Genomic DNA, 57,671 nt, shown 5'->3' on the forward strand with positions numbered 1-57,671 from the left:
GACGACTAAAGCAGAGGGGAGTCCCCTCTGCTTTAGAGCATTATCTAAAAGTACACACTGTAATATAAATTGAAACGCCGTATACGCGAACCGTACGTACGGTGTTGTGAGAGGGGCGAAAATAATACATTTATTTTCCCTCTACTCGATTAGGCAGTTTCATAACAAAAATAAGAATATATTTTTTGTAATAACATTAAAGTAAGAATTGTATTTCTTCCCAATTCATTCTTTTGGTTATTCGTATACTTTACAGAAAAGAGATAGCGCCACTAATTATAGCTAATACTGTTAAGGTTAACGATGTCAAGATGGCCCATTTGTATGCAAATTTCTGATATTCTCCAAGGTCTTTATCAACCATGCCAACTAATAGAATGGTTGAAGCAACAAGCGGACTCATTAAATGAGCGGGTTGTCCCAATATAGAAGCCCGGGCAATTTCTAACGGACTAATGCCATATGCTGAAGCTGCCTCTGCAAGAATAGGGAGAACTCCAAAATAATAGGCATCATTCGATAAAACGAAAGTGAATGGCATACTTGTAATGCCAACAATGACAGGGAAAAACTGTCCTAATGAAGCTGGTATTATCGCAACCAGTCCATTAGCAATAGCATCAACCATTTTTGTACCGGAAAAAATTCCTGCAAATACTCCAGCTGCAAAAACTAGTAGAACAACAATTAAAGCATTTCCAGAATGTGCTAAGATACGTCTTTTTTGCATTTCCAGATTAGGGTAGTTAATCATTAAAGCAATAGTGAAACCGACCAAAAATAAAATAGGGGAAGGTACCAATCCCATAATAAGAATGACCATAATGCCTACCACAATTAATAAGTTAACCCATAAAAAACGAGGGCGTTTAATGTCAATATGAGGTAATGCATCAGTGGCTTCATTTTCTACAGTAGCAGCTATTTCATTTTTTAACTCTTCTATGTGTATTACACCCAATCGTTTACGTTCCTTTTTCCCTAAAATAAATGCCACGAAAATAACCCAAATAGCACCGCCGATCATGGTAGGAATAAGTGGAACAAAAAATTCGGATGCATCAAGTCCCAATACTGCTATTGCTCGGGTAGCAGGGCCGCCCCAGGGGGTCATACCACTCATAACACTTAAAGCTAGCATGGCTACTGTAGCTAAAACCAATGGATTCATACCGATTCGTTTATAAAGTGGATACATAGCTGAAACAGTAATGATATACGTTGTTGTACCGTCTCCATCTAGGGCCACGAGTAATGCTAGAATGGTGGTACCTATCGAAATTTTGACAGGATCTCCCTTGACAACTTCTAATAACCTTTTGATAAGTGGGTCAAATAAGCCCGTGTCTATCATAATGCCAAAAAACAATATGGCGAATAATAATAGAGCTGCAGAAGGAGCGACTAGCTTAATGCCTTCCATCATCATAGTGCCAATTTTACTTCCAAAACCACCAACTACAGCAAAAACGATTGGAACTAAAGTTAAAGCAACAATGGGTGATAAACGTTTGGACATAATTAAATAGGTAAAGACGGTAACCATGGAGATACCTAAAATTGTAAGAAACATTATTAAATCCCCTCCCATACTTTGAATGCGCTTTCAAATGATCTCTGGGTGACTAAGAAATAATTTTGTGATTTTTCAGAAAAATAAACTGGTAGATTAATAAGTTTTACATTATGCTTATGCGCTTTTCTTTATTAAAGGTAATACAGAGAGAACAATAAGTTAAATACATATTTTTTTTGTATTGGTATCAAAATAATTTATTCTTTAAAAAAGAATGGGGAGGAGAGTAAATAAAGCCATAGGATAAATGATTCAATAACGAAATTTTTTAAAAATTTAATGCTACTTTTAGGATCAATAAAGAAGGTCATCATCTAAATATTTTGCATGATAACCTTCTTTTCTTTATAAATCAGACTTATTTCATTGTCCTTGAGCAATGCTTCCCCCTTTTTTATTTAACATTTAGTTTTACATTACTGTTCTTGTCTTTTTTTCTTAAACTTAATTTTAATACCAATTTTAGTAATGGAGGCACTGCGGCATAAATAAACGCCATCCGAAATAGTTGATAGCTGGTAACAGTAGATACATCAGCATTTACTTCTTGTGCAATGATTCCCATTTGATCCATTCCACCAGGGGCTAAACTTAAAAAACCCGTAATAGGCGATAAATCATAATACTTGGTCAGTAGAAAACTAAAAAACATTGTTGCGCAGATCAAGATTAGTCCGTTCATCAAAGCCAATAATAAGGTTTTTCTTTTGTTATCAAGTTGTTCCGGTTTTAATAGTAAACCGATATAACCGCCAACCATAAATTGAGATATATCAAGAAGTGAAAGAGGAAGTGGTGGTCCCTGCAAACCTAAAAGACCTATTGCAGCAGTAACGATTACTGGTCCTAAAAAGTAAGGAGCTGGTAATTTGAATATTTTACTTACTCTTGCTGCGAGAAAACAAATAAGGGCGAACAGAAAGATAAGAGGAAATAAATCACTCCACTCTGGAATAACGTTATCCATTATTTTAGATGAATCATTGGTACGATTCGCTGCAAACAGGGGACTGATAATTAACAGGGGAACTAAGAAAACCACCATTATCACTCTTGTAACATGGAAAAAGGTTACGGTAGTAATATCAATACCTTTCATTTCTTCTACAAACACAACGATTTGTGACAAACCTCCAGGAATACTACTCGTTAAGGAGGTGGGATAGTCAATGCCGGAATATTTTGACATAACAAAAGCAGAACATGCACATACAAGGACAATTAAGATTGTAAGGATCATCATTGAGGGAAGGTGACTAATCATATCAGACAGTGAGCTCTTGGTAAAGGAGATGCCTATTGAATAACCTACAATAATTAATCCAGTATTTCTCATCGAAACGGGCCAAATCAATTTAACGTTTTTGAAACGTGATGCAATTAATAGGGCTGCCATTGGACCAAGAAGCCAGGGGATTGGAAACCTGAAATGAGAGAAAAAGCCACCTCCAATAAAAGCAGTTAGAAGTGCAGCCGAAAATTGGATTGTCTTGCTTGCATTATTTAAATCCCACTTTTTCATATTAATTCTCTTCCTTTGAATTAGTTTACTTCGTTTCGTCTTGTTTCATTGTTTAGAATCATTAAGAAAATCAATAAATGCTTTCACTTGTGCCAAATCCATAGTCACATCCCGATAAAAAACCCAAGTTTCTCTAAGCAAATAGCTATTATCGCTTAATACAATGGGGAAAGTATACAGCGGTTCATCATCTTTAATACAAATTTCTGGTAAAATGGCATATCCTAAACCATTAAGAACCAGTTCCTTACATGTTTCAATCCGATCTACCTCCATTGAAATCTTAGGTGGTAACGCAAATGTTTCCTGCCACCAGTTTTCAATAGTATTTCTTAACGATTGATCTGTCTGATAATTAACTCTAGGAAGAAAAGGAAGTTCTTTTAATTCAATTTTTTTACTGGAGGCAATACAAATCTTTTCTTCTTGAAATAACACTTTATTTTCCTGCCATTTGTAAGGACCTCTAACAATCCCGAGGTGTGCTTCTTCTTTTTGAAGCATTTGATGAATTTGAGAACTCCATCCAGTTTTCAAACTGATTTCAACCTCTGGATATAGGGTTAGAAATTCTTTTAATAATACTGGTAGTTTATATCGGGCAAACAAGCCAGATACACCCAATCGCAAAGTTCCTTTTACTTTTTTATCCAAATTTGAAATGTGTTCTTTTGCCGCTCCTAATTGCTTACGCATATTTTTCGAATATTGAACGAGGTATTCCCCTTCAACTGTAAACTCGACACCTCTTTTGCCTCTAGAGATCAAATTTGTTTTGAACTCTTTTTCCAGCTGTTTTATACGATAGGATAAAGCTGGCTGAGAAATAAATAGTCGCTGTGCTGCCTTTGTTATATTTCTTTCTTCGTAAAGAGTAATTAATATAAGCCAGTCTTTTTCATCCATAAAATTTTTCTCCTTTAACCATAAAAAATATTTATGGGTAATTATAAATTATGATAATTTATTTAATTTCTAAAAGTATAATACAGCTAATTAAAAAAGAAATCTATCTTTTTATGTAAATCAATAGACTCACTATAGTTTTGCCTTTCCAGCATTCTTTCATAAAATTTTTCTATGGCAATGAATAAAAAAACAATATTATTTTTATTCATTATTTTCACTTATTATTTACATGAAGAGTTATCACTACTTAACAGGAGGGGTAAAAATGTCAAATGCACAATATTATGATGTAGTTGTAGTAGGGGCAGGAAACGCAGCTTTATGTGCCGCAATCTCAGCAAAAGAGGGAGGTGCTAGAGTTCTTGTGTTAGAACGGGGACCAGTGGAAAAGCGTGGAGGGAACTCTTTCTTCACGGATGGAGCCATTCGCGTTGCATACAATAATTTAGACGGAATCAGAAATATAATACCTGAATTAACAGATGAAGAATCCGAGTTAATTGTAATGCCTGAATACACGGAAACCGATTATTACAATGATCTAATGCGAGTAACAGGTGGACAAAGTAATCCTGAGTTAGCAAAGCAGCTGGTTTCTAGATCGTATGAAACAATTGCGTGGATGCGTGATCAGGGAATAAAATTTGAATTGAATTATGAAAATCAATCTTTCGTACAAGCTGGCAAGCGCAATTTCTGGGGAGGACTGCCTATCAAAACGGAGGATAAAGGCGTTGGCTTAATGAGACAGCTCTTTGCGCGGACAGAAGAAATTGGCATCGACGTTTGGTACGATTCACGTGCTGTGGAGCTCGTATCAGAGCATAATACAATAACCGGTGTCGTTGTTGAGAAGGATCATACAATGGTGACAGTTCAGACATCCGGTGTGATTTTGGCTTGTGGCGGCTTTGAAGCCAATAAGAAAATGAGAAGTGAAAATATTGGTGAAGAATGGGAAGCGGCTATTGTTCGTGGAACCGAGTTCAACACAGGAGACGGCATTTCCATGGCTATGGCAGTAGGGGCTCAAAAATTTGGGCAGTGGTCTGGATGTCATTCTATTGGGACAGATTATAATGCGCCAAAAGTAGGGGACTTCACGAAGCCGGGAGATATTTTTAAAAAGCATTCTTATCCGTACAGCGTCATGCTTAATAATGAAGGGAAACGGTTTGTTGATGAAGGAGCAGATTTGCGAAATTACACTTATGCAAAATACGGCCGTGAGGTATTAAAACAGCCTGGACATGTTGCATATCAAATTTATGATGCACAGGTACGCCCGATGCTGCGTAAAGAATATGACCTTGAAGAAGCGACTTTTTATAAAGCAGATACGCTTGGAGAGTTGGCTAGTTTACTGCCGGTCAATCAAACACAATTTCTTAAAACGATCGAAGAGTATAACAGTGCGGTACAAGATGGCGAGTATAGACCCGCAGAGAAAGATGGCAAAGGAACGAAAGGAATTACCCCTCCTAAATCCAACTGGGCACTTCGAATTGAGCAAGGTCCATTCTACGCTTTCCCTGTAACGTGCGGAATTACCTTCTCGTTCGGTGGTTTGCATGTAGATACAGCGGGTCATGTATTAGACAAAGAAGAACAACCGATAAAAGGTCTTTTTGCGGCTGGTGAAATGATTGGGGGGATTTTTTATGAAAACTATCCTGGTGGATCCGGGTTAATGTCTGGAGCAGTCTTTGGAAAATTAGCTGGCTCATCCGCAGCACGCTATACTCAAGAAAAGGTTGAAACGATCAATAATCACTGAGTCTTTTCCTTGAATGGTTTATTAGATAAGAATGTGTCCAAAAAATAATAGAGATACGTGAAGTAGAAGAATGAAAAATAGCCAAGGCTTAAAAAAGTCCTTGGCTGTTTGGTATTTTAACATATTAATAGTCTTTATGCTTTGACTAAAACTCATATCATATAGGAATATAAAAGGTCAAACTTAGTTACAGTTTATCTATTGGATTTTTTTCAGATGAAGTGAATGTATAGCTTTAATCGTCTTGATGGCGAGACATTAAGGTTCTTCATTACTAGCTTTTCGAGTTCAGCAATAGCTTGAATGGATAGATGGGCATCAACGCGTATGAATACAGTCACCGCTCGATTCTAAAATTCAGCATGAAAAAGGGTAGTGATTTTGTGTATTGGAATTTTTCTCTAAACAAGATGATGGATAGTAATTAGCTTTTTTAAAATATTATAGTAACCATAAAAATCTGGCTTCAGTAACTGTACCCTAATTGTATAGGGGGTTTAGCTTATCTGGGGAAATTCACTTATATTCTCAATCCTAGTTTATCATTAAATTTGAAGACATGGTTTAGGTGAAATACATTAGAGTTTCGGCTCTTTTGAAGTCTCACTTATACAAAACAAGGATCATTAAAGTAAACTATTTCGGAAAGAATTTTAGTGCCTTTCATATTTTTGAATATTTCTTTCGCTTCTTTTTCTGTGTCAAATTCAAATATTTTAATATTTTCCTTTAAAAAGATAGTGATGACCCACATTTGACAAGCCTCCAAGTGATAGAAAAATTTTTGCTGTAATTTGCAGATCCATTCCTATCAAGCTAATTGATAGGAATGCTCGTAATTTTTTTTCGTGTACACGTATCCCTCCAAAATGATTCTTGCTGTGCGTACCACTTTAATGGCACGTATGTGTCCTGCCAAGAAATCAACCTTTGTTTCCATTATCCCCGCAGGATGGGCTAATCGGAAAATTTCGTGTTTAATGTTCACCATATCAGATAAAACCGTTTCCTGTAAGTAAGCCCCTGCTGTTGCACAGATGGCTCCTGTAATAGCAAGCGCTTGATGGGGCTTTTGCATCGACATCATTCGGATCATCAAATCCATCTCTGACGCTTTTCTTTCAGATCCGTTTAGATCGACGTAATCCATAGGAGGAGCAATTAGAGTCATTTTAGGTACAGCAGGAGATTTGACAGTAGCTGATTTCTTATCGGAAAATTGACACATTTCAGCTGCAATTGACCGGATTTCTTCCAGTTCAATTAATTTTTCTCGTGAATAATCATTGGGTAATTCGGTTCCGCTTAGACCAATGTCCTGTGCCCTTACAAAAACGAGTGGATTGGCAACATCAATAATTGAAACTTGAATTAGCCGATCCTTGGTTTTAATCATGTCAATCGGATTTCCTGTAGGGAAAAGTTTTCCTGTAACTGCTCCTTCTGCACGAGTAAAAGAAAGATAAATAGGTGATCCTTTACCAGGAACCCCAGGTATTGAGCAGCATCCTTCTGATTTCACATGTCCATTTTCAACCTCTACTTCTGCAATAATCAGTTTTTGTGTATTCACGTTAAAAATTTTCACAGTTGTAACAGGTTCTTGTATAGGGACTAATCCTTGCTCAATTGCGTAAGGTCCCACAGCAGATGAAATATTTCCACAATTTCCTTTAAAATCAACCATTTGATTATCGATGCTGACCTGAGCAAATGTATATTCCACATCGAATTCCGGTGATTCTGATTTTTTGATGATCGCTGCTTTACTTGTCAAAGAATTCGCTCCTCCAAGACCATCGATCTGTCTCCGATCCGGACTGCCCATCACGTCAAGTAAGAAATCCTCCCAGTGTAAGGGATTCGAAGGCATATGTTCAAAATTAAGGAACACACCTTTACTTGTCCCGCCGCGCATTACTACTACAGGTACTTTCATTGTATAACCACCTTTTCTCAAATCAATATTTATAGCACTACCGGTTCCTTTGAAAATATAGTATGATATGTTTATTCATAAGTAAAATACATATTTTTTGAATAAAAATGATAAAAAAACTTATAATCCAAAAATCAGGAGATGGTTAAGTGGACGAAAAAGATTGGATTGCGATAAGGGTACTATATGAAGAAAAAAACATTAGCCGTGCAGCAGAGCGTTTATATATATCGCAGCCGGCGCTAACGTACCGGCTTAAAAATTTAGAAAAAGAATTTAGCACAAACCTATTTTTCAAAATAAAAGGAGGCATTGAGTTCACTTCAGAAGGGATACATTTGGCGGGCTATGCGGAAGAAATGGTGAAAAAGTTGCAAAAAACGAAAGATTATATGCTGAATATGAAAAATGAGGTAAGAGGAACGTTAAGGCTTGGCGTTTCCAGCAACTTTGCCCAATATAAACTACCAGAAATATTGAAAAAGTTTTCAACACAATATCCTCATGTACAATTTAATGTGAATACAGGGTGGAGTACTGAAATCATGCATCTTCTGGATTCCTCTAGTGTTCAATTAGGCATACTGCGTGGAAATTATGAATGGTATGGAATCAAATCATTACTGCATAAAGAAAGACTTTGTTTAATTTCTAAGAAAGAGGTAGACTTGGATAATTTGCCGGAACTTCCATTCATAAATTATAAGACCGACAGTTCTTTAAAAAACTTAATAAATGGCTGGTGGCATGATAGATTCCCAGAGCCACCATTTGTAACTATGGAAACGGATCGGCAGGAGACGTGCAAAGAGATGGTCAAAAATGATCTTGGTGTTTCCATTCTGCCGGAAATATGCCTGCAGCCGTCAGATAATTTGCATACATACGGGTTATCCTACAAAAATGGGAAGCCGGTGTTAAGAAATACATGGTTAATGTATAACCAGGATTCATTAAAACTCTCTACTGTGAAAAACTTTATTGATTTCTTGAATAAAAATTCCAATCTGTAACGAAAAAGCACTATGAAATTATTGAAAATTTCATAGTGCTTTTTTGGATTTCTTAATTTAATATAAAATGGATTATAAGTTTTTTTTTCGAAAAAGTAAAAAAAATATGTATTTCACTTATTTGATGATATGAACTATTCTAAAAATAGAAAATAAAGCAACAGGGAATCAGAAGATATGTAATATATTTTAGTTATTCAAACTTCTCATCTGGTTTGTAAGCGGTTTCTTTAATAGGAGGGATTAATATTCTAACGTTACTTGGAATTTCAATGGTCGTTGTCTTTACTTATTTAATCATGTCTAAACGGTTATCACCTGTTAATTCTCTTGTAGTCATTCCAATTATCTTTGCATTAATTGGCGGATTTGGTCCAGAGCTCGGAGATATGATGCTCGATGGAATAAAGGTTGTCGCACCTTCAGCCGCTTTGCTATTGTTCGCTATTTTGTTTTTCGGAGTTCTGATTGACGCTGGGTTATTTGATCCACTTATTAAAACCATGTTGAAAATCGTAAAAGGGGATCCCGTTAAAATAGCGGTAGGAACAGCAGTAATCGCAATGACCGTTGCCTTAGATGGTGATGGTACCACGACTCATATGATTACGATTTCCGCTATGCTGCCTCTTTACTTACGACTTGGTATGAATCCACTTATTCTTGCAACTATTTCTATGCTTGCTGTCAGTATTATGAGTGGTATGACTCCTTGGGGAGGGCCTGCAACCAGAGCAATAGCATCTCTAGGTCTGGATGCAAATGAATTCTTTGTCCCGATTATCCCAACACTATTCTCAGGAATAGCAGCTATTCTTTTTACCGCTTATGTACTTGGTAAAAAAGAGCGCAAAAGGCTTGGCGTTGTTTATATCAAATCTGCACCTGAAATGAAAGGGGCTCTTGCTGAAGCAGCGGTAGCTTCCGCCATACAAGACGATTTAAAGCGCCCTAAATTAATTTGGGTCAATCTTTTGTTGACGCTCACAGTCATGGTCGTTCTTGTAATGGGCTTAGTACCGGTACCTGTGTTGTTTCTAATCGGGTTTGTTCTTGCTTCGATCATTAATTACCCTAATTTAGAACAGCAAAAAGAGCGAATCGGGTCACATGCAGGAAACGCTATAACCGTTGTCACATTAGTATTTGCGGCTGGTATTTTCACAGGGATCTTTTCCGGAACGAAAATGGTGGACGCAATAGCAAATTCATTAGTGGCCATCATTCCGGATTCTTTAGGCTCTTTTTTACCGATGGTCGTTGCGTTCACAAGTATGCCATTTACGTTCGTTTTATCAAATGATGCTTACTACTTTGGTGTTTTGCCAATTCTTGCCGAAGCAGGGGAAGCTTATGGGGTGAGTCCTTTAGAAATTGCCAGAGCTTCCGTACTGGGGCAGCCTGTACATTTCTTAAGTCCACTCGTGGCCTCGACTCTTTTACTGGTAGGGATGGTAAAGACGGATATCGGGGAACTACAGCGGTATGCATTTAAATGGGCTCTAATTTGTTCATTAGTCCTTATTATTGTTGCTATCTTGACAGGGGCTATTATTTAAGTATAACGTTATTAAAAAAATTCTCGAACTTAAACAATTAGGGCTGTGCCAAAACCAATTATTATTAGTGGTTTTTGGGACAGCCCATTCTTTTAATTAAGGTTTAGAAGTCTCGCCGGTCGCCTGAGTAATGATTTTCACGATTTTATTCGCCAAATTCATAACCGTGTATAGACGAGTATCATTTAAAAATTGCATCGTTGGCAGCGGATCTATATAATTTACCATTCCTATAATATGATAGTCTCCCACTTCAGGTAATACTTTTTTTAAAGCTTTCCCTGGGACAAGAGGTCCATCCTTCAAAAAAACATAACCGACCTGGTTTTGATCCCCTAAACATGCATCCACACTAAAAATAAGAGGCTTTTTGAATTGTTTTTTTATTTCTTTCAACGTCTCTTTTAAATTAAATGCATGAACGGGGTTTTCCAAGGTACCATAAACACGATAAGGCACCGTATGCTCTTTAAGCATGGTCCCGACTAAAGGGCCCAATGAATCCCCGACTGATCGGTCTGAACCAATACACAGAAAGATTACATCTTCGTTTTGACATCCTGAAGATTGAATAATCTCTTTGACTTTTAATGCTAAACTGTTTATTTCTTCGCCTTTTGGTTCCACAGAACAAATCTGCTCCCTCTTTTTGTAAATTAGACTCATTTTGATTTCCCTTCATTCTATTATACGAATTAAAAAGATATCATGCATGTAAATATGAGCATATGCTTGAGATTGATGGATGTTTTTATATTATGAAAGTCAAGTAATCAATCTTCATATTGAGTTGCTTTTTCATTACCAGGGACACCTTTTTGATTTGGAAAATCGTATAGTGGCCCTGGCAAATGAACTGGAAGAATATAAGATCATCCAATCGATTCCCGGTATAGGAGAAAAAATCGCAGCCACGATTATCTCTGAAATTGGTGAGTTAATCATCCAAAAAAATTGGTTGCCTTCGCTGGAGTAGATCCAAGTGTTCACTCATCGGTTAAGTTTACGCCAACCATTAATCGTATTACAAAAAGGGGTTCGAGGCAGACTACGTCATTCTCTGTATCTTGCCGTACTATGTGGCTTAAGAAGTTCAAGGAACAAAAAGCTTAAAGCCTTCTATGATAAGAAAAAATCAGAAGGAAAACCGGCCAAAGTGTCAATCGTTGCCTGTATGAATAAGTTGGGTTCATAGGATTTACGCTCTTCTATTAAAGAGAAAAGAAATGTACCTAGATTTAGCCTGATTAACGGTTTTGTGAAACAGAGAAACATCCTTCCAAAAGGGGGGTGGAGGGTTATTTGTCATGGCCAAAAATAGTATATCATAAGGGAAATGAAAATTTTAGAGAAAGAAATTGACATCCTATTTGCTGGTTTAGCTGAAGATCAGAGCTGTCTTTAAGGCAGCTTTTTCTTATGCTACTAACGGGGCGGGTTAGTTGAAAAAAGAACTATTTTGAACTACCTAGAAATAAATACTATATAGAAAAAAGATAAGGAGGTGTTTGTATAGAAAAGGTACCTGTTAAAACGATTAAGAAGATAGAAGAGGACATTGAAAAAAATGATTTAGGGAAAGCAAGGGATAGACTAAAAGGGTTAATTTCAACCTATCCTAATGAGTTAGAACTCCGTAAAAAGTAAGGGGACATCTAATTTGCATTAAAATATCCTTCAATGGCAGGTCGTTACTGGTATTTAGAAAAAAATAAGGCATCAGAGATGGTAAAAGCGTGTATTCTGTTCGAAAAAATCTTTGGGAAACGAACCTATTCTATTAGTACAACAGTGCTGTTTGATCTTTGTTCAACAATTGGGCCAGATAATAACACTTGGAAGTTAATTTGGATATTTTCGTGAATAAACCTTTTTGCTGCAACTTAAGTATAGATCTTCCCCTCCTCAACTCTTTCAATGGAATTCATATTTTCTTATTTTACTAAAGAAAACCCCAATTTATAAAAATGAATTTAAGACTTTTTCACTAATTTTCGCAAAAATAATGATTTTACAGAACATATAAAAGAGAAAGTAGGTAGAAAGTTCTGTAAAATTAACCCAATAGCAATCCGATAGAAAGGCAATTAATATTATTGTATGAATATTTTAAATTTTTAGAAAGGGGTATTTTTTCGGGGAATTCTATTAACTAAGAAAGTAGGGAAGATATGAAAATTCATTCATTCATTAAACGAACAGCAGCGATTACGCTGTCAGCTGGCCTGCTGCTATCATCAGCAAACACGCCTTTCATTCCTTATGCAAATGCAGCGAACATAAAGGCAGAAGACGTCTTGGCTTCGTTGACAAGTGAACAACGAAAAGCGTTAAATAAACTTGAAATGACAGATAATGTCGGATTGCAAGGATTTAAAATGGAAGAGTTAAAAAAGGATAAAGAAATCTCGGTCATCGTCCAGTTCAAATCAAAGCCGGGAAAAGTTGCAGTCTTAGATGCGAATGTAAAAGGAAAGAAGCTTTCAAAAAAACAAGCGGATGATCAAGTAGAAAAGGAACATGCTCAGTTTAATAAAGACATTCAATCGATTCTTCCATCTACTAATCTTAGAAGCAAGAAAACAGGTCATAAAATCACTTCTACCTTTAAGACCGTTTATAACGGGGTAGCTATGAAGCTGCCAGCTAATCAGGTAGAGCAGCTCTTGCAATCCAAAGTCGTAAAAGCAGTATATAAAAATGTAGAATTTAAGGTCGATCCGATCGCCATGGGAGAGAAATCAGCCCCTGGTACATCCGTTGAAAGTATTCCATATTTAAAAATTGACCAGCTGCACAATGAAGGTATTACAGGAAATGGAATCAAAGTTGGGGTTCTTGATACAGGGATTGATTACAACCACCCTGATTTGAAAGATGCCTATAAGGGCGGTTACGATTTAGTTGATCAAGATAATGATCCAATGGAGGCAACGTACAAGGATTGGCAAGCGTCGGGGCAACCAGAATTTAGCTGGTCCGGTTCTTCCTATTATACTTCCCATGGAACACATGTTGCAGGTACCATTGCTGGACAAGGAACGAATGCAGAGGTTTCTGTGAAAGGTGTGGCTCCTGATGTGGATTTATATGCGTATCGTGTTCTTGGACCATATGGATCAGGATCATCTGAAGGGGTCATTGCAGGTATAGAAAAAGCTGTAAACGATGGCATGGATGTTATCAACCTTTCCCTCGGATCGGACATCAATGATCCTTATGATCCAACTAGTACTGCCATTAACTATGCTGTCCTTAATGGTGTAACAGCAGTTGTAGCAGCTGGAAATGCAGGATCAGATGATTATACATTAGGTTCACCTGGCTCAGCAGCACTTGCTTTGACAGTCGGGGCGAGTGATGTGCCGATGGAGGTTTCTACTTTCAATGGGAAAATCGGAAATAAAGATTCGATCGAACTTGTTAGTTTGGGACGCCACTATTCAGACCATTTAAAGGAATGGGAAGGGAAATCCTATGAGGTAGTGAATGTCGGTTTAGGAAATGGCTCTGATTATTCCGGCAAGGATGTAAAAGGGAAAATTGCACTTGTGGAACGCGGAGAATTCGCCTTAGCGGAAAAGGTCAGCAATGCAAAACAAAATGGAGCAGCCGCCGTTCTTCTTTATAACAATGTGGAAGGGCAAATTAATGCCAATCTTGGAGAGTCCGTTGACTTTGTGCCTGCATTTTCTTTAACAAAAGAAGCGGGAGAAAGCATTAAAGCACAGATTCAAGCAGGTGAAGCGAATTTTACTTTCTCCAAATACGCGGATAAACAGACAGAAGGTGACCACTTAGCGGACTTTAGCTCAAGAGGCCCGGCAAGAGAAACATACGATATGAAGCCAGAAGTGACGGCACCGGGAGTAAGTGTTCTCTCAACAATCCCTTCTTATATGGTGGAAGCTGAACATCAAGAAAACTATCAATATGCATATTCAAGATATTCTGGAACATCTATGGCTACTCCTCATACAGCGGGGATTGCAGCACTCATGCTTCAAGCGAATCCGCAATTAGAGCCGGAAGATATTAAAGCCGTTCTAATGAATACGGCAGATCCTCTCAACGGAGACTATAGTGTATTTGAAGTTGGAGCAGGCAGAGTTGATCCATACCAAGCTGTGTATAGTGGAACAAGCTTCAAAATTAATGATAAAACATTTGTTCCAGGTGCTGAGGAATTAATCAAGGTAAAAGAATTGACGGGCGGACTCAGCTTTGACGTTCACTATGCAGATAAAAAACTAAATCTAAAAAAATCAATCACTATTGAAAACCATGATAAAGTAAACAAAACTTTCAGTGTATCTGTAACTGAATCGAATGGTTCAAACAGCTTGAAGGAAAATGGAGTGGAGCTGGATATTCCAAGCAAAATCTCTGTAAAAAGTGAAGACTTCAAAAAAGTAACACCACGTTTGCTTATTCCTAAGAAAGCAAAGGATGGAATTTACGAAGGATATATTACATTAACAAACAATGCGAATTCATCAGAGCAGTATCGGATTCCTTTCAGCTTCCGCACAATGGAAGATGGGTTTAATAAGGTCGGGCTACTAAATCCTGCCTTTTCCCCAGGTCATTTAAACCAAGTGGCATGGGATCCTATGCGTACTCCATTTGTAGTTGCTGATTTTAACCTTCGTGCACCAATGGAAAAAATGGATGTCGTTCTTCAAGATGGCAAAACAGGAAAGGACCTCGGGTTGGTCGGAACAATAAATTTAGATTACGCTTATGACAATGTAGATTATGGATTATATGCATTTAATGGAGCTTATTATGAGTTTACAGGAAACTCAAAACAGCCCATTTCGGAAGAAGCAAGTTATGTGAAAAAACCGGGACATTACAAGTTGAAATTCATTGGTACAGGTACTTCCGGGAAGGTTACAACTGAAACGCAGCATTTGCTCATCGATCTCGATGCACCGAGCTTCAAAAGTTCACTTGATGGAAAGTCTCCATTTATTGAATATAAGCCAGGTCAAGAAACATATCCATTCGACATTCAAATCACAGATCCAACCATTGACGAACTAAAGAAATTGGGCGTAAATATCGATCAATCATCGAACTCGATGGTGTATTACTGGGGTCAAGGTGGTTTCCCTTCTACGCCAATTCCAATGGATAAAGAAGGAAAGTTTGTCGAAGAAATCGCCCTGGATGAATCCATCCCAGCACTTCAATTCCGCATGAATGGATATGATATGGCAGGAAACAAACCTGCTTCAAAGCAATATTACTTTGTAAAAGAAGGTACACCTGTCGCGTATGCTATTGGCGAAAAGTATGAGGTGAAAACAGGCGATACGGTAAAAGCAACGCTTTCATTAGATAACCTAAACGCAGTGTCAAAGGCGGAATGGAACTTTAATGGTGACGGAGGCTATGACAGAGGTTTAGATAGCGTAGAGTTAGTTGATGCCAAGCTTCACAGCGAATTCTCGGACAAAGCCTCTTTAACGATTAAAGACAAGGTTATTACTGTCCAATTTAATGAAGAGAGTAAAGCATTAGACCATTCAAAAGTCGTTGAGGTTACGTTAAAGGTTCAGGATGATCAATATACCCTTGGAGCAGCGATTAATCCGACTGTGAGCGTAATGAATGCTAATAATCAGACAAGCAGTGTGTTAAAAGCTGGTTATAGTTGGAAGGTTAATCCGCAATTCTCAATGGCCAGAGGTTATGTCTCTCCGCAAGGATTTAAAAATGAAGATGGTACTGTTACAGAGAAAAGGGATTGGAGCAAGGTTGGCGGTACAGTGAAAATCTTTGATCCAGAAGGAAATGAGTTCGATGCGACATCAACGGTAGAAGAAAATGGACAATATGTATTCAACAAGCTGCCGTTAAGCACAAATGCCTTCACGATAGAAATGAAAGCGCCAGGACACTTTGTCACGAAAGAAAAATTAAATTCTGGTATAGGTTTTGAGCACAATGGTGAGTTATACGGTCAAAATCGCTGGATACCTGCCCTTGATATTACTGCAGGTGATGTAAACCAAGACAATGTCATTGATGTTCTAGATGCGATTGAAATTCAAAATGCATGGAAAACAAAGAAGCGTGCAGCGGATATCACCTTTGATGGAATAGTTGATGCTAAAGATATGAAATATGTTCAAACAAACTATCTCAAGCAAAATGAGCATGTCGATAATGCTCCAAAACCAAAGAAGAAGTATAAAGGTAAGACATTAGAATCAATTTTAGTTGAGTTGGGAATACAGCCATAAATATTAAAAAACACGATGAAAGCTTAGCTTCATCGTGTTTTAACTTTTAAAGAAAGTATAAAATTTTTCTAAAGGTATTAAGAAAGAGAGTATTCCAATAAGGTTGCGTTATTTGGATTTTCTTCAGAATAAAATATTGAGGTAGATTTGGAATTCGTAAAAAAGGGAAACAAGAGTGAATATTGAAAAAGCTAATAAATAGAGGGAAGGTATTAAAGTAGTCTTGCGCTTTTCTTAATTTTACTAGAATATATAGATTATATATTCATTTTTTTTCAATATATACTAGATAAAATTACAACCTAGAGGTGAAGCTATGATTGAGGGGAAACTTATCAAGTTTTATCGTGAAAAAGCGGGGTTGACTCAGGGGCAGCTTTGTGAAGGGATTTGTTCTGGTACACATCTTAGTAAGATAGAACGAGAGATAACAGAATACTCAGGGGAAATTACTCTCTTATTATCCCAAAGATTGAATATCTGTCTTGATGATGAATTTGTGCGGTATCATAATCTTCAACAGAAACTAAAGCTATGGCACAACACGTTCGTTATGCAACAAAGCAAAGAATCAGAAATTTTAAAAGAAGAAATCGAAAAAGAAACACTGATTCAATTGCCAGATTTTCAAGTTTTCTATCAATTACTGTCTGCAAGGTATTATTTATCTAATTATCAGTTAGAAACAGCATTATTAATTATTCAAAACCTGCAAAAAAATGAATCATCTTTTTCTCCGCAAGACCGCAATATGTTAAAACATGTTCTAGGTATGTATTACTTTCACAACGGACAGTATCGAGATTGTATTCAAATTTTAACATCGATTGATCAAAGTCAATATAATCAATTTGAATATTATTACCATTTGGCACTAGCATATCACCTTATTCATTTTAATATAATATCGTATTATTATGCAGAGAAAGTTCTTGACTATTTTCAAAAAACGTTAAATGTCATCCGAATAATTGATACAGAGACGATCATGTTATTACAATTAAATGCAAAGGAGCTTCATGATTTTGAAGAGACGAAAGAACGTTACGAACAATTAATACGTACCTGTGATACCATTAATGAAATAGACCGTAAATCAAAGCTCCTTAATAATCTTGCATTTGAACTTTACAGAAGAAAAAAATACAAAGAAGCATCCGAACAATACAAAGAAGCTATGAAACTAATGGATGAAAAGGTTCCTCATTATTTAACTGCATTAGATGGTTATATTAATACTTGTTATAAAGGAAAACTACTTTCAAACGAGATTTTATTGGAATTAGCACATAAAGGCCTTAGAATAGCAAAATCGACAAAATCGTATAACTGGATTTTTTTTGAATTACACCTTTATCAGCTTAATCATGAAGAAGACGATTACTATCATTTTATTGAGACTACAGCCCTTCCTTTTTTTAAAAATATGGGCTTCACCATGTTAATTGAACACTACGAAAAAAAACTCTTCCACTTCTATAACCGAATTGGTGCCGTCCAAAAAGCATTGGACCTTGCCAATTCTTACATACAAGGCAGAAAGAGCTACTATGATCATGAATAAGGCTTAATAAAAAAAGATACTCTATGCAGATGTTAATGCTGCATAGATTGGATTGAAGCTGAAAGTCAGCGTGAAAAAATAGTCAATCAAAGAAGAATCAAAATTGGAAAGCAATTAAAAGTTTAATTGAAAAATATCGAAAAGAAAATATGTAAAGCTGATAAGTCCATCAACTTAAAGTATGATGAACTATCAACAATTCGGCTACCTTACCTAGTGATATTTGTCAAACAACTAAATTCCATTTTATTACATAGATACTTTGTATTAGATGATTAAAAGATAAATAGTGATATTCAATAAAAGGGAGCGTTTCTTTAATAAGAATCGCTTTTCTTATTGAACTCCCATGAAAATTAAAAAAGCACAAAATCTAGAAAAGACCAACAAGATAGACCCATAAAAACGTTTTTTAAAAAAGGGCTGAGCCTTATGAGTGATCTGATTGAGTTTAATAAATCGTTAAACAAAAACCTCCAATAAAAACAAATTAAGTAGAGGCTAACGCGACGACCAAAAAAGGATTAATCTCCCATGAGTGCTTACCCATAAAGGGCGCGAAAGTCGTGGTACACCGTGGGCGTCGGAGTCAGACAAACGGGTGGGCTCAAAGGCACCAATGAGTTAAGTAAAAAGTATCCCTTATTTATTGTCAGTAATGGACAGATAGAATATTTACAAGTAATTGTAGAAACTTATAATTTGGATAGATTTATTCAAAATACATATAGTAACCAATTAATTAGATCTGGACATAAATCAGATTTAGTGCAAATGGCGGGGCAGGATAGTTGCATAGGAAGTAGTAAAATAGAGTTGTAAAAAAGAATGAAATCCCTCATCCTTCATTGTTTATAAATGCTACAATAGGAAACAACCCTCAGATTGACTCCTAGTACAAACGTTTAAAATGCAACTCCATTAAACTGCCCGTTTTTTGAATAAGAACCACCTTGTATTTTACCATAAAATTCAAGTTTTTAATTTTTTATCCTAAGGGCAACAATCTTTTAGAAAACAGCCTAAAAAGAGGGTGTAAACGGATCCTTCTAACTAAAAAAAGGTGTATAGGAATGTATTTAATTGTCGAAATAATCTAATATCATTGGTGATTGTTATAGGTTAATATTAAATAATATGGTAATTTACCGCATATAAAATGGGCGTCCGTTTAAACAACAAGGCTCAATTGAATGCAGCCGGTGGAGGGATTTTTGTGGGTATAGCTATCGAAGAAAAACCGTCATTCCTATGTGCTAATTTTGAAGATGGAGTATTAATAGAAAAGGTCCGGCAAGGAAATATGGAGGCACTAGAAGTACTGATGAAAAAATATCAATCTTTTGTAAAGATTAAGGCTAACAGATACTTCTTAATTGGGGCAGATAGAGAAGATATTATCCAAGAGGGGATGATAGGATTGTTCAAAGCCATCAGGGATTTTAATGGCGAGAAACAATCTTATTTTAAAGCGTTTGCAGAACTATGTATCACGAGACAGATTATTACAGCCATCAAGGCAGCTACTCGTCAAAAACATACTCCGTTAAATTCTTCTATTTCGCTTGATATGCCTATATATGAAGGAAATCCGGATCATACTCTTATGGAAGTAATGACAGACACCGTTATTTCTGATCCCGTTGCGATATTGATAGATAAAGAATCTGCTGATGACTTGGAATTAAAATTATCTGAGGTTCTAAGTCCGTTAGAAAAGAAGGTTTTGGCTTATTACTTAGAGGACCTTACTTATATAGAAATGTCTGATAAATTAAATACTCACGCCAAGTCTATAGATAATGCGTTGCAGAGAGTGAAGAGAAAATTGGAGAGTTTATTGGAACTTAGAAATAGACACGCAATAGAAGGCACATTCAATAGATAAAAGAGCCGTTTACTATTAAGTTGCTCTTTTGGCCAAAGGGTTTTTAACCCTTTGGCTTTATGTGTTTGAAAAACCTTAGTTGTATTTAATAGTGAAATTAAAAATACAACAAACACCGGTATGGAAGGAAGGGCACTGATGTTAACAGAAAGATTAAAACGATTATTCTCTCAACAAGCAAGTGGAATAGACTATGCCATTCTACTAGCACCAATACTGTAATTGGCTACTTAATTTCTCTAGCTCACCTATATGGAGAACTTATTTTTTATGGGTACCCATCTATTATTTAGAAATATAGCCAAGTTTAGTAATATAGAATACCATCGTTGTTATACTTTTATGTATTATGGCGTTTTTCTTTACCAAAGAAGGAACAAAAAGAATTCTCAACTTTAGAAGATTTTTCTAAAATGGTTTTTAGAATCCTGATAAAGATGCATGGGCTAAAATTTATATGCCTAAAAAAGACTTCAAAACAATTTTAAAACAGATGGCTGGTCCTGATGATGAAGAAACTATCACTTATAAAAGCATTGAATTAAAAGACTCTAAAACGATAGAAATGAAAGTGAACAACTCAGATGGTGGAAGCTTTGAGAACAGCATGCAAGCAGCTATTATGGATGCCTAAATACGAGAACTATATAGACACTCTTAACTTTATGATGATAAAAAAGAACCTACTATCCGTACCTTTGATTTGAGCCACACAGTTATTGCGGAAAACAAGAAGCCTATTGAATTCGATGAAGATTCCGAACAAAAACCTAAAGAGCTTGGAACCTTTAAACTAGGTGAAAAGGTAAATGTAGTAGGTCATATCATAACATTAACAAATGTACATTACACAAAGGAAAGAAACGAATTCGAAGAAACACAGCCCAAAGAAGTATTGGGATTTGATATTGAATACCAAAATGGTACAAAAGAAGAACAAGTAGTTAGCGCAGGTGATTTTGAAGTGTATGACAGCAAAGGTGAAAAGATGGAGGTATATGCTCTCGATACATTAACCGAGAGTGTTCAAGCTGGTAAGCACGTTAACGGACCTGCTGCTTTGGGAGTAACCGATAATGCACCTTATGAAATCTTTTTCACAGATTATACTACGGGTAGCAAAGCAAAATGGATTATGGAAGTGAAATAATCGTTTTCATGTTCATTTTTTAAAGCAGAAATTTTAGGCAAAAAGGTACTCACAACAATGTTGAGTACCTTTTATTGTAATGCCTTTTATGTTTCAATCTTCTATATAAAAATATCAATGCATTGTTCTACAGTTGTTGGAGAGGCTAACTGTTTTGCTTTTGTAGCCAATACATCTGCCGGTTCTGTATCGAGAATAACACCAAATAAGTTTTCTAGTTCATCCAAGCTTTTTTCTAAACGGGTAGAGATGATTGAAATCGCTATTTCTTTGACAAGTCTGTGTTCAGCCATGTTAATACTCACTTGAATCACCCCTTCTAATAAACTTAAATACCTATATTCGATTATCCAAGTGTTAATTCCTTTTAAGAAAAGAATATGTCGAAAAATAAATCGACACCATTTACTTAATAATTGGCTATGTAAAAGCTATTGATTGTTTTTGAGTAGTCCTGTAGTCAATTTTGGTATCCTGATTGCATCAAAATAAAAGGGTTAATCTGATATGACTGTGGTGACTATACTGATATAGCTTCATTAAGCGATAGGAAAAGAGAATATATATTTGGGGTGTTGTCTCGCTATTTACATTACTCAAATACTGCACAAGACTGTCGCTTTGTCTTACAATCGTATGGATTTTATTTTTGGTTGTTATGTGCATTTTGTCCGTTCTACAATCATCAAACTCATCGGCTGATTTTTTCTGCATGCTTCACTTTGTGCGAATAGATCCAAGCGTGATTCCACCATATCAAGTCTTTGCCTTTCCTCTTCCAAAAATTCAGTAGATTTTGGTGGAATTAATCGGGTTAACTAGTTTGTCATAGTGTATCTCTTATATTTACAAACGATTAATAAGCTTTAATATTCTGCATCGGTCTTTTTATGACAAAATCCTTAGTTTTTTCTCCACTTTTGACTAATACCATCAATTTCCACCCTTTACATGTTAAAAATGTCGTTATAACCTCCATTGTTTTGTGAAAACAGTGACTTTTGGTTTATCTTTCATGTGAAGGAATAAAATCACATGGGTTTAACAGAGCGTTTAAAATGGTCTGTTAATTTTAAGGGTAGAGTTTGCTATAAGGAATATAGCATCCCTCAAAAAGATTTTTTGGAGGTAATGTTGATGAAATCTGGCAATAGCGGTTTAAACAGACGTAATTTCTTAAAAGTTGGCGGAATGAGTACTTTAGCATTAACACTTGGTTCAACTGGGGTATTTTCTCTTGCGGGAGCTACAAAAGGATTTGCAGCGGAATCCAGCAATCCAACAAGTGGATTTGGTGGCTATGGCCCATTAGTAAAAGATCCAAATGGAGTTCTTGATCTGCCAAGGGGATTTCATTACAAAATGCTTTCACGAACTGGTGATATCATGCCTAATGGTGACCTTGTCCCTTCTGCCCATGATGGAATGGCTGCCTATAAAGGAGAGAAGGGTACAACCATTCTTGTAAGAAATCATGAAAATGGGACAAATTCGGATTACCCTGTAAACGGAAAAAAACCTTGGAGTGCTGGTGCTGCCGGCGGCACAACCACATTAATCGTTGGACAAAATAACAAGGTCATTGATCAGTATGTATCAAGTTCAGGTACAATCCGTAACTGTGCTGGTGGAGCTACAACTTGGGGCACTTGGTTAACAATGGAAGAAACCCGTGATATGGGGCATGGCTTTGTATTTGAAGTAAATCCGCTTGATCCTGAAAACGAAATGTCAAGAACACCAATCCGTGATATGGGGTATTTCTCCCATGAAGCTGGGCATGTTGACCCTTCAACAGGAATTTGGTATTTAACCGAAGACGCAAGTCCAAGCTTCTTGTACCGTTTTACACCACATGACCGTAGTCAAAAGCTAGGTTCTCTGCAAAAGGGCGGTATCCTTGAAGCGGCAGCGATTGATGAATTGCCGGCTGCAGCAGCAAGTCAATTTAGTACTAGACAAAAATTCGGGATTGTTTGGAAAAAATTAAATCCTGAAATCGCACAGCAAGATGCTAAGGATAAAGGCTGTATTCAGTTTAGCCGCTTAGAAGGGGCTTATTTTTCTGAAGGTACTTTATGGTTTGATGATACAAGTGCAGGTTCATCACGCCTTGGCCGTGTTTATCGCTACACGCCAGCGACAAACAACTTAGAACTATTCTATGAGTCTACTGATAAAAATGATTTAGAAGCACCGGATAACATTACGATCACTCCTTGGGGAGATCTTTGGATCGCCGAAGATGGTGGAGGCAATGACCGTATCGTCGGATTAACTCCTGAAGGAAATATTTATACTTTCGCTGAGAATATGATGAACGGTTCTGAATTTGCTGGCCCTACATTTTCTCCAGATGGCAATACTTTCTTTGTGAATATGCAAACACCAGGTATCACCTTTGCGATTTGGGGACCATTTGCACGCAGAAATTCTACCCGTAGACGAGCTATGAACCAGGCTTTGCCGCCAGCAAGTCTTGCTCCTGTTGTTTCGGATAAACTTGCTGCATTCGCTGAAGAACAAGGCATGTCTTTATTAGAAGCAGCAGCTTTAGAGCGTCATGGCATGCCAATTTTATAAGTAATGATCGCATTTTTTGAGAACTAACAAACGATCATGGTATAGGAGGTGAGACGTTTGTTATCCAGTATCGGCATCCCAGGTCTAATTCTCATTCTAGTCATAGCGCTAATCATTTTTGGTCCTTCTAAATTACCCGAAATCGGAAGGGCTTTTGGAAACACTTTAAAAGAATTTAAAAAAGCGACAAATGATTTGATCAGTAATGATAAAGAAGAAAATACTAACTCTGAAGAAAAAATAAACTAGTTGCTCTTGAGAAATCCGAAAAGACTGGTAACTAAATAACTTGTTTTACAATTTAATAGAGTAATTGCTTGGAGGAAATAGTATGAAAAAAATGGGGAAGTTATTTTTGACGGGCTGCTTTTCGCTGGCGATGGCTTCCGCTTTTGTCGCAAAGCCCGTTACGGCAGTTGCGGAGGAAAAGCTCAAGGAAGGAGAGAAGTTTAAACTCACCATTCTCCAGACAAATGACTTTCATGGTCATCTGGATGACATCGTCACGCTGGATGATGGAACCGTTCATCACAATTCTATTGCAAAGTACGCCACCATCATTGAAAATGTGCGCAATGAAGAGGAGAATGTGCTTCTCGTCGATGGCGGGGATGTCTTCCTGCGCGGCGAGTTTCAGGAGGGTAAAGGAGAGTTGGAGACGTCTCTTTTGAAAGCTTTGGACTATGATGCGATGGCTCTAGGAAACAACGACTTCCGCGTTTACCCTGCCGGGGAGGGCACGCCGGACAGCCGTTATGAACAGTTAAAGAATTACCACCGCAACGTGAATTTCCCCATCCTTACTGGAAATGTAATTGACAGGGAAACAGGAAAGTACATACAGAATGTAAAACCTTGGAAGAGTTTTACTTTCACAGGCGTTAAAGTCGGCATGATTGGCCTTACTTCGATGAAGCCGGAAATTCGAGGTTGGGATGATGTTGCAGACCTCGATTTCATCGAACCGGTTGAAGCGTTGAATGCGTTGCTTCCTGAAGTGAGTGAGAAGTCAGACGTAAACATTGTCCTTTCGCATGCTGGAAATCCCGAAGACCACAAGCTGGCTCAGGTTCCCGGAGTTTCGGCGGTAATCGGGGCAGATACACACAAGGTCATCGAAACTCCCGAATATGAATTCAACGGAGAGGTGATGGTGCCAATTACTCAAGCTGGCGGAGAACAAGAACATTATTTGGGCCGTCTTAATTTGACTTTTGAAGTCGTTGACGCCAAAATGACTTTGGTCGAATCCGATGGATTCCTCTACGACGTCACAAATGTTCCGGCTGATCCGGAGATACAAGCGATTATAGACGATTATCGTGCAGATTTGAAAGCGCTATGACTATTACCATATAATTGCCGTTTGGCAACGATATGCTACCAAAAATATTTTGGTATAAAAATAAGCCTGAACCATTTATTCTGGTTCAGGCTTATTTTCTTTTGTTAGGCAAATTTCTATATAAGACCGATATTTCGTAGTTGTCTTAATTAAAGTATGCCAACTAAATACGCAGATTAAGTTTTCTTATTACTGGTGGTAACACCTTCGCTGGTACTCCCCCTAACACAAATCATGATATTTTTTTGGAGGGTTATTGTGAATTAACCATAAAATAATGAGAGGATCTATCAATGGTTATCACAAGTAGAATAGTGAAAGTAAGCCATAAGATCAGTTCTAATTAGAACTGATCTCATGGGTTTTTGGAATGTATGAACCTTTAACAAATTCAATAAACGCTTTGTTTATTGAATTTTTTATTTCACTTTTCCAAATTAGAGCTGTGACGGTAGAAAAAGGGGGATTTTTCACTTCACGATATACAACTTCATTTTGCAAAAGAAATTTTATAGAAGATGCTACTAAAGCTACACCTATGCCAGCAGAAACTAATGATATAACAGTAGACACCTCATCTGTTTCTTGTACTATTTTGGGGCTAAATCCTGCTTGGAAACAACAGTTAATTAATCCATCGTAATGAACTTGATTAGCCATTCTGCTCGTCATAATAAATGAATCATTGGCGAAATTGATTAAGTCGATTGAAGAAGTTTCAGTGGCTAAAGGATGTTCCTTCGGCAAGGCAATAATTAACGGTTCTTGCCTTAATATTTGAAAAGAAAACTCATCATTCTCAAGGGGTTCACTTACAATACCTACATGGATGTTTCCTTTTTGTAATGCTTCAATTTGTTCTGCAGATGTGAGTTGCTTCAAAATTACTTGAACAGCTGGATACTCTTTTCTATATTGTTTAATTATGGTGGGAAGAATATCAAAGGAAGCTGTAGCAATGAAACCAATAATAATTTTGCCAATCTCCCCACGATTAATCATTTGGATTGTATTGATGGAATCCTCTAAATTATCAAATAATTGATAAACTCTATCCAAAAATACTTCTCCTTCTTGAGTTAAATTTACACTTCTTTTCGTTCGGTGGAAAAGCTGAACACCAATTTCTTCTTCTAATTGACGAATTTGAATACTTAATGGTGGCTGTTCCATATTTAAACGGGCAGCAGCCTTACCGAAATGTAACTCCTCGGCAACAGTTTTGAAATATCTAAGATGGCGCAACTCCAATTTGTTCACCTCACAATTAATATTTTTTATATATTAATTATTATATAAATGTATATTAGATATATCAATAGACTTATTATAAAATGAATTTGTGATGATGAATCGCTTACCAATAAGAGGGGGAGATAAAATGCCAGAACTAGACTTACTACGATTTACAGAAAAGTATAATTTACCAGACCAAGCTATCGATGTGAATGATATACCTTGGATTCCAACTCATGGGGAAGACGATGGAGTGTGGTTTAAGCCAATTCGATTTGATTTAACATCAGGAAGTTGGATACACATTTCAAAATTTGAAGCTAAAAAAGGAAATGCTAGACATAGACATACTGGGGGTACAGTTTTAGCTTATACACTTCAAGGGTCATGGAGATATTTGGAGCGAGATTGGGTAGCAAAACCAGGTACATTTATCTACGAACCACCGGGCGATGTACATACTTTAGTGGTTGATGGAGAAGAAGATATGATTACACTGTTTTATTTAAGCGGAGTCATTGAATATTTCGATGAGGAAGGAAATGTTGTAAAACAGGATGATGTTTTTTATAGAATGAAAAAGTATTTAGACTACTGTGAGAAATACAATATCCCTGTGAAAGATTTAACGTTTTAATACAACAGCTTTTTGAAATTTTTGTTAATTAAAGATACTGGTAGGTATCTAGATTTTAAATGATAAAAAACTTTACTACTAAAATAACAGAATAATCTTAATTTAACAGTAGTAGAACAAGAAAAAGAAATTTATTACTAATAATAAATATATTTAGTAATTAGTAATCTTTAAGGAATGTCTACTATACTAACAGATAATATTTTCTGTATTAAGTATGAAATTAGACAAAATCAAACACTATGTTGGTTTTGTCTTTTTTGTAAAAACCTTTTAAGGATTCTTTTATACTGATGAAGTTTATATCTACAAATTCATTGCAAAGTAAAGAAAACGTTGTCATACATGCAGATAGTTTTTCCATACACATATAAAGGCCGAGGGAGATACCTGGAGAAAGTGCGGGTTTCTACCAATAAGTATGAATATCTCCTAAATCAAAGAATGTTTAGGACATCTTTATTTAAATACAGGATAGTGGCAGTTTGTATTGGGCTTTATTCATTATTATGAAAGGGTTTTCAAATGTGAAGGGCTAAATGGATTTATGTATTTGGGAACGTTGAGAAATTACTTAAGAAAGATTTGCCAGTAGTAAGAAAGGAAATGCTGCACTAATAAGTTTTTCGAAAGGTTTATATTTGATAAATAATAGGACAGAGGTGAAAGGATGGAAGCAAAGGCGATTTTAAAGCAAGAAGAATTAGATCCTACAATAAAGGGCAGTTATCGCTGGAAAGTGATCATTCCAATGATATTTGTCATGTATTTAATGGCATATATCGACAGAACCAATATTTCGTTTGCGTTGACTGAGATGCAAAAAACATTTGCTATTACATCAACGGTAAGTGGGTTTATCGCAGGCGTATTTTTTTGTGGATATATCTTATTAATGGCACCAATGGGTCATTTTGCGAGCCGAAAAAGTGCGCGCAACATTGTTTTAATTTTAGGGTTATTAACAGGTGTTTTTTCGAGTCTACAGGGCTTGGTTAATAGTGTTGAAATGCTCATTTTTATTCGTTTCTTGTTAGGGCTCGTAGAAGGCGGAATTTATCCAGCAATGGGTGTGTTAATAGCGAATTGGTTTCCTCAAAATGAACGTGGGCGAGCTACAAGTTCTTTCTACTTATATATTACAGTTGCTCCTTTGATTATGTCGCCGGTTTCAGGATACATTATTTCGAATATTCATTGGTTTGGGTTGGATAGTTGGCGATGGGTGTTTATTACACAAGGGATTCCGGTCTTACTTTTCTCTTTACTGTTCTACTATTTAGTTCCAGATCATCCGTCCAAATCATCGAGAATCAGTGCTCAAGAACGTAATTTTTTGCTAAAACAACAAGAGATTGAAGCAAGTAAGCCTAAAGCGATTCAGGAAAAATCCTATTGGAAGGCGGCATTGAATCGTAATTTTATCTTTGTGTCACTTGCTTACTTTATGGCCGGGGGAATTGGAAACTATGGAATTATTATTTGGTTACCAGTAATTCTTAAAGAGTTTTCGAATTTTGGCTATACCGCAGTTGGGTTCATTTCGGCAATTCCGTGGTTGATTGGTACCGTTGGGATGGTTTCGGTAGGGGTTATTAATGATAAATTTAGAAATAAACGAGTATTATTGTTTTTATTAAATGTCATTGCGGGGATTTCTTTACTTTCCGCGATTCTTGTTCTTGAGTCTAACATATGGTTAGCTATTTCCTTGATTAGTATTACCATTGTTGGTGGGATGGCTTCTTCTTCTGTATTTTTGACATTAATTGCGGACGTATTCCCGAAAAATATACTTGGTGGAATGACAGGTCTTTGGAATTCGATCGGAAATGTAGGTGGATTCGTCGGACCATTTGTTGTTGGTGTGCTAATGGCAGGAGGCAACAAATTAACAGGGGTAGGTTTCTTATCATTCTGTTATCTTATTGGTTCTATTTTAGTTTTGTTTGTTAAATTACGTAAAGAAGATTGAGTATTTAAAAAGTAACCCGAAGTGAAAAAGGATACTGAAAAAGTCGCTGGCAACGAAAATTCTTCACAATTTAGTGAAGAAAAAGAAAATTATTATCTGTATATCGTATACAATGATTCTTTTTCTTTTTGAAGCTGATTTTTTTAGTGAAATGGGGTGAAGTCGTCTTAATTTCTAAATTGTAAGTTAATTGTTATTCAAATGATTATATAGGAGTAGTGTAAATGTTCAATCTATCTGATAAGACGGCTTTAATTACTGGGGGTACAGGTACTCTAGGGAAAAGTATAGCGAAAGCTCTTGGTCGTGCAGGAGCGAAAGTGGTCATTACTGGAATAGAAAACGAGCAAAAAGTGGTTTCTATCAAAGATGAGTTTTCAAAAGAGAATATACATGTAATTTATGATCACCTTGACATCACAATGATCAAAAATATAGAAGAAGTAGTCAATAAATATTCTACTATCGATATATTAATTAACTCTGCTGGAATCAATGCTCGTCAACCAATACTCAATATAAGTGAACAAGATTGGGACAATGTAATAGATGTTAACTTGAAGGGAGCATTTTTCACTTCAAAAATAGTAGCAAAAAAAATGTTAGAAAGAAAAAGGGGAAAGATTATTAACTTAGCTTCATTAAGCAGTCACATAGGGTTGCCAAACATGGGACCATATTGTGCATCGAAAGGCGGTATTAATCAATTAACTAAAGCTATGGCCATAGAATGGGCTCCATATATTCAAGTGAATGCCATCGCTCCTGGATATTTTCATACAGAATTGACTGCTCCTTTATTCCAAGATAAGGAGTGGGCTGATAGTATTCTTTCAAAAATACCAACCGGAAGAACAGGAAAACCTGAAGATTTAAATGGATTGGCTGTTTTGCTTGTTTCCTCTGCTTCTGACTATATTACAGGACAGACAATATATGTAGATGGTGGTTGGACTGCATCATAAATCAATAAGGGAGAGATATCATGAAAGCCGTTGTTAAATCAAATTCACCACAAAAAATAGATTTACAAGAAAGATCTTTACCCCTTTTAAATGACGGTGAAATACTTGTTGAAGTTGCTTATTGTGGAGTTTGTGGAAGCGATCTCCATGCTTTTAATCATTCTAGGGGATACGAATTTGTGAAAATAAATACGACTCTCGGTCATGAAATATCCGGTATAGTCGTAGAAGTATTTAATGAAGAGAATAGGCACTTAATTAATAAAAATGTGATAGTTGAGTCTATGTATTATTGCAATGAATGTGAAAACTGTAAACGGGAAAGGTATTCCATATGCTATAACAACCAAGTCATTGGTCTTCATTTTGACGGTGGTATGGCTCAATTTGTAAAAATAAATGTAAATTTCGTTAAAGAAACCGATAAAAATTTGCCATTAGATATCGCAGCACTTATAGAGCCTATGTCAATCGCAGTTCATGCTGTTAAAAAAATTAAAAATATAGGTGCTGAAGATACTATTTTAGTACAAGGTCCTGGCATTATAGGATTCTTTATTGGTCTAATATGTGCACATAAAAAGGCAAATCTCATTCTATCTGGATTAGAAAAAGACTATGAATACAGACTATCAAAAGTTAATAACTTTGGTATGACTGCATTAATCGCTGATAAACAAAAACTAGAAGTGCCTATTGACTATATATTTGAATGTTCTGGGTCCTCTGCGGCACTAAAAACAGGTTTTAATGCTTTAAAGAAAGGGGGAGAAATTGTTGTGGTAGCTCTTTATGAACAAGAAACCCCTTTGTTTTTAACGGACTTAGTTCGTAATGAGTGGTCCTTACTAACAAGTTATGGGAGTGATCCAGTAGATTATAATGACGCTAGTAAACTTTTAATTGAATATAAAGATCAATTAAGAGAAATAGTTTCATTTTTTCCTATGGTTGAAGCTGAACAAGCGTTTACAGAAAGTTTAAATCAAAAAGTTTTAAAGGCTATAATTTATAATCAGGAAATATAGAAAAAATGTTCTGATGCAAATTCGGAAAAAATAACAATGAATTTGTTGACAACAATTTAAGGAGAAATTAGATTGTTGGATTACACAAAATATATTAAAAGAGGTGTGACAGCCATATATATAAAATATTGCAAGCGTGTTATTGATGCTTTATAAATAAGTATCTATCGAATAAATTATTTGGGATTGTGACTGGTAAAACAGGCAAAACCTAAATAGGTAAAGTTTCTTGTTTATGCAAGAGACGTGCTTATCTAGGTTTTTTTGTTTGAAGGTCGATGAGAGGTAGGTGAGCAAATTGATCATCAAAAAGATTTTTAATAATAATGTGGTGTTAACTGAAGATGAAAATCAAAAAGAAATGATTGCTATGGGGAAAGGAATCTCCTTCCAAAAAAAGGTTAGTGATCTTATTAATGAAAGTTTGATTGATAAACGTTTTTTATTGGAATCAGAAGAAAATGTTCATAAAATGACTGAGTTATTAAGCGGTATTCCGCCGACATACCTTGAGATCGCTGATGATATTATTCAATATGGTAAAAAAGAAATCAATGCAGAGTTAAGTAAATCGATATATATTGGTTTAATGGATCATTTAAATTTCGCCATTGATAGACATAAAAAAGGACAAGATATAAAAAACACATTGATATTTGAAATAAAAAAATTGTACCCGAAGGAATATAAAGTAGGACTTTACGGGATATTAGTTATCAATGAAAAATTAGGAATAAATTTACCTGAAGACGAAGCTGGATTTATTGCATTGCATTTCTTAAACGCCCAACAAGATAGTCTAAATATGAGCCGAACCGTTGAATTCACGAAAATGATTCAAGCAATTATTAATATCGTTCAATTGTTTTATAAAACAACTTTAGACGAAGATTCCATGAATTATCATCGATTTGTCACTCACTTGCGATATTTATCCTATCGCATCCAAAACCGTGACCCAGTTTCTCAGGAAGATGAGAAGTTATTTATGCAAGTGAAAGAAAACTATCCACTTGCATATCAATGTGCTCTCAAAATAAACGAGTATTTAAAAATTAAATATCATACGGAATTATCTAAAGAAGAACTCACTTATTTTATGATTCATATTCAGCGAGTTACTTCAAGATAAGTTAAATTAAAAGGATTGTGACTTTCGGTAGGCAAAACCTGGTAAAAGAGACAAAAGAGTCTTTTTTATCAGGTTTTTATTTTTTCTAATAAAAAAGAAGAAAAGGAGAATAAAAAAATGAACACAAAAGAGTTAGCGATATTTGTAATAGAGAATGTCGGCTCGGAAGAAAATGTCATTAAAGTAGTCCATTGTGCCACTCGTTTGAGATTTACGTTGAAAGATCGTTCTGAAGTAAACAAAGAAGCGCTGCAAAGGAATGATGATGTTTTAGCTGTCGTTGAAAGCGGTGGACAATTTCAAGTGGTCATTGGTGGAAAAGTTGCGGATGTGTATCAGGAAATAATGAGGCAAACAAACTTATCACAAGTGGCATCGGCATCAGCGGACAAAAGCCAGGAAAAGGTTGGGGTAATATCCAAAGTCTTTGATATCATCTCCGGAACATTCAGCCCGCTGATTCCATTATTAGCGGGGTGCGGATTGCTTAAAGCTTTATTAACATTATGTATTACATTTGGATGGATGGTGAAAGAAAGTGGTCTTTATATCTCACTTTCGGCAACCGGTAATGCTATATTCTATTTCTTGCCGGTTTTTGTAGGATTCACGCTTGCTAATAAATTAAATGCAAATGGATATATTGGTGCTGTAATTGGCGCTGCCCTACTTGAGCCGAACTATACAAACCTTTTGGTAAAAGGAGCCTCGGTAGTTGATATTTTTGGCATTCCAGTTATTCCTGTCAGCTATGCAAATTCTGTCTTTCCTATTTTTATTGCAGTCATAGCTTTCTCATTTTTAGAAAAATTATTAAAGAAAATTATTTTGAAAGATTTGCAATTCCTTTTAGTTCCATTAGTTTCATTAGTTGTTATCGTACCTTTAAGCTTTCTAGCATTTGGTCCATTCGGAACTTATTTGGGCGCAGGTATTGCAAATGGAATAGAAGTATTATTAAGTTTCAGTCCCATATTAACAGGTGCTGTACTTGGTAGTGGGTATATGTTCTTAGTAATCTTTGGACTTCACTGGGGGATTGTACCGATTACATTACAAAATTTACAAAATGGAGGCGACCCGCTTGGTCCGATGAAAGCAGGACCTACATTTGCTCAAATGGGCGTTGCAGCAGGGGTCTTTCTAAAAACAAAAGACAAAAAATTAAAGGCAATTGCCGGCCCAGCAGCTATTACAGGGATGATGGCCGGTGTTACCGAACCAATTCTATATGGTATCGTTTTGAAATACAGAAGAACAATTCCTTATATTGTAATTTCCGGTGCTATTGGCGGTGCTTTAGGTGCGTCTTTAGGTGTTGAACTAAAAACGTATTCGTTCTATAGCATGTTAAGTATCCCGGCTTTTGCACCAATTAGCATGCATGTACTGAGTGTCTCGGCCAGTTTCATTATTGCGCTTGCTCTTACTTATTTCTTTGGATATGAAAGTAAAGCTACTGTAAATAAACATCAAACAACAGAAAATATTTCTGATTTGAAAAATGAGGTCAACGATAATTCAAATGAAACAATTTATTTGCCTGTTCAAGGTAAAAGAGTACCTTTAACGGATGTCAATGATGAAGTTTTTTCTTCAGGTGCTATAGGGAAAGGAATTGCTATTGAACCAATTGAAGGGATGGTCACTTCACCAGTTAACGGTGTTGTTACAACTGTATTCCCGACAGGGCATGCTATTGGCATTACATCTGCCAGCGGTGCTGAAGTATTAATTCATGTCGGTTTAAACACAGTGAACCTTCAAGGAAAATACTTCAATCCAATTATAAAAACAGGTGATTTCGTCCAAGTGGGAGATAAATTAGTTGAATTTGATATAGAGAAAATTAGAGAGGCAGGTTTTGACTTAACAACACCAATTATTGTCACAAATACAGATCATTATCTCGATGTTATTCCGCATACTCTTTCTAATACTCAAGAAGTATTAACACTAATTAAAAAGCAGGATCAGAGACACATTAGTTAAATTTTGTTGAAACGTTAGAGATGTAGTTTCAAACTGACAACTCCGTTTAGAAGATGCTTACAAGAGTTATTAATAAATAATTAAAAAGGAGAATGAAAATGACTAAACTAACATTTCCAGATGGTTTCTTATGGGGTGGAGCAGTATCCGCCCATCAATTGGAAGGTGGCTGGAATAAAGGTGGAAAAGGATTAAGTGTTGCCGATATCATGACTGCTGGTGCCAACGGGGTACCAAGGGAAATTACAGACGGTATTATTGAGGGGGGAAATTATCCTAATCTTGAGGCTATTGATTTTTACAGCCAATATAAAGAAGATATCGCTTTATTTGCAGAAATGGGCTTTAAATGTTTTAGAACCAGCATCGCATGGACACGTATTTTCCCTAATGGAGATGAAAGCGAACCGAATGAACAGGGATTGCAATTTTATGATGACATGTTTGATGAATTGTTGAAACATGGGATTGAACCAGTTATTACATTGAGCCATTTTGAAATGCCTTATCATTTGGCAAAAGAATATGGCGGTTGGAGAAACAGAAAGGTCATTGATTTCTTCGTACGTTTTTCTACTACTGTAATGGAACGCTACAAAGATAAGGTGAAATACTGGATGACTTTTAATGAAATTAATAATCAAAAAAATATCTCTAATGATATTTTTGGATGGACCTGTTCTGGAGTGAAGTATTCCGAATGCAAGAACCCTGAGGAAAGCATGTATCAAGCTGTTCATCATGAATTAGTGGCTAGTGCCTTAGTGGTGAAGAAAGGACATGAGATCAACCCTAATTTGAAAATTGGTTGTATGTGTGCCTTTGTGCCACTGTATCCTTACTCATGTAATCCAAATGATATGATTCTTGCGTTGGAAAGTATGCATGACCGTTTCTTCTTTGCAGATGTGCATGTAAGAGGTCATTATCCTAGCTATGCATTAAGTGAATGGAAGAGAAAAGGATATGATATAAAAATGGAACCGGAAGATAGCAAAATCTTGGCAGAAGGAACGGTTGATTATATTGGGTTTAGTTATTACATGTCAAGAGTGGTTAAAGCAGAAACAAATACAGATACTAGTAAGCTAGTAGACGGTGGAAATCAATATTCAGTACCAAACCCATATGTTAAGGCAAGTGACTGGGGATGGCAGATCGATCCAGTTGGATTAAGGTATGCTTTAGCTTCTCTCTATGAGAGATATGAATTGCCATTGTTTATCGTAGAAAACGGTTTTGGTGCTATCGATGTAAAAGAAGCAGATGGAAGTTGTAATGATGATTATCGAATTGAATATCTTGCATCTCATATTAAAGAAATGAAAAAGGCAATAGATTTAGACGGTGTAGACTTAATGGGGTATACTCCCTGGGGATGCATTGACTTGGTTTCCTTTACAACTGGTGAAATGAAAAAACGTTATGGTTTTATCTATGTAGATAAAGATAATGATGGTAATGGAACATTAAAGAGAAGCAAGAAGAAATCTTTTGACTGGTATAAAAATGTAATTGCAAGCAATGGAGGAATTTTATAGGGGATTTACAAAGTATAGGGTCTAATTTAAAGCTAATTTTGTTGTTGGTGTTGGCTTTAATATCAAGTAGTAAAAAAAGCGTTGCTGTTAAAGCAATGCTTTTTTTACTGTTGTTAGGTAATTTATGCGCAGATTGAACATCGGCTCTTCTAGCAGCTAATGTAGCTGCGTATTTAAAGCCTTGTTTTTTAGGTCGAACCTTCTTAGCTAGCGTGTTAAGATCTAGATATGCGGAGAAATCAGGTTTTGCTAGATAGGATGCTTTGTTGAATGCAAAATCATACATTTTACCGACGAAATAAGATTCATCATCGTAAATGACACTATCAGCAATGTAATATTCACTTATATTTTCATCTAACACATCTGGATTCCCGACTAAAGCAGCTTTAATAATTTTTTCTTCATTATTCTTCAACATTTCTGTTGCAAGTCTAGTTATCGTTTCCGTATAGAAAATTTCATCATAAAAGATTGTGTCTTCAGGTAAGTCCCAGCCAAACAAAGAACCAAACTCTTCTTCTACTCCTGTATTGGTAACATTGAACTATCAGGGATTGGCAAGGTTATCTTTCATAGTTTGGCAATAATATGGTAATAATCATAGCGCAATAATAAACTCTTCATAGTGCTATGAGGGAGGGACAAAGCGAGGTTATTCGCTTTGTCCTTTCTAAATTAATGATAAAGTAAATACTGGAAGAGGGTGTACAAGTCGTTGAAAACTAACTGACTGGCGCCTTTTTTATTTTTGCTCACCCGCCATTTCCACTGACGGGAGTTGAACTTAGTGTAGAGTTTATCGTTTAGTTTAGCTTAATTCCACTAATTAATGTGCTAAAAAGGATCGTTAGGGAACAAAGCATTTGTTATGCCATTGAGATTGCGAAGATTTTCGTTTGGAATCCCATTAAATTCCTTTTTGTTTGCTGGAAATCGTTTGAAAGAACTCTTGATATCCATAAACAACCAGTTATTTTTTAGCCGCTGATGGTCATTATAAATAAAGAAGAAGGGGCTACTGATTACGTATGATTCACATCATATAGTAAATGAGGTGTTAGTTAAAGACGTTTAACTTAACTACTGATAGCTTCATTAAAAAATCGATTCGAGCAAGGAGATGGTTCTCTTGCACGTAAAAGCAGAAAACTCATTCAATAATTGTCATTTATGCTTTGAAAGTTGATGAAACTTTTAAGATATAGGGGATGGTTGCTTTGGATGGTAAACTCTAGTCAGATACCAGTTCTTACTCTAATGTAGATGAGGTGTTTATCGCAGAGAATTTATGCTGATTCGAAATGAAGCAAACCCCTTTTTCAGGCAGGGTGCAACTTTCCGTTGCATCCTGTTTTTATGTATTTTCTTATTATCCAGACGTGAGCAATTTTATTTATATCCTTATACTCGTATGTGTTTTCATTTTACGGTAACCTGTGATGTTATAAATCAAAGAACTTAATAAGGAAAAGCATACGGTAACAAGTTGATTTATTTCACTTCAAACCTATTTAGGGGTAGAAACAATTTCATATAAAACAAATAATTCATTCATTTTTACTATCTTTTAAATGACCGGAACGTACCACTTTAGTTTTTAAATATTTTTCATTAAACTCGGAAATGTCTCCCCATAACGGAACTCTTCCTGCAACATTGGCACCTGAGTTTTGAAGGGCTTCTAATTTTCTCGGATTGTTGGTGATAAGGGTCACTGGATTAGAGCGCAGTTTTTTTAACACCCGAATGGCGTCATCATAGTTGCGTGCATCATCCACAAATCCAAGCTCCAAATTAGCTTCCACCGTATCCAATCCTTTTTCTTGCAGAACATAAGCCATGGCTTTACTAAATAATCCGATGCCTCTTCCTTCGTGATTGGCTAAATAAAATAAAGCCCCGGATCCTTGAGTTGCAATCATTTTCATAGCCCGCTTTAATTGAAAGCCACAATCACAGCGTTTGCTGCCAAATATATCTCCAGTATGACATATACTATGCATCCGGATAAGGGCATCGGAGGAGCTTTGAAAATCTCCATACAGTAACACACTTGATTGCTGCATTTCCGCTAAGTTGGAAGAGGCTAAAGTTTCAATGATCTTATCTATATTATAAGTGCCATCACCACAAAAATGACCAGCCATATTCTCACATCGTAACCAGCAATACCACTGGAATATAATTGTTTCGCCCTCTAAGTTTACGGGTAATTTGATTGGGCCGACTAAATAAATGGATGTTTCATCACTTTTAATAACGTTAATTTTATCTTCTAATATTAAAGCCACTTTTTCATTAATCATATAAACTTCCTCCCGAAACTAAGATAACGTTTACTAGTTCATTTCATATTGTACCCAAAAAAGTCCACAAATTTACCAATGCAAAAGAAAGGCGTAAAAGTCCTTTTTTAGTGATGAAAAACTTGATTTCAGTATAATCCAAAATTTAACAAGAACAACCTCAATAACGCAAAATTATTGTTTTCACCCACTATTTTACATTTAATTTATTTTCAAGGGTTAGATAGTGAAATTTGTTTATTGAATTTGCATATAATCGAAGGAGAAAGGGTGTTATTTGGTTCTTGGTGATAGTTGAAATTGGAAAACCTTTCCGTTAACATATAATTAGAATCATATAATAGGAGGTTGCGCATTGGTTTTACACATTAAAGAAGTTACGAAAAAATTCGGGGATTTCACAGCAGTCAACAAGCTTGATTTAACTATTCCCGAAAAAGAAATGTTCGGCTTTTTAGGCGGGAATGGAGCGGGGAAAACGACCACGTTCCGAATGATACTTGGCCTGCTTGACCCTACTGAAGGGGAAGTTGTCTGGGATGGTAAGAAAATCGATTATACGACAAGTTCAATGATTGGCTATCTTCCTGAGGAACGCGGACTATATCCAAAACTGAAGGTGCGCGATCAAATTGTTTATTTGGCTAGATTAAGAGGGATGAACAAACGGGATGCTTTGAAAGAATTGGAGTATTGGCTGGACCGCTTTATGGTGCCCGAGTATATCGATAAGCGAGTTGAAGAGCTTTCAAAGGGAAATCAACAAAAAATCCAGCTGATCGCATCCATGATCCATAAACCTGAATTACTTATCCTTGACGAACCCTTCAGCGGACTGGATCCAGTGAATGTGGAAATTCTGAAGAAAGCGGTCATTGACTTAAGGGACAGCGGCACGACGATCGTTTTCTCGAGCCATCGCATGGAGCATGTCGAGGAGATGTGTGAGCATCTTTGCATCATGCATAAAGGTTCACCTGTTGTGGCTGGAAAGTTAAAAGAAATCAAGCGTTCTTTTGGTAAAAAGAATGTCTCAATTAAAGCAGATTTTGATCTATCTTTCTTGGATAATTATTCAGGTGTAACAAAAGTCAAGAACACGATGGAAGGGAAAATTCTTCAAGTAACTGGTGAAGATGTGGCTGAGAGCATGCTACGTGATCTTGTTCCAAGAGGTTTCGTCCGGAAATTCGAATTGGAAGAACCATCGCTAACGGATATTTTCATTGAAAAAGTAGGTGCCGTCTATGAATAAATTTTGGATTGTCCTTTCCCATACATACCTATCAAAATTAAAGACGAAATCCTTTATCATTTCTACAATCATTATGATGGCACTGATTCTCCTTCTTTCGAATCTTTCGAATCTTATTGATAAATTCGACAGTGATGAACAGGAAAAGGTTGCCGTAATCGATCAGACTGAAGGCGGTTTATTTGATTCTTATAAAAAAGCGGTAGCAGGTGTGAACGATGACCTATCGATAATATCCGCCCAGGATGAAAAGGAAGCGGAGGAAATGGTCAGCGCGGAAGAAATCGTTGGGTATTTATTAATCCAAAAGGATAAAACTCTCGGCTTCAAGGGAACGTACAAAGCGAATCAAATTTCAGATTCTGCGGTAAGTAATGATTTACTATTAGCGCTTACTCAATTGAAGGGTCAAATAACGGCGAAGGAATTGAATTTGACAGAGCAACAAATCGCTCAATTGAATACGCCCCCAGCATTTGATACGATTGCTCTTCAGAAAAATGCAAAAACGGAAGAGGATCTCAATCAAGCACGCGGTCTCGTGTATGTGCTCCTATTTGTGATTTACTTCGGTGTGTTGATGTATGCAACGATGATTGCAATGGAAGTGGCTACTGAGAAAACATCACGAGTCATGGAAATCCTGATTTCAAGTGTCCCGCCAGTCACACAGATGTTTGCCAAAATAATGGGTGTTGCTTTACTTAGTCTTACTCAAATGATTTTATTTTTTGGGGTGGGCTATTTCTCGATTAAACAAAACTTGACAGGTATGGATGAAGGATTCTTTTCATTTTTCGGTTTCGGCAGCACAGATATCTCAACGATCATTTATGCAATCATCTTCGCTTTGCTTGGGTATTTTCTGTACGCGACTCTTGCAGCATGCCTTGGATCCGTTGTCAGCAAAATTGAAGATGTCCAGCAAATGATTTCACCGATGACCATGTTAGTTGTCATCGCCTTCATGATTGCAATGTTTGGACTGGGGAATCCGTCAGCCAGTTATATTACGATTACATCATTCATTCCATTTTTCACGCCGATGATCATGTTCTTGCGCGTAGGGATGCTTGAGGTTCCATTCTGGGAAATCGCCATCAGCATAGGAGTGTTGATCTTAACGATTGTTTTACTTGGAATAATCGGAGCAAAAATCTATCGTGGTGGAGTCTTGATGTACGGTAGCTCAAAATCACTGAAAAGCATCAAGAATGCCTTGCAATTATCCAAGAAAAATTAACATGAAACCTGGATCCTTCATTCCTGTTGGAAGGGTTCAGGTTTTATACGTTAATAATATAGGAACGAAAAGTAGCATAGATATAAGGGAACATAAAATAAATTCCCTATATGCAACCACGATTAGGAGTGAATTATTATGAGCAATCTGGTAACGTTGACGATAGTTTCAGAAGCGTTTCTCTTGTTGTCCTTCATCATTATTATTTTATCAACCAAGAATCCGAAAAGAAATGTTCTCTGGGTCATCCTGTTCATCATTGGAGCTGCTCCGCTTTTATATTTAGCCATAGATCATGTGAAAAACGATTATATGGACGCAAATATCGGACTGGGCCTTGCCTTTATGTACACCTGGTTATACAGCGCAGTTGCTTTTATCATTGGCATCATTCTTTTAGTGAAAAAGAAAAGGAATAATAATATTTCAAAAGAACTGTGATAATCACATTGGAATCTTAAACTAAAAGAAAATAATAACGCTGAAGAAACATAAACTATACCCCGAATAACGGACACACATCAAAAATGTCCCTTATCCGGGTTTTTTTATGTTTCAATAGGTGTAATGAGAAATGAGTCTCGTTATCGATTGGGACTAAAGAAATGGCACCGGTACAAAACTGGGACCACCTATTAGCCGCATAGGCGCCTTGTTATACTGTCCGAAAAAGGGGCATAGTTCATTTTAATGAGGCAGTGTCTTTTTTTTGAAGTAGAAGGAGAGATCATCTAAGTAGCCCTTCTGTAATCCTGAAGTTCCTTTTTAATATTATTAATACTTATATACAAATTAAAATATTTAATTTTATTTAACTATAATTTATGAGTATACTAAAAATGTAATAATAGTTTAAATATTCAAAATAGTTGGCAATTCAAAGCCTTCTATGTGAGAAAAGGGGTGGAATTCATTTAATGAGTTATAACTTAAACGAAAATCTAATACGAAGCGCAAGTAATTTCCCAGAAAGTATCGCTTATATCTATGGAGATAAAAGTGTTACTTATCAAGAACTAAATCAGAAGGTGGATCAATTGGCTGCTGGTCTGTATGTACAAGGAATCAGGAAGGGAGATGGAGTGGCTCTTATTTTAGGAAATAGCCCTGAATTTCTCATTGCGTACTACGGTATTTTACGGCTTGGTGCATTTGTTGTTCCGATCAATCCTTTTTATACCCAAGGGGAAATCAAATACTTATTAGACAATTGTCAAGCCAAAGCGGTCATTACTCATGTATCTGTAAAACCGAAGTTATCTGAAGTAAAAAAGCAATTGGAAAATTTGAAGCTTGTGGTTTATATCGAAGCCGAGGATCAGGAATCGACATGGGAGCGTCTCATGGAAACAAGCACAAGTATTAATGCTTGTGGAAGCCCTTACATTGATGATGAAGATCTTGCAGTCATTCTATACACATCAGGAACAACCGGGAAACCAAAGGGTGCAATGTTAACGCATCGGAACTTGGTTTCAAATGCGGACTCCATTTCAAAATTATTAGAATTCGATGATAAAGATCGTGTAGTAGCTGTTCTGCCTATGTTCCATGTATTCTGTATGACAGTTTGTCTGAATGCGCCAATTGCTTGTGGGGCAACAGTCCTTATCCAGCCTAAATTCAGCCCTCATGACGTGGTCAGCACCATTCGAGAAAAAAAGGCAACCGTGTTTGCTGGAGTACCAACGATGTACAGTTTTATCTATCAATTGCCTGAAGCGATTGCGGAGGATTGCCAATCTATTCGCATGTGTATCTCTGGAGGTGCCTCGATTTCGGCAGAGCTGCTGCATAAATTTGAAAACAAGTTTAATGTTTCTATCTTGGAAGGATATGGGCTTTCGGAAACTGCTCCTCTAGTCGCTATTAATCCATTAAAAGGAACTCGCAAGCCAGGTTCTATCGGCTTGAATATTCCAGCTGTCCAAAGCAAAGTTGTAGGTGAGTTCGGAAAAGAATTGCCGAGAGGAGAAGTCGGAGAATTAGTTGTTCAAGGGCCAAATGTAATGAAGGGATATTTGGGGATGCCGGAAACTACTTCAGCTGCTTTTAATGACGGGTGGTTTTACACTGGTGATCTCGCAACAATGGATGAAGAAGGATACATCTACATTGTTGACCGCAAGAAGGACATTATTATTGTTGGAGGCTACAATGTATATCCTCGTGAAGTGGAGGAAGTCCTGTATCAACATCCTGCTGTAGTAGAGGCTGCCGTAATCGGAGTTCCAGATGGGGAATACGGTGAAAGTGTTAAAGCTTTTGTCGTAGTTAAGGATGAACGTATCACCATGAATGACATTATTCAATTCTGTCAGGATAGACTGGTGAAGTACAAACTTCCTAAACGAGTAGAATTTTTTAAAGAACTGCCTAAGAATTCAACAGGGAAGATTTTGCGCAGAGAGTTAAGAGAATTGACAGAAGTGAAGTAAGAAAAGAACCAACTTATTAAAGGGGGATTAATTATGTCAACCATTTTAAAGGAAAAAGTAAAAGGGCAAGTAGCGTGGAAAGGCACTGATCTGGCTAAAGATGATTCATGGGTTTATTATTTGTCTGAAAAAACGATTGCCTCTCTTGAGAACGCTTTAATTCATGTTAAACAAAAGGGTTTAAAAGCACCTGATTTTAGCAAAGAGGATTTTCCGATTCCTGATTTATATGAAGAAATCGTTTACTTTGTTGAAGAGCTGGAGAATGGGAAAGGGTTCCTATTAATTCGTGGATTACCTATTGAAAGGTATACAGATGAAGATGTAAGCATCATTTACTGGGGTCTGGGACTTCACATGGGCATTCCGGTATCGCAAAACGCGAATGGTGACCTCTTAGGGCACGTCAAAGATCAAGGTTTTAGCTTAGAAAATTCTAATGTACGTGGTTACCAAACGAAACTGCATCTTCCATTTCATGCTGATGGATCTGATGTTGTTGGATTATTAAGCCTGCGAAAAGGGAAATCTGGAGGGCACAGCAGTATCATAAGTTCGATGACTGTTTACAATGAAATTTTGGAGAAGAACCCGGAATATCTTGGAGTTCTCTGTCGTCCATTTTTCTTTGATCGCCGTGGAGAGGAAGCTCCGGGAGAACCTCCAGTATTTAAATCATCAATCTTTAATTATTATGATGGTAAACTGAGCTGTAGATATGTCCGGTTATTTATCGAATCAGCACAAGCAAAGACTGGCATCCAATTGTCAAAAGTGGAAATTGAAGCATTAGACTTACTGGATTCCCTCCTTCATGATGAGAATTTGCATTATAACATGATGTTGGAGCCGGGGGATATGCAGTTCGTCAATAATTATACGATTCTGCACTCACGTACTCAATACGAAGACTATGAGGAGCCGGAACGCAAACGTCATCTTTTAAGATTGTGGCTCACAATGCCAAATGGTCGGGAAATTTCCCCTGAATTCGCGATGTTTATTGATGAGAATACGGGTAAACCAGGTCGCGGCGGCGTACCGCAACGTAAAACAACATCTGGTGGTATTGTAGAAACCCTGAAGTGATTTTTATAAAACGTTTAGTAAGAACGAGTGGGAACACCTTTTAGAACTCAGAAAAAGGTGTTCCTTATATAGTAAAACGTGGGGGATTTACATGACAAGCACTCCAAAATATTCTTGGATTATCTTATTATTTCTTGTTCTTAGCGGGATGATCAACCAAGTGGATAAAATAATTATTGGCTTGGTTTCAGTTCCTTTAATGAAAGAGTTACATTTAAGTCCAACGCAATGGGGAGTCGTAGGAAGTTCTTTCTTTTGGTTCTTTACCTTCTCATCTATTATTCTAGGCGGCATGGCAGATTCAAAAAACACGAAAAAAATGTTAACTTGGATGTCCTTGATTTGGTTGATAGTTCAACTTGTTACCCCTTTCGTTAGCAGTTTGTCTATGCTTTTGTTAACCAGAATGATTTTGGGAGCTGGTGAAGGTCCTGCCCCCGCTCTATCCACGGCAATCATGGGAAAATGGTTTCCGAAACATAGGCACGGCATCGGCTTTGGTGCGGTTCTATTAGGAACGACTGGAGGATCTGCGATCGCTTCACCATTATTAATCTCCTTGATTGATCATTATGGATGGAGATCTGCATTTATAGCGATGGGTATTCTGGGACTGATTGTGCTGGTTTTATGGATGATTTTCGGTAAAGAAAGTCCTCAAGAAATCGGCTGTCCGTCGATACAGCATAAGGAGCAGCAATCATCCAGCCTCTCTAATGTTTCTTGGAGTCAGTTTCTTCCGCATCTGATATCTAAAAATTTTATTCTGATCGTTCTGTGCGGGGGGTGTGCCTATTGGTTATTGTCCGTACAAGCGGTATGGCTTCCGGCCTATTTCACCAAAATTCAACATTTTAATGGTCAAACATTAAAATTAGCCGTGTCTTTACCTTTTCTTTTTGCAGCCTTTTTCCAATTAGGATTTGCCATTCTATCAGATCGGCTCTATCGTAAAACCGGAGATATTCGTAAAGCACGAATAAATCTTGCCGGCATAACGATGATGTTATCCGCTTTATGCTTATACCTAGCAAATGCCGCGAATTCCACGGCGATGTCCATATTGTTCTTCACCCTTGCTCCGGGTTTTGCGTATGTCATTCTTTCACTCGCACCCGCAATATTGATGGAGTTTTATTCTCCTCAGAATATTGGAAAGGCACAAGGGACGTTCATTGCACTTGCGAGTACTACAAGTATTATCGCTCCACTCGTATTTGGCTATTTTATTCAAAATGCGGAGACTGAAGCTATCGGATATGGATACGCATTTCAAGCCTCTTCTTTAGGGATGCTCATAATCGGATTATTGTTTTGGATCGGTGTACGTCCCGCAAAGGAAAGCCACACAATAAATGAAACAGATGAGCATGTGAGCATTTAAGAGATATAAAACGTAGATTGAAAGATTCTTAGTAAGATTATATTGATCTAACTTATTTATAAGTTACAAATGATAATTTCATTTAATGAAAAATTAATAAGTGTACCATAAATATTAAATTCAAAATATTCGATCTATTAAAGTGGTATAACAAATATAAAGGAGGAATATGTATGTCAGTTATTTTAAAGGAAAAAATTCAAGGGCGTTCAGCGTGGAAAGGTATCGAACTGGAAAAAGATGATTCATGGATTTATTATTTGTCAGAGAAAACCCTTGCAGCTCTAGACAAGGCTGTATTACACGTTCAACAAAAAGGGTTAAAGGCCCCCAATTTTAACAAGGAGGATTTCCCTATTCCTGATCTCACTGATGAAATTGCTTATTTTGTTGACGAGCTGGAGAATGGGAGGGGATTTCTATTGATTCGTGGATTACCAATGGATCAATATACCGACGATGAAGCTAGTATCATTTACTGGGGTTTTGGACTACACTTGGGCCTACCGATCATTCAAGGAAAAAAGGGTGACCTCTTAGGGCATATCAAAAATATGGGTAAAGACTTCAATGATAATACAACAGTTAGAGGTTACCAAACGAATGTACGTCTTGACTATCACACAGATCTCGCTGATGTTGTCGGATTACTATGTCTTCGTAAAGCGAGATCGGGCGGTTTGAGCAGCATCGCTAGTGCGATGTCTATCTATAATGAAGTGCTGGATAAACACCCAGAGTACCTTGAAATTCTCTATCGTCCTTTCGCCCACGATCTTCGTGGGGAAGAAGCACCAGGTCAATCTCCAGTAGTTCCATCACCGGTCTTTAGCTATTACGATGGTAAATTAAGCTGCAGATATATGCGTCAATATGTAGAATCAGCACAAATGAAAACAGGTATCTCTTTGTCGAAAGAGGAAATCGAAGCATTTAATTTTATAGATTCCCTTACTGCTGATAAAAACTTTCATATTGATATGATGATGGAACCGGGTGATATGCAATTCGTTAATAATTATACCGTTTTTCATTCACGTACACTATTTGTAGACTATGAAGAAGATGACCGCAAACGTCATTTATTAAGATTGTGGCTCATGATGCCAAATGGCCGAAAAATCGCTCCAGGTTTCGAGTTTTATATAGGAGGAGCACCTGTAATTAGATAAAAAACCGGTGGTAATAATAATCACCAATATTTCTTGTATGGTGATTTTATTCAACGAAAATAATGAATAAAATCACCATTTTATGTTTCTATAACTGGTTTAATTTTTTTAAAAAAACTGAAGTGAGGATGATGTTTTTTGGAAAATTTAGATCCGCAAGCAGAAAAATATTTACAAGCATTTAATCGGCTGCCATCTATTCATACGATGGATCATAAGTCAGTAAGAGAGATGCTTTCTAAAGCACCGCGTTCTGCCGCAAAAACGGAACCGCTTTCAAAAGTTGAGGAATTCATGATTCCGGTAAGCCAGGATGAAACAATCAAATGCAGGGTATATATACCGGAAGGGCAAGGTCCTTTCCCTCTATTTATTTACTACCATGGTGGAGGATGGGTTCTAGGAGACATTGAATCATCGGATGCTAGCTGCCGAATGATAGCGAATCGAACGGAAAGTATTGTTGTATCCGTAAACTATCGTCTTTCTCCAGAGTATAAGTTCCCGACTCCAGTAGAAGACGCATATTCCGCATTGCAATGGGTTTTTGAAAATGGGCCTTCATTTAACGGAGAAGTTTCTCGATTGGTAGTTGGAGGGGATAGCGTAGGTGGAAATCTAGCGACTGTAATTACGATGATGGCTAGAAACAAAAAAGGTCCAAACATCGCTGCACAGGTCTTAGTCTATCCTGCGACAAATCTTGAGTTCAATACGGAATCCCATCGAACCTTTGCAAAAGGATTTGGTCTTGATCGCGAACAGTTGATTTGGTTCCGTGATCATTATTTAAGGAATAGTGAGGACAGGTGTAATGAGTATGCTTCCCCCTTGGTAGCTCAAGATTTAAGTGGTCTCCCGCCAGCAATTATTATTACAGCGGAAAATGATGTGCTTCGGGATGAAGGAATGGCCTATGCTGAACGTCTGAAAGATTTTGGTGTTCAAGTTGAATATGAATGTGAACCCGGGATGGTCCACGGATTTTTTGTACAAATGGATATTTTCTCAAAGAACATAGAATTGACTGTTTCTAGGATCGAGAAGTTCTTGAGTTCCTTAAAATATACAATTGGGACAGATTGAAAGAAAATGTTTTAAATGAAGCGAGCCTCAGAATTTAGTGAGGCTCGCTTTTTAAAATAACCTATTTAATTTTACAAACGAAACAGTAACAATCGTAACACTAGGCATTTAGTAATAAACGGTATTTCCAATTCCACCGGTTACCGAAATGACATCGCCAGTTATCGATGCCGCCAAAGGTGAGGCTAGGAAGGTAACGACATAAGCAATTTCCTCTGGTGTAATCAAGCGGCCGAGGGCATTCATTGATGCTGCCTGGCGTATAGCTTCCTCATTAGTGACACGGCCTCTAAACGTTTCAGTATCGACAATCCCTGGATAAACAGCATTGACAGTAATTTCGTGCTTTCCTAATTCTAATGATGCGGATTTTGTCATATGGACAACAGACGCATTACGAGGTCCGGAACTAAAATAATTACCGCCTATTCTAGCTGCCAGACCACTTATATTGATAATACGTCCCCAATTATTTTGAATCATATAAGGAGCAACAGCCCGGATACAACGAAAATAGCCCAAATACTTTTCCTCAAAATCTTTCAGGATAAGTTCATCTTTAATGCTGTTAAATTCCTCTGGTTCATGGCCTCCAACACGGGCTCCACTATTGATTAAAATATCAATGCTTCCCATTTCTGCTGCTGATTTTTCAACTAAATTTAGGATAGAGTCAGGATCATTAGTATCTGCCACGATTGGATAAATACTTCTGTTGGTTTCTTTGGCCAATTCGTCTGCTGCATTCTTTAGTGAAGATTCGTTTCTTGAACAAATCGTACAATCTACGCCTTCCAAAGCCAACTGACGGGCAATAGCTTTGCCAATACCCCTGCTTCCTCCAACGATAAGTGCTTTTTTTCCAGATAATTTTAAGTCCATAGTTCAACCTCCTGTTTCGAATTAACTTGTATTAGACTCTGCTTGAAAGTTATTTATTAGAATAGTTAATCATTTCTATCTTTGATTCTACCTATAAATGATAATTATATAAAATTAAAAATTTTAAATTGCAGTTAAGTTTTATTAATATTATGATATGCATTGTACGATTTCCATGTACAAGGATATTGTATTTTCCATTTATTAGTAAATGTGATTTGCAGATTAAATTTTTTAATTTTATTTTACTGAAAATTATGAATATAATTAACGAAATAACAATTATAACAGTCAGAAGTTTTTTAGAGCGCTTCCATGGAGGTGAAGGGTGGAACAAGGAACATCATTTATTAAGCAATAATTGTTTGAATAAGGGTCTGAAAGTTTGTGGCAGTCGCTGTTGAAGTAGGAAAACAGCCCAAACTTTTTCATTAGTTAAAATTGCAAAACGAAGGAGGGGTCTCGTTGCCGTCTATTTTAAATGGGAAAATTCATGGACCAGTAGCTTGGAAAGGTATTGATTTAACAAAAAATGATTCATGGATTTATTATTTGTCAGAGAAAACGATTGCAAATCTTGAAAGCGCTTTATTTTATGTAAAACAAAAAGGGTTAAAGGCACCTGATTTTAACAAGGAGGACTTTCCAATTCCGGATCTCTCTTACGAAATAGCCTATTTTATAAATGAGCTGGAAAATGGGAGAGGTTTTCTATTAATTCGTGGCTTACCAATAGAAAAGTATACAGATGAAGAAGCAAGCATCATATACTGGGGTCTCGGAGTTCACCTGGGCATCCCGGTAACGCAAAACGCAAAAGGTGATCTATTAGGGCATGTTGTTGACCAAGGTCTCGACATTAATGATTCAAATGTACGTGGTTACCAAACGAATGCTCATCTTCCCTTTCACGTAGATGGATCTGACGTAGTCGGATTATTAAGTCTTCGAAAAGCTAAAGCTGGTGGTTACAGTAGTATCGTAAGTTCCATCGCGGTTTACAATGAAATTCTGGATAGGTACCCAGAGTATCTTGGAATTCTCTATCTTCCATATTTCTTGGATCGTCGTGGTGAGGAAACACCAGGTGAATCTCCTGTTTATTCGTCACCAGTCTTTAGTTATTACGAAGGTAAATTAAGCTGCAGATATAACCGCGGATATGTCGAATCGGCACAAGTGAAAACAGGAAAATATTTGTCAAAAGTTGAAACTGAAGCATATGACTTGATGGATTCCCTCCTTTATGATGAAAACATGCATATTGATATGATGATGGAACCGGGTGATATGCAATTTGTTAATAATTATACTGTTCTTCATTCACGTACTGTATACGAAGACTATGAAGAACCTGAACGCAAACGTCATTTATTAAGATTATGGCTCACGATGCCAAATGGGCGAGAAATTGCGCCAGACTTCGCGATGTTCATTGATGAGAAAACTGGTAAAGCGGGTCGCGGTGGTATTCCGGTACGCGACAAAACAGCTGGAGGTATTGTAGATAAAATGAGGTAATGGGATTAATAAATATAAAGAGTTTCGACAAGGTTAAACACGGAAGATTTACCTTTAAAAACTTTTAAAACACCATTGATTCATGTTAACGGAATAGAAGGGGAGATTATTAATTTGAAAACACCTAAATATTCTTGGATCATATTATTAATTCTTGTAGCTTCAGGTATGATCAACCAGGTTGATAAAATTATCATTGGTTTGGTTTCTGTTCCTCTAATGGAAGAGTTACATTTAAGTCCTTCACAATGGGGAATTGTCGGGAGTTCGTTTTTTTGGTTCTTTACCTTTTCATCTTTCATTCTAGGGGGAATGGCCGATTCAAGAAATACGAAAAAAATGTTTACTTGGATCTCGTTTATCTGGTTAATTGTTCAATTTACCACTCCTTTTGTGTCCAGTCTGTCTTTGCTAGTTTTAACAAGAATGGTCTTGGGAGCAGGAGAAGGTCCTGCAGTTGCTATATCAACTTCAATAATAGGAAAGTGGTTTCCTAAACATAGACATGGTATAGGCTTTGGTGCTGTTCTCTTTGGAGCAACAATCGGGCCCGCGATTGCTTCGCCATTATTAATCTCCTTGATCAATGGATATGGATGGAGATCTGCTTTTATAGCAATGGGAATTGTTGGACTAATGGTGCTAGTTTTATGGTTGATTCTTGGAAAAGAAAGCCCAAAAGAAGTCGGTTCGTATACTTTTGATCAAGAAGATAAGCACTCAATAATTTCTTCTAATGTTTCTTGGCGTCAGTTTCTTCCGTATCTATTATCTAAAAATTTTATTTTTATCGTTTTGTGTGCAGGCTGTGCCTATTGGTTATTGTCCGTTCAAGCTGTATGGTTTCCTGCATATTTTACCGAAATTAAACGTTTTGATGGGGAAATGTTAAAACTTGCAGTGTCTTTACCTTTTCTTTTTGCAGCCCTTTGCCAAATTGTCTTTGCCTTGTTATCGGATTGGCTTTATCGCAAAACAGGAGATATTCGTAAAGCACGAATAAATGTTGCAGGGATTACGATGGTGCTATCCGCTATTTGTTTATTTCTTGCAAATGCCTTTAATTCTAGTTCTATTTCCATTCTATTCTTCATCCTTGCTCCGGGTTTTGCGATTGTTATTCTTTCACTTGCACCCGCCATATTAATGGAATTATTTTCACCCAAAAACATTGGAAAGGCTCAAGGGACCTATGTGGCTCTATCAAGTTCAACAAGCATTATTGCTCCACTAATATTCGGGTATTTTATCCAGTATGCAGGAACAGAGGCAATTGGATATGGTTATGGCTTCCAAGTAACTTCTTTGGTTATGTTCGTAATCGGATTATTGTTTTGGGCCATTGTCCGTCCTGTGAACCAAAATCAGATAAAACCTGAGGAACAAGTTATTGTATAAAAATCATTAATAGGTGAATCAAGGAGGGAAATAAACTATGTGTAAAAATGAAAAGGCCGTTTCTGAGATGGACTGTTGTGTATTGTGTCGTGAAGAATTAGCTATTATGGAGCGAAATCGCAGCAAGTGCTGGAGTTGTCAGGATAAGATAACCGAGACTTACGCTGATGATCATATTGAAGTGGAGGATTAAATAATTCAGTAGTTTCGTAACAGGATTTGAACTATACCCCGGATAACGGACACACATAAAAAAGTGTCCCTTATCGGGTTTTCTTTGTTCAATAGGTTTAAAGAGTATGGAAGGAGGATTTCCATGAGACTCTGAATTTCAGATTAACGAACTTAAAAAGAATCCTACTATCATAAGTGCTTCAGAGCGGCCTAACTCCTAAAATCATGAATTTAAAATAAAAGCTGTTAAGGAATATAATAAGGGGAAATCCCCCTCTCAAATTTTCTTGGAACATGGATTTAATTTCGAAATAATTGGTAAGGAACAACCTAAGCGTTGTCTACATCGCTGGTATGATACCTTTGAAAGGGTTTGGTGAGGAAGGCTTTTCTTACGGAACACAGTGGAAAAGGAAGTATAAGACGCCCTTCTTCCAAGCCACTGTTTGTAGAGGGTTAATTTAAGAATGCCGAAGCGTGAATCAAATTCCTTGAAGCAGAAAATGAGTTTCTAAAAAACTGGAAGAGTTAGAAAGGCGGGCAGAAACAATTGTGGGGTGGATGATTGGGAATGGGGTCACTGCTTACCAATAAAAAGATTAAGAATATAGTAGGTGAGAACAAGTTCTTTGAAAAGCAATTTTTAAGTGGAGAATTGGAAGTAGAGCTTGTTGATTTTACTGAGGGAATGTTTCTTGCTGAAACGCAAGAAGGTGTTTCACTTGATGAAGTGATGGAAAAGACATGTGGTGAAGGGGATCGCCAAAAGGCTTCTATTAAAAGGTAAAGAGATAACACTGCTAATTTCTGTTAGGTAGAGATAGATATTAAAAAAGAGAAGCTTTTCGCCACCTTGAGACGAAGAGCCTTCTCTTTTTTTCTTTTTTAATTCTTAATGATTTCTGATTTTAAATAATGAATATATTTGTTGGCAAAACTGGACAAATGTTTATTCTCTGAACGAACTAATCCTAAAGAAATATTTACAGTCGGGTGATACACCAAATCAATTGGAACGATATCGCCATTAATGATAAGGGGATAGTTTTTCATTACGAAATCAGGAGCAAATGTAATTGCCAAATTTTCATTGACTGCTTGGAGAACTCCATCCATATTATTTGAAGTAAATAAGATTTTCAAGGGCTTATATTTATGAAAGAATTCTTGTACAAAATACTGCATAAATTCACCCTTATATGTCACGAGAGTTTGATCAAGTATATCATGCGGAGTTATAGTACCAAGGATGGCTAAGGGAGAATGCTTAGAAACATATACTTTCTGCTTCCCTTCAATTAATGCTTCAAAAGCTATTCCTTCCATGTTTATGTTCAAATCACTTGAATACGTAATCAGTCCAATGTCAGTCTTGTGCTGTCGAACATCTTTAATTACAGCAGATCCACTTTTATCGGAAACCTCCAAATTTACGTACGGATAATCATGTCTAAACGATGCTATCGCTTTTACCAGGAACGTCATCAATCCAGGTAATGACGAAATTTTTAGTTCCCCCACTTCCGTGGAATTCAATAAGTTAGCAGTCTCTTTTATTTCCTCAAGTTTTTTTTGTACTTCATATGCGAGTTTCAGAATGATTCTTCCTTCATCGGTTGGGACAGCGCCGTGTCCCCGTGACCGCTTAAGAACTTTAATCCCCAACTCCTTTTCCAAGTTAGTTATGGACTGGCTGATGTTGGATTGAGTCACATGTAGATTCTGTGCTGCGATAGACAGAGAATTGTATTTTGCGACTTCTACGATATATAGTAATTGTTCAATATTCATGACTGTTCTCCTTTTTTAAATATTAGTAATACTTACTTACCACATTAAAATCTTTAATTTTATTTAATTATAATTTATTAGTATAATCAATATCAATAATATTTTAAAATCTTTGAATATTCAAAAAACAGGAGGAGAACTAGAATGTCATTGAACCAATTGTTTGATTTAAATGGTAAGACAGCAATCGTGACCGGAGGCGGCAGCGGATTAGGTCGTGTAATGGCACTGGCTTTGGCAGAAGCCGGAGCAAACGTTGTTGTATGTTCACGGCGTTTAGAGGTTTGCGAAGCAGTTGTAAAGGAAATCGAGGCGTTAGGAAGACAGGCACTTGGTCTATCATTGGATGTCACGGATCGGGAATCTGTCGTTCAAGGTGTAGAGAAAGCGATTTCTCATTTTGGGAAAATCGAAATTTTAGTCAACAACAGCGGAACAGTTTTTGAGTCTCCTGCTACGGATATGCCTTTAGAACAATGGCAAGCTATGCTGGATACAAATGTGACAGGAACATTCTTGATGTGTCAGGCAGTTGGAAAACATATGATTAATAACGAATACGGTAAAATCATTAATATTTCTTCAAGTATCGGCTTTAAAGGAGTTGACCCGGAAGCTGTGGATTCTGTTGGATATACAACCAGTAAGGGTGCAGTCATGACTTTAACGAAGGATCTAGCAGTTAAGTGGGGCCGGCATGGGGTGTATGTAAATTCAATTGCTCCTGGAGTTTTCACTACAGGAATGAATAACCCAGAAATACCGGGAACACTTGTACACAAAGCAGGTCCTTTCATTGCCTCACAAGTTCCTGTTAGAAGATTAGGCAGTGACAATGATTTGGTAGGTGCACTCCTATACTTTGCTTCAGCAGCATCTGATTATTGTACTGGACATATTTTGACTCTTGATGGTGGACTTGGGGCTAAGTAAACATTTGGTTGCGTAAATTAACCATACTTAATTGCGATTAAAAAATAACGATTTTACTTAATTCGCAATTATGATTATACTGAATTCAATAATCTTGGACTATTTAATTTGCTTGTTAATGAAAGCGAAAACAATAAGCGAATTTAATAAATATTAATTGAAAGAGGGGATTTTAAGTGAGTAATTTAAAAGATGTAAAAGAAGTAGAAGTATTTCATGCAGGTAATGTTAGCGTAGATGAATTGCCTTGGATTCCATATTTTGGAGATGCGAAATTTAAATTGCTAAAAGCCAACCCTGTTACAGGACAGACGGTTACGTTATTAAGTGTTCCTGCGAAAATGCAGCTTCCGGCCCATTTCCATCCTGGAACAGTCATTGTTTATACCGTCCAAGGGACTTGGAGATATCTCGAGGAGCCTTGGATCTCCAAACCTGGTGACATGGTTTATGAGCCTGCAGGCTCCAAACATACGCCGATAGCAGTAGGGGATGAAGATGTTATCACCTTCAATATTGTAGAAGGAACATTAGACTATTTGGGTGAAGAAGGAGAAATTGTTGCCAGAGACAATTGGGAAACATTCCTGAAAAGATACTATGAACATTGCGCGGCTGAAGCAATTGAACCTATTGATGTGACTAAATTTTGATAGTTGGATTTTTAAAAAAAGGAGAAGCCCGGCGTCCACATGACGAAGAGGCTTCTCCTTTTCTAGGCTTTTTCTTTAAATATTAATAATAATAATTTATACATTAATATTTTTAATTTTATTTAATTAAAACTTATAAGTATAATCATTAACGTAATAATATTTAAAAATTCCCAATATTCTTATTTAACAGATAATTCAGTTAGGAGGAATAATGATAATGACAGCAGAGACGGTTTTGATTACTGGTGCTACAAAAGGGATTGGATATGAATTCACAAAAGTTTTTGCAGAGCAATGTTACAACTTGGTATTAGTTGCCAGAGATTCGGTGTTGTTGGACCAACAAGCCGAGAGTTTAAAAAAGGAATATGGCGTGCAAGTGAATACTTTTGCCGGCGATTTGAGCAGTTATACAGCGGTAGAGGGCTTGTATCGATACTTGAAAAGCGAAGGAATCGACATTGATATTTTGATTAATAATGCTGGAGCTGGCGGATTAGGGTTGATGACGGAATTGGATATTAAAAAAGAAATGGAATACCTGCAGCTCAACATGATCTCTCTCTCGTATTTGACTAGACTTATTGCGGATGACATGGTGAAACGAAAGCAAGGTAAAATTTTAAACGTGGCTTCAACAGCAGCTTTTCAGCCAACCCCACGGATGTCGATGTATGGGGCCAGCAAATCTTACGTCTTATTCTTTACGGAAGCAATTGCGGAAGAACTTAAAGGAACCGGAGTTCAAGCTTCTGTATTATGTCCCCCTTCAACCAAAACGCCGCTTACGCAAGGGTTGGCTTCAACAAGAACAAAAATTTTCATTAAGAACTTAATAGAACCTCAAGTTGTTGCCAAGTGCGGATATGATGGGTTAATGAAGAATAAAACTGTGATCATTCCAGGCTTTAAAAATAAACTCATGGCTAAATCTGTGGGATTGCTGCCAAGGAAATGGGTAACCATCTATTCCCGGAAGCTTATCGAACAAAAAGTTAAACAACATTAAAGCCCTATCCTAGAAAGGGTTGGAGTTTTAAAAAGTATTATCTTTAGACTTACGATGGCAAATGGCTTACAAAGTTTTTCAAAAGATATCATGTTTGGAATAATAAAAATCAAAAAAGGGGGCTAATAATGAATTTTTTATTATCTAAGGAACATCAGATGATGCAAAAAATGGTGCGAGAGTTTGCTCTAAACGAATGTGAACCTACTGCTGCTCAACGTGATGAAGAGGAATACTTTGATATCAAGATTTGGCACAAGATGGCGGAACTTGGTTTATGCGGCATTCCTTGGCCAGAAGAGTACGGCGGTGCAGGTGCCGATTACTTGAGTTATGTGATCTCGGTGGAGGAATTGTCTCGAGTTGACGCTTCAATTGGGACCGCACTTTCCGCACATACATCGTTAGCTGGATGGCCGGTTTACAAGTTTGGAACGGAACATCAAAAGCAAAAATATTTACGGGCAATGGCGGAAGGAAAAAACATTGGTGCGTATTGCTTGACGGAATCTGGATCCGGATCTGATGCCAGTGGAATGAGAACAACAGCCGTTCTAGACGGAGATGAATGGGTCTTGAACGGATCGAAGATCTTTATCACCAACGGAGGCTATGCCGACACTTACATCGTTTTCGCACAGACCAACTCGGCACTAAAGCATAAAGGCATTTCTGCGTTTATTGTGGAAAAGGGCTTCCCAGGTTTCTCGGTAGGAAAGAAGGAAAAAAAGCTAGGCATTCGCTCTTCCTCCACGACAGAGGTCATTTTTGAGGACTGCCGCGTTCCAATGGACAATCTTTTGGGCCAAGTGGGTGAAGGGTTCCAGATTGCCATGATGACTCTCGACGGCGGTCGGAACGGAATTGCTTCCCAAGCTGTTGGAATCGCTCAAGGAGCATTTGATAATGCTGTCGCATTTGCAAAGGATCGCGTCCAATTCGGAAAACCGATTAGCTCACTTCAGGCTATTCAATTCAAATTAGCCGATATGGCCACAAAAATCGAAGCTGCCCGTTTATTGACGTATCAGGCAGCATGGCGTGAGGATCAAGGAATTCCTTACGGACTTCACTCTGCCATGTCCAAACTTTTTGCTGGAGACACCGCCATGGAAGTTGCGGTGGAGGCTGTTCAAGTATTCGGCGGATATGGATACACAAGGGAATACCCTGTAGAACGATTTATGAGAGATGCTAAAATCACCCAAATCTATGAAGGGACTCAAGAGATTCAGCGTCTAGTTATTGCCGGAAATCTGCTTAAAGCATAGAAAAAGCTCAAAATTAACCAATTAAAAACCGGCAAATGGGCTTGCAAACGTGAAAGATTTACTTGTGCTCGAGTTAGAGCCTTGCAGCATGGCAGTGTAAAAAGGAAAAATAAAAAAATTGATGATTGCAATAGGGGATGAAAACCCCATTTTTCTGCAGCTTGGAGTCAGCTAAGGATGCCGGTTATGATGGTACTCCTGTTCCGCTCACTTTCTTGCAAATCATTTATTACCATGGCAGTTATGATTTGAAGAAAAATGGAGGTTTGTTGGCAAAGTGGTAGAGAAAAAGGGCTGATAAAGTAGTTGTGGGTGAAGTACAGGTATAAAACAGTGAAGGTGACATAAAAGTCTTTGGAATTTTTGAAGCGGTTTTGCCATGAAGCGATTTGTAAATCCAACCTTATAGCTCGTTGCCGACCCTAATTGATAGAACACAACCGCTTGAGGAATTGGGGGATGTGCAGGTGCTGAA

Annotated in this window: 45 protein-coding genes and 3 pseudogenes; 36 read left to right on the plus strand and 12 right to left on the minus strand. The window is 37.0% G+C overall.

The features are described 5' to 3' along the window. Positions 1 to 250: 250 nt before the first annotated feature. The 3 genes from AC1DIV_RS00005 to AC1DIV_RS00015 all read right to left on the minus strand — a co-directional run bounded on the left by AC1DIV_RS00005 (position 251) and on the right by AC1DIV_RS00015 (position 4,004). Positions 251 to 1,573, minus strand: coding sequence for a CitMHS family transporter (locus tag AC1DIV_RS00005; RefSeq protein ID WP_340876064.1), 1,323 nt, complete (start codon positions 1,571 to 1,573; stop codon positions 251 to 253). Between the two features lie 397 nt (positions 1,574 to 1,970). Then, positions 1,971 to 3,098, minus strand: coding sequence for an AbrB family transcriptional regulator (locus AC1DIV_RS00010; RefSeq protein ID WP_340876066.1), 1,128 nt, complete (start codon positions 3,096 to 3,098; stop codon positions 1,971 to 1,973). 45 nt (positions 3,099 to 3,143) lie between these two features. Continuing rightward, positions 3,144 to 4,004 (minus strand): LysR family transcriptional regulator, encoded by an 861-nt coding sequence (locus AC1DIV_RS00015; protein ID WP_048677798.1) that lies wholly within the window; start codon positions 4,002 to 4,004, stop codon positions 3,144 to 3,146. 268 nt (positions 4,005 to 4,272) lie between these two features. Here AC1DIV_RS00015 and tcuA point away from each other — a divergent pair, with 268 nt between their 5' ends. Beyond that, positions 4,273 to 5,784: an FAD-dependent tricarballylate dehydrogenase TcuA gene (gene tcuA, locus AC1DIV_RS00020; RefSeq protein WP_340876068.1), complete on the plus strand. Its 1,512-nt coding sequence runs from the start codon at positions 4,273 to 4,275 to the stop codon at positions 5,782 to 5,784. Positions 5,785 to 6,391: 607 nt separating this feature from the next. On the opposite strand, the gene AC1DIV_RS00025 is transcribed toward tcuA, so the two are convergent. Together AC1DIV_RS00025 and AC1DIV_RS00030 are read right to left on the minus strand one after the other, a co-directional pair. Next, positions 6,392 to 6,538: a hypothetical protein gene (locus tag AC1DIV_RS00025; protein WP_202190542.1), complete on the minus strand. Its 147-nt coding sequence runs from the start codon at positions 6,536 to 6,538 to the stop codon at positions 6,392 to 6,394. Positions 6,539 to 6,595: 57 nt separating this feature from the next. Beyond that, positions 6,596 to 7,723, minus strand: coding sequence for a 2-methylaconitate cis-trans isomerase PrpF family protein (locus AC1DIV_RS00030; RefSeq protein WP_340876070.1), 1,128 nt, complete (start codon positions 7,721 to 7,723; stop codon positions 6,596 to 6,598). Positions 7,724 to 7,872: 149 nt separating this feature from the next. Here AC1DIV_RS00030 and AC1DIV_RS00035 point away from each other — a divergent pair, with 149 nt between their 5' ends. Both AC1DIV_RS00035 and AC1DIV_RS00040 read left to right on the plus strand, forming a co-directional pair. After that, on the plus strand, positions 7,873 to 8,736 hold the full coding sequence (locus AC1DIV_RS00035) for a LysR family transcriptional regulator (RefSeq protein WP_034313052.1): 864 nt from the start codon (positions 7,873 to 7,875) through the stop codon (positions 8,734 to 8,736). A 248-nt stretch (positions 8,737 to 8,984) separates the two neighbouring features. Beyond that, a complete protein-coding gene (locus AC1DIV_RS00040; protein ID WP_275725819.1) occupies positions 8,985 to 10,295 on the plus strand; it encodes a CitMHS family transporter in 1,311 nt (436 codons plus the stop codon). A gap of 96 nt (positions 10,296 to 10,391) precedes the next feature. On the opposite strand, the gene yyaC is transcribed toward AC1DIV_RS00040, so the two are convergent. Further along, a complete protein-coding gene (yyaC, locus tag AC1DIV_RS00045; RefSeq protein WP_340876072.1) occupies positions 10,392 to 10,961 on the minus strand; it encodes a spore protease YyaC in 570 nt (189 codons plus the stop codon). A gap of 91 nt (positions 10,962 to 11,052) precedes the next feature. Here yyaC and AC1DIV_RS00050 point away from each other — a divergent pair. The 7 genes and pseudogenes from AC1DIV_RS00050 to AC1DIV_RS00080 all read left to right on the plus strand — a co-directional run. Further along, positions 11,053 to 11,542 (plus strand): annotated as a pseudogene (locus AC1DIV_RS00050) (transposase); the annotation flags it as partial. A gap of 265 nt (positions 11,543 to 11,807) precedes the next feature. Continuing rightward, a pseudogene (locus AC1DIV_RS00055) lies at positions 11,808 to 12,095 on the plus strand (DUF6584 family protein); the annotation flags it as partial. Between the two features lie 371 nt (positions 12,096 to 12,466). Then, positions 12,467 to 16,549 (plus strand): S8 family serine peptidase, encoded by a 4,083-nt coding sequence (locus tag AC1DIV_RS00060; RefSeq protein WP_340876073.1) that lies wholly within the window; start codon positions 12,467 to 12,469, stop codon positions 16,547 to 16,549. Positions 16,550 to 16,865: 316 nt separating this feature from the next. Next, positions 16,866 to 18,113 (plus strand): helix-turn-helix domain-containing protein, encoded by a 1,248-nt coding sequence (locus tag AC1DIV_RS00065; RefSeq protein WP_340876074.1) that lies wholly within the window; start codon positions 16,866 to 16,868, stop codon positions 18,111 to 18,113. Between the two features lie 1,159 nt (positions 18,114 to 19,272). Continuing rightward, the gene (gene sigH, locus AC1DIV_RS00070; RefSeq protein WP_404826649.1) at positions 19,273 to 20,001 is read left to right on the plus strand and encodes an RNA polymerase sporulation sigma factor SigH; all 729 of its coding nucleotides are present in this window, start codon (positions 19,273 to 19,275) and stop codon (positions 19,999 to 20,001) included. Between the two features lie 457 nt (positions 20,002 to 20,458). Beyond that, entirely contained in the window at positions 20,459 to 20,635 is a 177-nt protein-coding gene (locus tag AC1DIV_RS00075; protein ID WP_161784875.1) for a hypothetical protein, read from the plus strand. A 69-nt stretch (positions 20,636 to 20,704) separates the two neighbouring features. Next, a complete protein-coding gene (locus AC1DIV_RS00080) occupies positions 20,705 to 21,151 on the plus strand; it encodes a hypothetical protein (protein WP_340876078.1) in 447 nt (148 codons plus the stop codon). A 101-nt stretch (positions 21,152 to 21,252) separates the two neighbouring features. On the opposite strand, the gene AC1DIV_RS00085 is transcribed toward AC1DIV_RS00080, so the two are convergent. Beyond that, positions 21,253 to 21,456, minus strand: coding sequence for a hypothetical protein (locus AC1DIV_RS00085; RefSeq protein ID WP_340876080.1), 204 nt, complete (start codon positions 21,454 to 21,456; stop codon positions 21,253 to 21,255). Positions 21,457 to 22,288: 832 nt separating this feature from the next. Here AC1DIV_RS00085 and AC1DIV_RS00090 point away from each other — a divergent pair. The 3 genes from AC1DIV_RS00090 to AC1DIV_RS00100 all read left to right on the plus strand — a co-directional run bounded on the left by AC1DIV_RS00090 (position 22,289) and on the right by AC1DIV_RS00100 (position 25,079). Then, positions 22,289 to 23,734 carry an alkaline phosphatase PhoX gene (locus AC1DIV_RS00090; RefSeq protein WP_340876082.1) on the plus strand — a complete coding sequence of 482 codons (1,446 nt, stop codon included), beginning with the start codon at positions 22,289 to 22,291 and terminating at the stop codon, positions 23,732 to 23,734. A 57-nt stretch (positions 23,735 to 23,791) separates the two neighbouring features. Next, positions 23,792 to 23,983, plus strand: coding sequence for a twin-arginine translocase TatA/TatE family subunit (tatA, locus tag AC1DIV_RS00095; protein WP_340876083.1), 192 nt, complete (start codon positions 23,792 to 23,794; stop codon positions 23,981 to 23,983). Positions 23,984 to 24,065: 82 nt separating this feature from the next. After that, positions 24,066 to 25,079 (plus strand): bifunctional metallophosphatase/5'-nucleotidase, encoded by a 1,014-nt coding sequence (locus tag AC1DIV_RS00100; protein WP_340876085.1) that lies wholly within the window; start codon positions 24,066 to 24,068, stop codon positions 25,077 to 25,079. A 339-nt stretch (positions 25,080 to 25,418) separates the two neighbouring features. Here the strand turns inward: AC1DIV_RS00100 and AC1DIV_RS00105 are convergent, their stop codons facing one another. After that, a complete protein-coding gene (locus tag AC1DIV_RS00105) occupies positions 25,419 to 26,330 on the minus strand; it encodes a LysR substrate-binding domain-containing protein (protein WP_340876087.1) in 912 nt (303 codons plus the stop codon). Positions 26,331 to 26,460: 130 nt separating this feature from the next. Between AC1DIV_RS00105 and AC1DIV_RS00110 the strand changes: the two genes are divergently transcribed. From AC1DIV_RS00110 to AC1DIV_RS00140, 7 genes are all read left to right on the plus strand, one after another. Next, positions 26,461 to 26,952, plus strand: coding sequence for a 2,4'-dihydroxyacetophenone dioxygenase family protein (locus AC1DIV_RS00110; RefSeq protein ID WP_340876089.1), 492 nt, complete (start codon positions 26,461 to 26,463; stop codon positions 26,950 to 26,952). A gap of 670 nt (positions 26,953 to 27,622) precedes the next feature. Beyond that, complete coding sequence (locus AC1DIV_RS00115; protein ID WP_340876091.1) at positions 27,623 to 28,927, plus strand: MFS transporter; 1,305 nt, start codon at positions 27,623 to 27,625, stop codon at positions 28,925 to 28,927. A gap of 224 nt (positions 28,928 to 29,151) precedes the next feature. Then, positions 29,152 to 29,892 (plus strand): SDR family NAD(P)-dependent oxidoreductase, encoded by a 741-nt coding sequence (locus AC1DIV_RS00120; RefSeq protein ID WP_340876093.1) that lies wholly within the window; start codon positions 29,152 to 29,154, stop codon positions 29,890 to 29,892. A 20-nt stretch (positions 29,893 to 29,912) separates the two neighbouring features. After that, entirely contained in the window at positions 29,913 to 30,920 is a 1,008-nt protein-coding gene (locus tag AC1DIV_RS00125; protein WP_477575593.1) for a zinc-dependent alcohol dehydrogenase, read from the plus strand. Between the two features lie 298 nt (positions 30,921 to 31,218). After that, the gene (licT, locus tag AC1DIV_RS00130) at positions 31,219 to 32,052 is read left to right on the plus strand and encodes a BglG family transcription antiterminator LicT (protein WP_340876096.1); all 834 of its coding nucleotides are present in this window, start codon (positions 31,219 to 31,221) and stop codon (positions 32,050 to 32,052) included. A 117-nt stretch (positions 32,053 to 32,169) separates the two neighbouring features. Beyond that, positions 32,170 to 34,044, plus strand: a complete 1,875-nt coding sequence (locus AC1DIV_RS00135; protein ID WP_340876097.1) for a beta-glucoside-specific PTS transporter subunit IIABC — start codon at positions 32,170 to 32,172, stop codon at positions 34,042 to 34,044. A gap of 98 nt (positions 34,045 to 34,142) precedes the next feature. Continuing rightward, the gene (locus AC1DIV_RS00140) at positions 34,143 to 35,585 is read left to right on the plus strand and encodes a 6-phospho-beta-glucosidase (protein ID WP_340876099.1); all 1,443 of its coding nucleotides are present in this window, start codon (positions 34,143 to 34,145) and stop codon (positions 35,583 to 35,585) included. Here the strand turns inward: AC1DIV_RS00140 and AC1DIV_RS00145 are convergent. Further along, on the minus strand, positions 35,476 to 36,090 hold the full coding sequence (locus AC1DIV_RS00145; RefSeq protein ID WP_340876101.1) for a hypothetical protein: 615 nt from the start codon (positions 36,088 to 36,090) through the stop codon (positions 35,476 to 35,478). The genes AC1DIV_RS00140 and AC1DIV_RS00145 overlap by 110 nt on opposite strands. Positions 36,091 to 37,135: 1,045 nt before the next feature. Next, complete coding sequence (locus tag AC1DIV_RS00150; RefSeq protein ID WP_340876103.1) at positions 37,136 to 37,894, minus strand: GTP cyclohydrolase II; 759 nt, start codon at positions 37,892 to 37,894, stop codon at positions 37,136 to 37,138. Between the two features lie 355 nt (positions 37,895 to 38,249). On the opposite strand from AC1DIV_RS00150, the gene AC1DIV_RS00155 reads away from it, so the two are divergent. The 8 genes from AC1DIV_RS00155 (at position 38,250) to AC1DIV_RS00190 (ending at position 47,561) form a co-directional block, all read left to right on the plus strand. Beyond that, the gene (locus AC1DIV_RS00155; RefSeq protein ID WP_264640950.1) at positions 38,250 to 39,149 is read left to right on the plus strand and encodes an ABC transporter ATP-binding protein; all 900 of its coding nucleotides are present in this window, start codon (positions 38,250 to 38,252) and stop codon (positions 39,147 to 39,149) included. After that, positions 39,142 to 40,392: an ABC transporter permease gene (locus AC1DIV_RS00160; RefSeq protein ID WP_340876107.1), complete on the plus strand. Its 1,251-nt coding sequence runs from the start codon at positions 39,142 to 39,144 to the stop codon at positions 40,390 to 40,392. The genes AC1DIV_RS00155 and AC1DIV_RS00160 overlap by 8 nt, the downstream gene beginning before the upstream one ends. 138 nt (positions 40,393 to 40,530) lie before the next feature. Continuing rightward, complete coding sequence (locus AC1DIV_RS00165) at positions 40,531 to 40,833, plus strand: hypothetical protein (RefSeq protein ID WP_202187446.1); 303 nt, start codon at positions 40,531 to 40,533, stop codon at positions 40,831 to 40,833. A gap of 476 nt (positions 40,834 to 41,309) precedes the next feature. Continuing rightward, complete coding sequence (locus AC1DIV_RS00170) at positions 41,310 to 42,830, plus strand: long-chain-fatty-acid--CoA ligase (protein WP_340876109.1); 1,521 nt, start codon at positions 41,310 to 41,312, stop codon at positions 42,828 to 42,830. Between the two features lie 33 nt (positions 42,831 to 42,863). Beyond that, on the plus strand, positions 42,864 to 43,919 hold the full coding sequence (locus AC1DIV_RS00175) for a TauD/TfdA family dioxygenase (protein ID WP_340876110.1): 1,056 nt from the start codon (positions 42,864 to 42,866) through the stop codon (positions 43,917 to 43,919). Positions 43,920 to 44,010: 91 nt separating this feature from the next. Then, positions 44,011 to 45,303: an MFS transporter gene (locus AC1DIV_RS00180; protein ID WP_340876113.1), complete on the plus strand. Its 1,293-nt coding sequence runs from the start codon at positions 44,011 to 44,013 to the stop codon at positions 45,301 to 45,303. A 173-nt stretch (positions 45,304 to 45,476) separates the two neighbouring features. Then, positions 45,477 to 46,475, plus strand: coding sequence for a TauD/TfdA family dioxygenase (locus AC1DIV_RS00185; RefSeq protein ID WP_340876114.1), 999 nt, complete (start codon positions 45,477 to 45,479; stop codon positions 46,473 to 46,475). Between the two features lie 138 nt (positions 46,476 to 46,613). Then, complete coding sequence (locus tag AC1DIV_RS00190; RefSeq protein ID WP_340876115.1) at positions 46,614 to 47,561, plus strand: alpha/beta hydrolase; 948 nt, start codon at positions 46,614 to 46,616, stop codon at positions 47,559 to 47,561. Positions 47,562 to 47,669: 108 nt separating this feature from the next. Here AC1DIV_RS00190 and AC1DIV_RS00195 read toward each other — a convergent pair whose 3' ends face one another. Continuing rightward, on the minus strand, positions 47,670 to 48,443 hold the full coding sequence (locus AC1DIV_RS00195) for an SDR family NAD(P)-dependent oxidoreductase (protein WP_063593137.1): 774 nt from the start codon (positions 48,441 to 48,443) through the stop codon (positions 47,670 to 47,672). A gap of 465 nt (positions 48,444 to 48,908) precedes the next feature. On the opposite strand from AC1DIV_RS00195, the gene AC1DIV_RS00200 reads away from it, so the two are divergent. The 4 genes and pseudogenes from AC1DIV_RS00200 to AC1DIV_RS00215 all read left to right on the plus strand — a co-directional run. Beyond that, entirely contained in the window at positions 48,909 to 49,964 is a 1,056-nt protein-coding gene (locus AC1DIV_RS00200; RefSeq protein ID WP_340876116.1) for a TauD/TfdA family dioxygenase, read from the plus strand. A 114-nt stretch (positions 49,965 to 50,078) separates the two neighbouring features. After that, positions 50,079 to 51,362, plus strand: a complete 1,284-nt coding sequence (locus AC1DIV_RS00205; protein ID WP_340876117.1) for an MFS transporter — start codon at positions 50,079 to 50,081, stop codon at positions 51,360 to 51,362. 37 nt (positions 51,363 to 51,399) lie between these two features. Continuing rightward, positions 51,400 to 51,555 carry a hypothetical protein gene (locus AC1DIV_RS00210; protein WP_158226103.1) on the plus strand — a complete coding sequence of 52 codons (156 nt, stop codon included), beginning with the start codon at positions 51,400 to 51,402 and terminating at the stop codon, positions 51,553 to 51,555. 526 nt (positions 51,556 to 52,081) lie between these two features. Then, positions 52,082 to 52,209, plus strand: a pseudogene (locus AC1DIV_RS00215) (succinyl-CoA--3-ketoacid-CoA transferase); the annotation flags it as partial. A 212-nt stretch (positions 52,210 to 52,421) separates the two neighbouring features. Here the strand turns inward: AC1DIV_RS00215 and AC1DIV_RS00220 are convergent. Next, positions 52,422 to 53,327 (minus strand): LysR family transcriptional regulator, encoded by a 906-nt coding sequence (locus AC1DIV_RS00220; RefSeq protein ID WP_340876118.1) that lies wholly within the window; start codon positions 53,325 to 53,327, stop codon positions 52,422 to 52,424. 144 nt (positions 53,328 to 53,471) lie between these two features. On the opposite strand from AC1DIV_RS00220, the gene AC1DIV_RS00225 reads away from it, so the two are divergent. The 4 genes from AC1DIV_RS00225 to AC1DIV_RS00240 all read left to right on the plus strand — a co-directional run bounded on the left by AC1DIV_RS00225 (position 53,472) and on the right by AC1DIV_RS00240 (position 57,196). Further along, positions 53,472 to 54,260, plus strand: coding sequence for an SDR family NAD(P)-dependent oxidoreductase (locus AC1DIV_RS00225; protein ID WP_340876120.1), 789 nt, complete (start codon positions 53,472 to 53,474; stop codon positions 54,258 to 54,260). Between the two features lie 176 nt (positions 54,261 to 54,436). Beyond that, a complete protein-coding gene (locus AC1DIV_RS00230; RefSeq protein WP_340876122.1) occupies positions 54,437 to 54,913 on the plus strand; it encodes a 2,4'-dihydroxyacetophenone dioxygenase family protein in 477 nt (158 codons plus the stop codon). Between the two features lie 220 nt (positions 54,914 to 55,133). Next, entirely contained in the window at positions 55,134 to 55,925 is a 792-nt protein-coding gene (locus AC1DIV_RS00235) for an SDR family NAD(P)-dependent oxidoreductase (protein ID WP_340876123.1), read from the plus strand. A gap of 128 nt (positions 55,926 to 56,053) precedes the next feature. Further along, positions 56,054 to 57,196: an acyl-CoA dehydrogenase gene (locus AC1DIV_RS00240; RefSeq protein ID WP_340876124.1), complete on the plus strand. Its 1,143-nt coding sequence runs from the start codon at positions 56,054 to 56,056 to the stop codon at positions 57,194 to 57,196. The last annotated feature ends 475 nt before the right edge of the window (positions 57,197 to 57,671 follow it).

It is taken from the genome of Peribacillus sp. 05N428 (assembly GCF_056397085.1).

Coding starts and splice junctions, on each gene's coding strand:
- AC1DIV_RS00005 (WP_340876064.1), bottom strand. CDS start 1,573: ATGTTTCTTACAATTTTAGGTATCTCCATGGTTACCGTCTTTACCTAT.
- AC1DIV_RS00010 (WP_340876066.1), bottom strand. CDS start 3,098: ATGAAAAAGTGGGATTTAAATAATGCAAGCAAGACAATCCAATTTTCG.
- AC1DIV_RS00015 (WP_048677798.1), bottom strand. CDS start 4,004: ATGGATGAAAAAGACTGGCTTATATTAATTACTCTTTACGAAGAAAGA.
- tcuA (WP_340876068.1), top strand. CDS start 4,273: ATGTCAAATGCACAATATTATGATGTAGTTGTAGTAGGGGCAGGAAAC.
- AC1DIV_RS00025 (WP_202190542.1), bottom strand. CDS start 6,538: ATGTGGGTCATCACTATCTTTTTAAAGGAAAATATTAAAATATTTGAA.
- AC1DIV_RS00030 (WP_340876070.1), bottom strand. CDS start 7,723: ATGAAAGTACCTGTAGTAGTAATGCGCGGCGGGACAAGTAAAGGTGTG.
- yyaC (WP_340876072.1), bottom strand. CDS start 10,961: ATGAGTCTAATTTACAAAAAGAGGGAGCAGATTTGTTCTGTGGAACCA.
- AC1DIV_RS00060 (WP_340876073.1), top strand. CDS start 12,467: ATGAAAATTCATTCATTCATTAAACGAACAGCAGCGATTACGCTGTCA.
- AC1DIV_RS00065 (WP_340876074.1), top strand. CDS start 16,866: ATGATTGAGGGGAAACTTATCAAGTTTTATCGTGAAAAAGCGGGGTTG.
- sigH (WP_404826649.1), top strand. CDS start 19,273: ATGGGCGTCCGTTTAAACAACAAGGCTCAATTGAATGCAGCCGGTGGA.
- AC1DIV_RS00075 (WP_161784875.1), top strand. CDS start 20,459: ATGCCTAAAAAAGACTTCAAAACAATTTTAAAACAGATGGCTGGTCCT.
- AC1DIV_RS00090 (WP_340876082.1), top strand. CDS start 22,289: ATGAAATCTGGCAATAGCGGTTTAAACAGACGTAATTTCTTAAAAGTT.
- AC1DIV_RS00100 (WP_340876085.1), top strand. CDS start 24,066: ATGAAAAAAATGGGGAAGTTATTTTTGACGGGCTGCTTTTCGCTGGCG.
- AC1DIV_RS00110 (WP_340876089.1), top strand. CDS start 26,461: ATGCCAGAACTAGACTTACTACGATTTACAGAAAAGTATAATTTACCA.
- AC1DIV_RS00115 (WP_340876091.1), top strand. CDS start 27,623: ATGGAAGCAAAGGCGATTTTAAAGCAAGAAGAATTAGATCCTACAATA.
- AC1DIV_RS00120 (WP_340876093.1), top strand. CDS start 29,152: ATGTTCAATCTATCTGATAAGACGGCTTTAATTACTGGGGGTACAGGT.
- AC1DIV_RS00125 (WP_477575593.1), top strand. CDS start 29,913: ATGAAAGCCGTTGTTAAATCAAATTCACCACAAAAAATAGATTTACAA.
- AC1DIV_RS00135 (WP_340876097.1), top strand. CDS start 32,170: ATGAACACAAAAGAGTTAGCGATATTTGTAATAGAGAATGTCGGCTCG.
- AC1DIV_RS00140 (WP_340876099.1), top strand. CDS start 34,143: ATGACTAAACTAACATTTCCAGATGGTTTCTTATGGGGTGGAGCAGTA.
- AC1DIV_RS00150 (WP_340876103.1), bottom strand. CDS start 37,894: ATGATTAATGAAAAAGTGGCTTTAATATTAGAAGATAAAATTAACGTT.
- AC1DIV_RS00160 (WP_340876107.1), top strand. CDS start 39,142: ATGAATAAATTTTGGATTGTCCTTTCCCATACATACCTATCAAAATTA.
- AC1DIV_RS00165 (WP_202187446.1), top strand. CDS start 40,531: ATGAGCAATCTGGTAACGTTGACGATAGTTTCAGAAGCGTTTCTCTTG.
- AC1DIV_RS00170 (WP_340876109.1), top strand. CDS start 41,310: ATGAGTTATAACTTAAACGAAAATCTAATACGAAGCGCAAGTAATTTC.
- AC1DIV_RS00175 (WP_340876110.1), top strand. CDS start 42,864: ATGTCAACCATTTTAAAGGAAAAAGTAAAAGGGCAAGTAGCGTGGAAA.
- AC1DIV_RS00180 (WP_340876113.1), top strand. CDS start 44,011: ATGACAAGCACTCCAAAATATTCTTGGATTATCTTATTATTTCTTGTT.
- AC1DIV_RS00185 (WP_340876114.1), top strand. CDS start 45,477: ATGTCAGTTATTTTAAAGGAAAAAATTCAAGGGCGTTCAGCGTGGAAA.
- AC1DIV_RS00195 (WP_063593137.1), bottom strand. CDS start 48,443: ATGGACTTAAAATTATCTGGAAAAAAAGCACTTATCGTTGGAGGAAGC.
- AC1DIV_RS00210 (WP_158226103.1), top strand. CDS start 51,400: ATGTGTAAAAATGAAAAGGCCGTTTCTGAGATGGACTGTTGTGTATTG.
- AC1DIV_RS00220 (WP_340876118.1), bottom strand. CDS start 53,327: ATGAATATTGAACAATTACTATATATCGTAGAAGTCGCAAAATACAAT.
- AC1DIV_RS00225 (WP_340876120.1), top strand. CDS start 53,472: ATGTCATTGAACCAATTGTTTGATTTAAATGGTAAGACAGCAATCGTG.
- AC1DIV_RS00235 (WP_340876123.1), top strand. CDS start 55,134: ATGACAGCAGAGACGGTTTTGATTACTGGTGCTACAAAAGGGATTGGA.
- AC1DIV_RS00240 (WP_340876124.1), top strand. CDS start 56,054: ATGAATTTTTTATTATCTAAGGAACATCAGATGATGCAAAAAATGGTG.